The organism is Halomonas sp. DP3Y7-2, assembly GCF_019800795.1.
GTDB lineage: Bacteria > Pseudomonadota > Gammaproteobacteria > Pseudomonadales > Halomonadaceae > Halomonas > Halomonas litopenaei_A.
The window spans coordinates 1-57,671 of sequence record NZ_JAHVKJ010000013.1; the positions used below are offsets into that span (position 1 = coordinate 1).

A 57,671-nucleotide genomic window follows, 5' to 3' on the forward strand; every position below is an offset into this window, starting at 1 on the left:
ATGACGCTGCATACGCAGCAGCTGTTCAACCGCTATGGGGACATCTATAGCCGGGGCGACCTGACCCTGGCACGCAACAGCGCCTTGGCCAAGGCGGACCGGCTGGAAAACCGCTCCGGCACCATTGAGGCCGAGGGGGATATGACCCTGCGCGCGCGGGACATTCTTAACACCAAGGACAGGATCGAGACGGACTCGTCGCTGGTGCAGCAACAGGTGTCAGGGACGAGCTATACCGTTAGCGAGCGCCACTATGAGTATTACAGCGATGGGCGCGACGGGGATAAGGGATACAAATATACCGGCAGTACCGTCGTTCGTGAATTCTCCACCTACCAGTTGGAGGAAACGTACCGGACCCAGGTTGTTGACGACTCCCCCACCGCAACGCTGTTAGCGGGCGGCTATCTCGATATCGTCACCAATGCGCTGACCAATCGTGCCAGTGTGCTGGCGGCCAATGGTGATGTGACGATCACGACCGGATCCTTGATCAATCAAGGTGCCGGGAATGAGCGAATCGTGCGGACCACGACCTATCGTGATGAGGATCCGCTCGACGGTATCGATCTTAACAGTCGAGGCCCGTCGCTGAGGCCTAGATACAGCGTTGCTGAAAATGACCTCTCCGTCACACTGGCCGCATGGAATGCCCAGGGCGGCGTCGACGAAGAGGGCAATCCGCTAGCATTGCCGGCGTCGGTTCATGTCGCGTCAAAGAATAGCGAGGCCGAAACCCGCACCATTCTCCCCGGTGGTGCTCCCGCCGTGATTTCCGCCGGTGGCCGTGTCTCCATCACCGCCACCGAGCAGCTCCACAACGGAGATATCCAGGAACATACCCTGGCCCAGTTGCAGGGCCGCCTTGGCGATGCGGCGACCCTGGGGCCGGTGTCCACGCTGTCCATGACCTTGGGCCGTGATGCCGACCAGGCCAGTGCCCAGGGGCTGAACGCGCCATCGCGAGTGGACCGCAGTGGTGCCAGCCGCGATGCGTCGCTGGCGGATATCGGCGCAACGCCCAGCACCGCTGGCGGGGGGCTTGACGGTGCACTGGACGCCAGCGTGGGCGCTGGCTTTGACGCGGGAGGCGGCGTCTGGGTCTTCGACGACGCGCCCTTCCTGCGGGTCGATATCGCGCAGACGCCGTCCTTCCGGCTGCCGGAAGGTGACTATGGCCTGTTCGTGCGCGCCCCCGAGGCCCAGGGGCGCTATCTGATCGAGACCAACCCGGAATTCACCAACCTCGAGCAGTGGCGCGGTTCCGACTACCTGCTCGACAAGCTCGGCTACACCGATGACGAGGCTTATCGGCTGCTCGGCGATGGTCGCTATGAATCCCGGCTGATCCGTCAGGCGGTGCTGGCCACCACCGGCCAACGCTATCTCAGCGAGGGGCTGGGCGATGACTACGCCCAGTATCGCTACCTGATGAATAACGCCCTGGCCTCGAAGGACCACCTGTCGCTGTCTGTGGGCGTGGGCTTGAGCCCCGAGCAGGTGGCGGCGCTGACCCACGACATCGTCTGGCTGGAGGAGCGTCAGATCGACGGCCAGACGGTGCTCGCGCCGGTGCTGTACCTGGCCAACCTGGACAGCCGAGATGTGCGCGGCGGCGGGGTGATCCAGGGCCGTGATATCGACCTGATCAGCGGCGGTGACTTGGTCAACGTCGGCACCCTGCGCGCCACCCACGACCTTAATGCCTACGCCGCAGGGTCCGTGTTGCAGGGCGGCCTGGTCGAGGCCGGTGACGCCCTGAACCTCACCGCCCGCGACGATATCCGCAACGCCATGGGGGGACAGATTCGCGGGGACCGGGTCAGCCTGACAGCCCTTGAGGGCGACGTGGTCAACGACCGCCTAAGCGTGGCGGCTGGCACCTCACGGGATTATCGCAGCTATCTTGACCAGGGCGGCAGCATCAGCGCCCGTGACCAACTCGACATCCAGGCCGGGCGTGACGTGGTCAACCGTGGCAGCCTGACCAGCGGTGCTGACCTGTCCGTGACCGCCGGTCGTGACATCGTGGCCGGGGCCGTGGTGGACGTCAGCCACTGGCAGGATGCCCGCGGCCGCGATCGTCAAGACAGCGCCACCACCCTGGGCTCAACCACCACCGCCGGGGGCGATCTTACCTGGCAGGCCGGACGGGATATCGCGATCGACGCCAGTCAGGTCTTAAGCAGTGATGACCTGGTGCTGGCCGCCGGGCGCGACATGGCCATTGTCTCTGGCGAGGACAGCGACGCCAGCCGCGACGTCAGTCGTCGCCAGATCACCACCACCGATAACGTGACCCAGGTGGGTAGCACCCTTGAGGCGGGAGGCAGCGCGAGCCTTAGCGCCGGAGGCGATATCGGCCTGCTAGCCAGCCGCGTCGAGGCCGGCGAGGGGCTGGGCCTGGTTGCCGGCGGCGACATCACCCTGGCGTCTGCGGCCAACTCCAGCGAGAGCCACACCCGCAAGCCCAACAAGACCTACGACACCCGCACGGTGCGTCAGCAGGGCAGCGAGCTGGCGGCCGGCAGCGACCTGACGGTGGCCGCCGGGGGCGATCTCACCCTGGTGGCAAGTACCGCCAGTGCCGGTGATGAGGCGTATCTGTATGCCGGTGGCGACGTGGCCCTGCTGGCCGCCAACGACGAGGATTACTCCCGCTACGAGAAGAACGAGAGCGGCGGCCTGTTCGGCGGTGACAAGCATCGTCTCGATGAAGTGCAGGACCTGCGCGCCCAGGGCAGCCAGATTGAAAGCGGCGGTGATCTGATCATCGCAAGCGACGGCGACCAGACCTATGAAGGCGCCCGACTCGATGCGGGCAACGACCTAGTGCTGGACAGCGGCGGCGAGATCACCTTCGCCCATGCCCGCGACCTGCATAGCGAGACCCATGAGAAGAGCTCGAGCAATGCCGTCTGGCAGTCGGCCAAGGGCGAAGGCGAGACCGTCGAGACCCTGCGCCAGAGTGAGCTGGTGGCCCAGGGGGAGCGGATCATCCGCGCCGCCCAGGGCGTCAACGTCGACATCGAGCAGGTCGATGAGCAGAGCATCCACCAGACCATCACCGCCATGGTCGAGGCCGACCCGAGCCTAGCTTGGCTGGCCGAGATGGAAGCCCGTGGCGACGTCGACTGGCGTGAGGTCAAGGCTCTCCATGACCAGTGGGACTATGACCACTCGGGCATGAGCGCCGCCGCGCAGCTGGTGGTGGCGATTGTGGTGGCCTACTTCACCGCAGGGGCGGCCAGTACCATGATCGGTGCCGCTGCCGGCACCGGGGGGGCCACTGCCGCCGCTGGCACTGCCTGGGCCGCAGCCACGACCACCACCGCGGCGGGCTGGGCCAATATGGCCGCCACCGCCGCCTTGACGGGCATGGCCAGCAACGCCGCTGTCAGTACCATCAATCATCAGGGTGACCTGGGCGAGGCCTGGGGCGACGTCACCTCCAGTGACGCCCTGCGCGGCTACGCCGTGGCGGGCGTGACCGCCGGGCTGACCAGCGGCCTGTACGACGGCTGGACCGGCACTCAGACCGGCACCACCACCGGCCTTCCTAATAGCGGGACGGTCACAGGGGCCCCCCTTGGCACCTGGCAAGGGGCGGGCCAGTTCGGCGCCAATCAGCTCTTGCAGAACACCACCTCCGCGCTGCTGGACCGGGCGCTTGGCGGTGACGCTGCGCTGGGTGACGCATTTCAAGTGAGCCTGGCCAACACCTTCGCCGCCGCTGGCTTCAACGCCATCGGCAATACCTCCCTTGAAAACGGCAGCCTGAACAAGGCTGCCCTGCACGCCGTCATGGGCGGCCTTGCCGCCGAAGCCGCGGGCGGTGACTTCACCACCGGTGCACTCGCCGCCGGTGCCAACGAGCTGTTAGTCGACAAGCTCGCTGGAGAGTACAGCGACCTGGACCAGGCCGACAAAGGCCGGCTGCTGGTAATGAACTCCCAGATCATCGGCGTCATCGCCGCCGAGATCGCCAGCAATGACGACAGCGAACTGCAGATCGGCGCCCAAGTGGCGGGCAGTGCGACGCAGTATAACCGGCTGCTGCATCCGCAGGAGTGGGAGGTTCTGGCAGACCGGTCTCGCGAACTAGCAGCGGAGCGGGGTGAACCTAGTATTGGTGATCTGAGCTGGGACGATATGTTCGCGTTGGTCTCTGGCTCTCAGCTGGATGCTAGCCAAACCACCGCCTTCAGTGACTTGCTCGCCAGCTTGGACACGTCCAGCAATGCAAACAACCCACAGTATGCACGGTTCCTGAGTGACCTTCAGGTCGCACAGGCCGCCTACAATGAAATAAGGCAACAGTACGCTGGGCAGTCGCTCAGGTGGAGTGATGGAGAAGTCATCATCGCTCACGGTGAGCCAGTGATCATGTTCCAAGCCAGCGAGGCCCAGTACCAAGATGGCAGCCTGTTTGGAGCGGTGGATTCCAGCTACTGGGGAAGTGGGCTCGACTCACCGTATAGTCTGGGAGCAACTGTCCACCACCAGGGCGAGATGGCTTCGATTGGCAGCGCTGGCTTCGCCGATACCACCAGGGTGTATGATCAGGCCTACTGGAGTGCCATGGGGGGCGGCGCTGAAGTCGACACCACCGATGTTGACATTGTACTGACGCTATCGGGTGGTGGTGTTGCAGCCAAGGCTGCGGCGTCGGGGATTAGAAGGTTGCTGCAGTCGCGGGTATCGGGGGCGGCGGGTGTTTCACTAAGACAGACTGTTGATGATTTGCTCTCTCAAGGCTCTCGATTGCCAAGTACTGGTGGAAAGAGCATTCAGTTCCAGAAAAATGGTGGGTATGACAGGGCAAATGCTGACTTTGACTCGCTTGGTCTGAGTAATGTTCGAGAGATTTCTATGCCCTCCGGTGGGTCTGGAAGAGTTGGGACATTGTCAGATGGACGAAAGGTTGTAGTACGCTCGAGAAGTTCAGAGAGAATTCCAGGGCATTTTAGTCAGCCAACTCTTGAGATTCAAAATCTTGATCGAACACGAATTAAAATTAGGTATTAGTCGTGAAGAAAAGAACTCACCATAGAATCCCTCTTGAGCTTCCTTCTGTGATTGACTTTGTTTCGTTACAGTTGGATGAGCGTGGGTGTAGAGTTTGTGTGGCCGAGCTTGGTAGTGGTCATCGACAAATTTTTGAAGTTGATTTTGGTTATTCTAATTTGGCAGTTAGAAGTATGGACGAAGGAAGTTACTTGTCCATGTCTTGGGATGTGGAAGAAAGTGACGAGCCAATAGGGCCTATAGTTATTGTAACAGGATCGGATTTCCTTGACTGGTTCCAAGAGCAAAGTTGCGGTGTTTACTTGGAAGACAGCATTATCCATGTGGCTGTGTTGACTCAGAATGACTGGGTTGAGGTACTATGCACTGAAATGCCAGTAGTTCGCACTATTTCTTCTCAAGATGCCTAAGATTGATGATGGTCGGGAAATAAGATTGAACTCAGATGGGGAGATTAAGAGATTTATCGATTGATAGAATATGAAAGACTCTTTTGAAGCTGTTGTAGAAGGCGTCGAAATACAAGATCTAGGTAAGCTTATGCAACACTTGGAGAGTAAATCACGTGAACCGTTTGAGGTTTCGCTATTTGATGGGGAAAAATGCGAATACTATAGTGGTTTCACTGATGAAATTGTTTATAAAATGGAGAGGTGTGAGGAAAGCATTTATATTTCTACAGTGATTCGAGAGTTAGAGATCTCGGATAATCTCACGTTGTCTATTGTTTTTATAAGATTTTTTTGTTAGTTGTAATAGTGTGGCTCGCATTGACATGAATATGTTTTTTGAATGTGAGTAGTGTGAGTTAGACATATATATGACTGAAATTAAAGAGATATTGCTGTCAATTTCGACTTTCGTTAAAGTTGACGAATTCTTTGGCGGGCTGGAGCCTGCTAGCGATATCAGAACGAGATATTTCACAGTGACCGAACTAGGTCCTTTAGCTTTAAATAGTAGAGCAATAGATTAGGGAGGATGCAGTTTTTGCGTACAACACGATCAATGGATCGATTGAGGACCTCATAGTACTTCGCCCTCTGCCCACTGATCATCCTGGAGTCATAGAATAACCGCAGTACTTTGGGGCCAGCAGGTAGATGTCAAGTCCCGGATGATTAATGACTTGGCGGATACAGTTTCTGAGTGCAGCACGATCAATGGTTGATGGAGGAGCTTCATGGTACTTCGCCATTAGCTCACTCATCATTTCAATGGGGCACTTGAAGTCGAAACGTTTCCGTGGACGCATGTTCAGCTCCAGCGCGATGTCATCCAGGTCCTGCTGTCTGTAGATCGATAGGTCCTACTGTCGTATGAGCCCATTGATGTTTTCGTTGGCGCCTCTTTGCCACGGACTGTGTGGGTCACAGAAATAGATGGCAACGCCAGTATTCTGTGCCGTGTCATTTCGCGCCCCTGGTCAAATGTCATGCTTTTCCGTGCCGCCAGTGGCATGAGGTTCAGTGCAGCGCTGAAACTTTCCACGGCGGAGGTGGCGGTCGCATCATCCATTTTCACCAGGATCAGGTAGCCGCTTTTCAGTTCGACAAGGGTACCAGCAGCGGATACATTGCCCTTGCCTTTGATCAGGTCGCCTTCCCAGTGCCCAGGAAATTCACGTTTTTCCACCTCGGGAGGACGAAGATGAATGCTGACCATATCAGGGATCTGATTACGCCGATCGACCTGCCCTCGCCGAGGCTTTCGGGTGGACTTTCCTTGCCGTAAGCAGTGGATCAGCTCTTTTCGTAGCTCGCCAACGGGCAACGCATAGATAGCGTTGTAAATTGTTTCACGGCGACGTAGGCGTCTCGGAGGTTAGGGATAGTCATATACTTGAGCTTGCCGCTGATCTGCTCGGGAGACAAGCGTCGACGCAACATGTGCTGAATCAAGGCGAAGCGGGGGCTTTCAGAAAGCAGCTTTCGCCTTGGCCGACAGACGGCCCTGCGATCTTGGCGACGCTGTTGTGAATATGGTACACGGTATCGGCCATCGGGCGAGCCGTTTCGACGGATTTCCCGACTAATCGTCGACGGAGACCGCTGGAGCAGAGCCGCCATCTTCCGGATGCTCAAGCCTTGCTCGAGGCTAACCTGGATCATGGCGCTTTCTTCAGTGCAGAGTCCGGATTAGGCCATAAATACAACACCTTCCCGGTTTGGTCAGGTGTTGCACTCAGAATTTGCGGCTAAGCTTTCTTGGTAAATAGCTCCGGGCGCTTCTTCTGCCAGTCCTTCATTGCATCTACCGGAGTCTGGAGCATTTGGCGACGCTCTTCGCGCCACCAACGACCTCAATGCCTGGGCGGCTGAGACAGGGCTGCCTGGTTTAGACCGGCGACGCGCCGAACCATACCGTCAGCGACGGTGTTTGCATTAATTAGCGGCCTTGCGCTTCACAGTCTAGCGTTTCACGGTAGGTTTGTTTCTTATGTCATCCTCTTGATGGCTGCACTATAGCCTGTGCAGCGCGGGAGGGAGGCACTTCAAGATAGTGTGATAGTTATCCTTTTTTCGCCCACCAAAGGTCGAGCTAGGATATCGGTTTAAATGACTCTGTTCTGCTTTTTCTTTGATTGCTCGATAGTGACTAACGTTGTTCGTTCGAATGCTGGATTCAGGATAATTCTGCCTGGTAACCCCTCGGTTAATTGTCGTACTTTGAGCTTGCTGTCGACAGGGGGTGTTCAGGGCGCGACCGCCTCAGCTCTATGATGGCGGAGGCAGTGATGTTGCTCGATCGATAGGACGCCAGCTGCTAATGCTAATGGCGGATGGCTGTGTCTCTATCATCGTATCGGCATGAAAAAGGCAGGTGTAGCATCACATTGTGCGTGCCACAGGCGGAGTCTTTGTGCGCAGGTGTTGACCTTAGAACCTGCGGCTAAGCTCTTTCGGTAGTAGCGCCGCCTTGATCAACGCTTAGGTTATCTTTTGTTGAAAATAACAATGTTCTGGAGTGTGAAGATGCGATGTATGCTTTGGTTGATGTTGGCCTTGGCGCTTGTGGGGTGCTCCGCCGGTCCGATGAAAATGGATGTGCATAATTTGCATGAATCGGAGTCGGTGATTATTCATGATTCTAGGCCGGCTTCAGAGTCAGAGTTGGAGTCCTTCAGTTATCTGGTGACAAGCGATGCCTACGGTATATACCGTGTGAATCATGATGCGACAGATCCGTCCCCGTTAAGGCTGTTTCAGCATATGGCATTTGATGCTATTTCACCTGTCGAGGACGGTGTTGAGATCAATGTTCATCATTTTGTTATCTATTCGAATATGCGAAAGGCGCTAAAAGCTCAGGCAGCCGGTAGTGTTTTCGGGCTTATCGGTGCTGTCGTAGCGACATCGATGATGAACCATGAGGCGGATTTTAGCTTCACGGTCATGGACCAGAATGAGTTTGAAGAATATTTCTCAGGTGAGGAGTATTTAAGGGGCGTGTACTCGGAGGTGGAAAACCCCAACGATGCATCGATATTTATTATTTATATTGATGCTGAGGTGAATGGAGTGAGGCATTTTATCAGGAGTGTCTATCCTCTAGTAGCAACTGACGAAAGCCAGCCCCTGGAGATGGCGCTAAAAGATACGATCAAGGCGTTCCTTGCCCTTTACTAAGTGAAGGTGTGAGCAGAATCCGAAGAACCTCTCCGCCCTCCTGAAGTGCCTCGCCCCCTCCCAGGTCGCTGCCACGCCGTGACGTTCGGGAGGGGGCTGCGCTCCTCCCCCCCCAGCCTTGCCAGTCTGTCTTGCTGTTTAACCCTCTGATGGAAGAGGGTTGTTTTGCCTGGTCGCTGTCTTTTTAAGGATTTTTCCGTTTTTGATGGGGCGCTTCCACCGCAAAAAAATCTTGTGCTTCACTGGAGATGAAGAGAAAAGCACTACAGGTGCTCGCTATCGTTATCACGTGTGGAGAACGCCATCATGCAGATCGCCGTACCCAAGGAAATCAAGAACCATGAGTACCGTGTCGCGCTGACGCCTAGTGGTGCGCGGGAATTGAGCGAGCGTGGCCATCAGGTGGTGGTCCAGTCCGGTGCTGGTGACGGTGCTGGCTATAGCGATGATGCCTACATCGCCGCCGGTGCCTCCATCGAGGCCGACGTCGAGGCCTTGTTTCAGGCGGCGGAGCTGATTCTCAAGGTCAAGGAACCACAGCCGGAAGAGGTGGCTCGGCTAGGTCCCCAGCATACCCTGTTTACCTATCTGCATCTGGCTGCCGAGGAAACTCTGACCAAGGGCCTGCTGGAAAGCGGAGCTACCTGCATCGCCTATGAAACCATTACCGCTGCCCAAGGCGGGCTCCCGCTGCTGGCCCCGATGAGCACTGTTGCAGGACGTATGGCGGTACAGGCGGGTGCCCATAGTCTGGAGAAGGCGCAGGGTGGAGCTGGCGTGCTATTGCCAGGCGTGCCAGGCGTCGCTCCGGCCCGGGTCACCGTGATTGGTGGTGGTGTCGTCGGCGAAAACGCGGCCCGTATGGCGCTGGGTCTAGGCGCCGAGGTGACTGTGCTGGACAAGTCGATTCCTCGCCTGGAAACACTGGATGACCGCTATCAAGGGCGCATGAAAACGGTGTTCTCCTGCGCCGATGCGCTGGATGAGGCGGTGCGCGAGTCCGATCTGATCATTGGTGCGGTGCTGGTGCCTGGGGCGGCAGCTCCGAAGCTGATTACCCGGGCCATGCTGGCCGACATGAAGCCTGGTGCGGTGCTGGTCGACGTGGCCATTGACCAGGGGGGATGCTTCGAGACCTCGCGGCCGACCACCCACGCGGAACCCACCTATATCGTCGATGGCGTCGTGCACTACTGCGTGGCCAATATGCCGGGTGCGGTCGCGCGCACTTCGACCCAGGCATTGACCAATGCCACGCAACCCTTTGTGGTAGCACTGGCGGATAAGGGATGGCGCCGCGCGCTGGCGGAAGACCGCCATTTTGCGGCGGGGCTCAACGTGCACGACGGCAAGCTGACCTATGCGGCTGTGGGCGAGGCGTTCTCACTTCCTGTGGTCAGTGTCGACAGCGTTCTAAGCTGACGGGCTGCGCTGTTCCCGATAGGCAGAGCTCGTCGCTCCACTGGCGAGCCCTGAGCATGTCCACTGCGTCGCTGCTGGCAGCACGACGCAATGTGGCCGGGCAGGTCGCCATCGTTCGGCCTTGGCGTTACCATAGCGGGCATTTGCCGATACAGAGTGTCGTTCATGTCCGCTACTTCCGCAGCCTCCGACAAGACCCGGGTTCTCACCGGTATTACCACGACCGGTACGCCTCATCTGGGCAATTATGTTGGTGCCATCAAGCCTGCCATCGAAGCCAGTCTCGATCCGAGCGTCCAGTCCTATTATTTCCTGGCCGACCTGCATGCCTTGATCAAGTGTCAGGATCCCCAGCGGGTGCAGCAATCACGCCTGGAAATCGCAGCAACCTGGATGGCTCTTGGGCTCGATACCGACAATGCCATCTTTTATCGGCAGTCCGACATTCCTGAGATCCCCGAGCTGACCTGGATGCTGTCCTGCGTCTGCGCCAAGGGCTTGATGAACCGCGCGCATGCCTACAAGGCCGCCGTGGCGGACAATGAAGAGGCGGGCAACCAGGACCCGGACAAGGGCGTCACCATGGGGCTGTTCGGTTATCCGGTGCTGATGGCTGCGGACATTCTGATGTTCCAGGCCAATCGTGTGCCGGTGGGGCGTGACCAGATTCAGCACATTGAAATGGCGCGTGACATGGCTGGCCGTTTCAATCACCTGTACAAAGGAGACTTCTTCACGCTGCCTGAGGCGGTGGTGGATGAGCGCGTGCAGGTGCTTGGTGGACTCGACGGACGCAAGATGTCCAAGAGCTACAACAACACCATTCCGCTGTTTGTGCCTGAGAAGAAGCTTCTGAAGCTGGTGCGCAAGATCAAGACCAATTCGCTCGAGCCCGGCGAGCCGAAAGACCCCGACAGCTGTACGCTGTTTCAGATCTACTCTGCGTTTGCCAGCGAGTCCGATACCCAGGCCATGCGAGACGATTACGTCGCCGGTATCGGCTGGGGCGATGCCAAGAATCGCGTTTTCGAGCTGCTCAACGATCAGCTGCGCGAGCCTCGGGAGCGTTATCACGCCCTGATGGAAGACCCAGGCCACATCGAGTCAGTGCTGAAGAAGGGCGCTGAGCGTGCCCGGGCCGAGGCGGCTCCCTTGATGGACCGCCTGCGCATTGCCTCAGGCCTTGGCCGCTTCGTCTGACGCCGCAAGGGATGCTGACTCCGGCCCACGGGGGCAGCATCCTTATGGTCGGCCTCCTGGGGTCTGAGCCAAACTGCGCATGACTGTCCCCTAGCACCACCGCTTTTCCTGGGGCCTGCTCGCTGGCGTGCTAGAGTGGGCACAAAGGGTACCGCAAGAGTACTCGGACTCGACCGAGCCCCCTGAGAAGGGCGATTGACAAGAGTCCCTTGACCGAGTCACCAAACGAGACGAGAGATGAGCACAGAACCTAAGCGTCCCCTCTATATTCCCTACGCTGGCCCCTCTCTGTTGGAGATGCCGCTGCTCAACAAGGGTAGTGCCTTCACCCAGAAGGAACGTCTGCAGTTCAACCTGATTGGCCTGTTGCCACAGAACGTCGAGACCATCGACGAGCAGGTCGAGCGCGCCTATCACCAGTACCAGCAGTGCCAGAATGATCTGGACCGCCATATCTATCTGAGGGCGATTCAGGACGATAACGAGACGCTGTTTTTCCGCCTGGTGTCCGGCCATCTCGAAGAGATGCTGCCGATCATCTACACCCCCACGGTCGGCAAGGCCTGTGAGGAATTCTCCAATATCTATCGCAACCACCGGGGCCTTTTCATCTCGTACCCGGATCGCGAGTACATGGATGACATCCTCAGAAGTGCCACCAAGGATAACGTCAAGGTGATCGTGGTCACCGACGGCGAGCGCATCCTGGGCCTGGGGGATCAGGGCATCGGCGGCATGGGCATTCCCATCGGCAAGCTGTCGCTGTACACCGCCTGTGGCGGCATCAGCCCCGCCAATACCCTGCCGATCATGCTGGACGTAGGGACCAACAACCAGCAGCTGCTGGATGACCCCCGCTATATGGGCTGGCGTCATCCGCGCATCAGCCAGGAAGAGTACGACGAGTTCATCGAGACCTTCATGCAGGCGGTGAAGCGTCGTTGGCCTAAGGTACTGCTGCAGTTCGAGGATTTTGCCCAGGCCAACGCGATGCCGTTGCTGGAGCGTTATCGCGACGAGATGTGCTGCTTCAATGACGATGTCCAGGGCACCGCCGCGGTCTGCGTGGGGACATTGATGGCAGCATGCCAGGCGCGTGGCGAAGGCATGGCTCGTCAGCGGGTCGTCTTCGTGGGTGCCGGTTCTGCCGGCTGCGGGATTGCCGAGATGGTGGTCGTGGCGATGATGGCCGAAGGGCTGACCGAGTCCCAGGCCCGTGAGCGCGTCTACATGGTCGATCGCGAGGGCCTGGTCACCGATGATCAGACCTGGCTGAGAGACTTCCAGCGGCGCCTGGCACACCCCGCACAGTCAGTCGAAGGTTGGAACGGCCAGGACCTGCTGGAGGTGGTCAAGCAGGTGCAACCGACGGTGCTGCTTGGTGTGTGCGGACAGAAGGGCATCTTCACCGAACAGGTGGTGAAGGCGATGCATGCCAACTGCCAGATGCCGCTGATCATGCCGCTGTCGAACCCGACCTCCCGTGCTGAAGCGGTGCCCGCTGACGTGCTGGAGTGGACCAACGGTGATGCGCTGGTCGCCACCGGCAGTCCTTTCGCCCCGGTCGAGATCAACGGCCGCACCATTCCCATTGCCCAGTGCAACAATGCCTACATTTTCCCAGGCATTGGCCTTGGAGTGGTGGCCAGCGGCGCCCGCAGGGTCACCGACGCCATGTTGATGGCCGCCTCCCGTGCGCTGGCGCGTGAAGCCCCGATCGTCAAGGAAGGCGAGGGCGCCATGCTGCCGCCGCTGTCGCGTATCCGCGAGATCTCCAAGTCCATCGCCTTCGACGTCGCGGCCCAGGCCCAGCATGAAGGGGTGGCGTTGAAAAGTGACGGCACCAAGTTGCGTCGGGATATCGAGAAGAGCTGCTGGAGTCCGAATTACAGGGACTATCGGCGTCGCGCCTTCTAATCATCCCGCACGTCAACACCACACGAGGAACCCTGCCGGTCGGCAGGGTTCTGTGTTTTTAGCTTCAGCTTCCAGCCTGCCGCTAGCGGCAACGACAAAAAAGACCCTGCCGGAGCAGGGTCTTTATGGCGATAACATCAGGAGCGAGGGCTCCTGGCTGGCCGATCAGGCGGCGCCGATCATCTTGCGCAGGACGTAGTGCAGAATGCCGCCGTGGCGGTAGTACTCGAGCTCGTTGGCGGTGTCGATACGACATAGCGCATCCAAGGTCTTCTCGCCCTTGTCGCTCTTGATGGTCACCTTGACCTTGGCACTGGGACGCAGGCTATCCAGCCCCTCGATGGACACGGTCTCGTCACCGGTCATGCCCAGCGACTTGCGGTCCTCGCCTTCGGGGAACTGCAGCGGTACCACGCCCATGCCGATCAGGTTCGAGCGGTGGATGCGTTCGTAGGATTCCGCCAGCACAGCGCGTACCCCAAGCAGCAGGGTCCCTTTGGCGGCCCAGTCCCTGGAGGACCCGGTGCCATATTCCTTGCCGGCGACCACCACCAGCGGTGTACCTTCCTGCTGGTACTTCATGGCCGCATCGTAGATCGCCATCTGCTCACCACTGGGCACGTGGCGAGTCTCGCCACCGACCACGCCATCGAGCATCTCGTTTTGAATGCGCACGTTGGCGAAGGTGCCGCGCATCATGACTTCATGGTTGCCCCGGCGAGAGCCGTAGGAGTTGAAGTCGACGGGTTTGACCCCGTTTTCCTGCAGGTAGCGGCCAGCCGGACTGTCGGGCTTGATGGCGCCGGCAGGGGAGATGTGGTCCGTGGTGACACTGTCGCCAAGCATCGCCAGGATATGGGCGTCCTTGACGTCCTCGACCTTGGCCGGCTCCTTGCCCATGCCCTCAAAGAAGGGCGGGTGCTGAATGTAGGTGGAGTTGTCGTCCCACTCGTAGACCTCGCTTTCCGGCACCTTGATGGCTTTCCACACCTCGTCGCCATCAAAGACTTCCGCGTACTCCTTGTGGAACATCTCGGTGTTGACCTTCTCGACGGCCTCGGCCACCTCGGCCTGGGATGGCCAGATGTCCTTCAGGTAGACCGGCTCACCTTGGCTATCCTCGCCGATGGGGTCCTTGTCCAGGTTGCAGCGCACATTGCCGGCCAGGGCAAAGGCCACCACCAGGGGCGGTGATGCCAGCCAGTTGGTCTTCACCAGCGGATGCACCCGGCCCTCGAAGTTGCGATTACCGGACAGCACCGAGGCCACGGTCAAGTCACCGTCCTTCACGGCCTCTTCAATGGGTTCCGGCAGCGGCCCGGAGTTGCCGATGCAGGTGGTACAGCCGTAGCCGACCAGGTTGAAGCCCAGCTCGTTGAGATCATCCTGCAACCCGGCTGCGGCCAGGTAGTCGGTCACCACCTTGGAACCGGGGGCCAGCGACGTCTTGACCCAGGGCTTGGTGGTCAGGCCCTTTTGCTTGGCCTTGCGGGCCAGCAGGCCGGCGGCCATCATCACGCTGGGGTTGGAGGTATTGGTGCAGGAAGTAATGGCGGCAATCACCACGGCGCCTGGGTCAAGGCTGAAATCCTTGCCCTTGTAGTTGACGTCCTGGCTGCTGGAATGGCGATAGCTGCGCTCGACACCGACGGCGGTCTGGCCACCCTCAGAGCCCAGCTTGTCATTGCGGCTATCGGACGATGGCGTCCCCTCGTCGGCCATCAGCTTTTCGAAGGTCTGCGCGAGCTGGCTCAAGGCAACCCGGTCCTGTGGGCGCTTGGGGCCGGCCAGGCTGGCTTCGACGTCGCCCATGTCCAGCGCCAGGGTATCGGTGAAAATCGGCTCGTGGCCCGGCTCTCGCCACAGACCCTGCTGCTTGCAATAGGCTTCGACCAGCGCAATCTGAGCCTCGTCACGGCCCGACAGGCGCATGTAGTTCAGCGTCTCATCGTCCACCGGGAAGAAGCCGCAGGTCGCGCCGTACTCGGGGGCCATGTTGGCGATGGTGGCGCGGTCAGCCAGCGGCAGATCCTTGAGGCCGTCACCGTAGAATTCGACGAACTTGCCGACCACTCCCTTCTTGCGCAGCATTTCGGTGACGGTCAGTACCAGGTCAGTGGCGGTAATGCCTTCACGCAACTTGCCGGTCAGCTTGAAGCCAATAACCTCGGGGATCAGCATCGAGACGGGCTGTCCCAGCATGGCCGCCTCTGCCTCGATACCGCCGACGCCCCAGCCCAGCACGCCCAGGCCGTTGATCATGGTGGTGTGGGAGTCGGTGCCGACCAGCGTGTCGGGGTAGGCCAGGGTCTTGCCATTGTCATCCCGCGTCCACACCGTCTTGCCCAGATACTCCAGGTTGACCTGGTGACAGATGCCGGTTCCCGGAGGAACGACGCGGAAGTTGTCGAAGGCATCCTGCCCCCAGCGCAGGAACTCGTAACGCTCACGGTTGCGATCCATCTCCAGCGCCACATTGTCCTTGAAGGCGGATGGGTCGCCGTACTTGTCGACCATGACGGAGTGGTCAATCACCAGATCGACCGGTGACAGCGGATTGATCCGTGAAGGCTCTTCCCCCAGTGTTTCCACGGCAGCGCGCATGGACGCCAGGTCGACCACCCCCGGAACCCCGGTGAAGTCCTGCATCAGTACCCGCGCCGGGCGGTAGCCGATCTCACGGTCGGAGCGGCCTTCCTTCTGCCAGTCGACCAAGGCCTGCAGGTCTTCCTTGGACACGCTCTCGTCGTCAGCAAAGCGCAGCTGGTTTTCCAGCAGCACCTTGAGGGTCATCGGCAGGCGCTGGATATCCCCCAGGGCATCTGCGGCCTGGGCGAGGCTGTAGTAATCGTACTGCGTCCCGCCAACGTCGAGGGTCTGGCGAGTATCCGGTAGGGAATCACTGCTCATGCTTTCCTCCTGAGGCATTGAGTCGAACGGTCCAGGTTCGCGGGGATCGGCGAGGTCTTGCGGCAGATCCCTTAGTAGTACTTGGTCATCATAGTTGCGTTATTCAACCATGGTGATGAAATCGGGTGCCGGATCGGGCCTTGAAAGCAGCGTCGGCCAACCCCATGGTGGGTCCTTCGACAGGCCTTGGCCAACCACGGAGGCGTGGCATGCATGAATCGACATTGCCTGAGTGGACGCTCGACTGTCCCTACTGCGATGCCACCATCGAGGTGTTGGTGGACACGTCCCAGGGCAGCCACGAAACCTGGGAGGACTGCTCTCAGTGCTGCGCACCCATTCATTTTCGTATCGAGGTGGACCCGGTGACGGAAGAGATCCTCTCCGTGGTGGCCGGAGACGATGACGAGGTCATCTAAGCGCTTGAGCGGTGGCCGGCCAGTGGCGGCCGCGAGGCGCGTTACCGCCGAGCAATGACAGGGTCATTGCGGCGTCATCCTCGGCAGGTGACAATAGCGAGCCTCTATCGGACCAGTGATGCTGGTCGATTGGCCCAGCAGGACGTGCTCGCCTAGGGTATGCCCTTGTCTTGTACGCCTTGCTGGGAACAAAGATAGCTTCCCTTATCACGCTTCAATCCCCAAGGAGACTTTCATGAGCGTACTGGTAGGACGTCAAGCTCCCGATTTTGAAGCTGCTGCCGTAACCGGCAGCGGTGAGATCGTCGACAACTTCAAGCTGTCCGACAGCAACGGCAAGCTGCGCGTGCTGTTCTTCTGGCCGCTGGACTTCACCTTTGTGTGCCCCTCCGAGATCATCGCCCACGACAACCGTCTGGCGCAGTTCAAGGACCTGGGCGTCGAGGTGATCGGTGTCTCCATCGACTCCCAGTTCACCCACTACGCCTGGCGCAAGACCAGCCCCGACGCCGGCGGCATCGGTGAAGTCGGTTTCCCGATCGTGGCCGACGTCAAGCACGAGATCACCCAGGCCTACGGCATCGAGCACCCGGACGCCGGCGTTGCCATGCGTGCCTCTTTCCTGATCGACGAAGACGGCGTGGTACAGCACCAGGTGGTGAACAACCTGCCGCTGGGCCGCAACGTTGACGAGATGCTGCGCATGGTCAAGGCGCTGCAGCATCACCAGAAGCATGGCGAAGTGTGCCCCGCTGGCTGGGAAGAAGGCCAGGAAGGCATGAAGGACACCGCAGAAGGTGTTGCCAAGTACCTGGGCGCGCACTCCAGCGCACTGTAAAGGTATGGCTGGCGCCAGTCTCGGGTAGATTGGCGCCAGTGGTGGACGGGGCGGCGAGCCCGCCCCGTCGGCCGCAGGCAGGGTGAAGAAGACGCAGCTTGGCCCATGGTGATGAACGCAGCTCCTCGATGACTGCACGACGACGTCACCAGCGGCGAATCTGCCGAATCATTTTCTGAATTTGCTGCACGTTCTCTCTGGACGTTGCAGCCATCTGGTCCAGTGAGGTAGCCATGAGTGAAGCGCGCCACGAACGTCTGATTATTCTGGGCTCCGGCCCGGCCGGCTACAGTGCCGCAGTATACGCTGCCAGGGCCAACCTGAAGCCGCTGCTGATCACCGGCATGCAGACGGGTGGGCAGCTGACCACCACCACCGATGTGGACAACTGGCCTGGTGATGATGCTGGTGTGCAGGGTCCCGAGCTGATGGAGCGGATGCGTCGTCACGCTGAGCGCTTCGATACGGAAGTGCTGTTTGACCATATCCATGAAGTGGAACTGCGTCAGCGCCCCTTCACGCTCAAGGGGGATAACGGTACCTACACCTGTGATGCCCTGATCATTGCCACCGGGGCCAGCGCCCGCTATCTGGGACTGCCCTCCGAGCAGCAGTTCATGGGACAGGGCGTGTCTGCCTGTGCCACCTGCGACGGTTTCTTCTATCGCAACCAGGAAGTGGTCGTCGTCGGCGGAGGCAATACCGCGGTGGAGGAAGCGCTGTACCTGTCCAATATCGCCTCCAAGGTTACCCTGGTGCATCGTCGCGATAGCCTGCGGGCGGAAAAGATTCTGCAGGACAAGCTGTTCGAAAAGGCTGAGAACGGCAATGTCGAGCTGGTATGGAACCATACGCTGGATGAAGTGCTGGGTGACAACACCGGCGTGACCGGTGCCCGACTCAAGTCCGTCGAGACCGGCGCAACCCGCGACATCAGCGCCCCTGGGGTGTTCATCGCGATCGGCCACAGCCCGAACACCGCGATCTTTGAAGGTCAGCTGGATATGGCCGGAGGCTACATCAAGGTCAAGTCCGGCCTTGAAGGTAACGCCACGGCGACCAGTGTGGCTGGGGTGTTTGCCGCTGGTGATGTGATGGACCATGTCTATCGCCAAGCGATTACCTCAGCCGGAAGCGGCTGCATGGCGGCTTTGGACGTGGAGCGATATCTGGACAGCCTCGTCTGAGGTGATCGCCCGGCGCCTTTTCACAAGGTCAGCTCAGCCGGAAGCGGCTGCATGGCGGCGTTGGACGTGGAGCGATATCTGGACAGCCTCGTCTGAGGTGATCGCCCGGCGCCTTTTCACAAGGTCAGCTCAGCCGGAAGCGGCTGCATGGCGGCGCTGGACGTGGAGCGATATCTGGACAGCCTCGTCTGAGGTGATCGCCCGGCGCCTTTTCACAAGGTCAGCTCAGCAGGCAGCGGCTGCATGGCGGCGTTGGACGTGGAGCGTTATCTGGACGGTCTCGAGTAAAGTCATAGCGCTAGCGGCCTGACGCCCCGTCAGGCCGTTGACAGTAGCACCGCCAGGCATCCGTCTGGCGGTGTTTTTTTATCTATGAGGCGGGGGCTTCAGTAGTGGGGGGGAAGCTCGTCCTCGGGGCCGGGAGCGTCACCAAGGTCACGTTCATTATCCGCTGACAGTTCGCGCAAACGCTGCTGCATCAGGCGGTTGATGCGCTCCAGCTCCATCATTCGGCGCTCTTGGGAGGCGATGGTCGCATCCAGGCTGTCGAGCCAGTGTTCTTGATAGGCCAGCCGGCTCTCCAAATCTTCGACACGCTTTGCTAGATCGGCGGACGGCTTGTCAATACCCGTGATAGACTCATGTTGCGGTGTGTCACTGTTCATCGTGTCTGCTGCCTGCCTTGGGCTTTTTCCAAGAAGTCGTGGCGGAAGGGTCTCGCCTGTGTCATTGGCATAGACGATGATCCCATGGTCTTTCCATCTATCTTCATCATGCCAAGAGAGTTTTTTACGTCCATGAATAAAAGGGTTTTCTTTCGTTGTTGTGTGATCAGTGTGCTGCTGGCCGCTCCTGCGCCGCTGCTGATTGCCCTGGCGGTGAGTCTTGCCACGGGTGTGTCAGTCGAGGCATTGCATGGGGTTGTCGGTGAAGAGGCGTTGCTGATCGGCTATGTCGCTGCAGCCAGCGCCATCTTTGCCGTGTTGCTGCTGGCTACCCTATCGCTTAATGCGCTGACGCCGCGCCTGGTCAATCTTGCCGATGTCGAAGATGACGACCGCGAGATTGGTGAGGTCAAATGGTTCAACGTCAACAAGGGATATGGCTTCATCACACGTGATGGTGGCGACGATGTGTTCGTGCATTTTCGGGCGATACGCGGTCGCGGACATCGCACCTTGGCCGAGGGCCAAAAGGTCCGCTATTACGTGGTCGAAAATGAGCGAGGGTTGCAAGCCGACGATGTAACGGTCATCACCTGACCCCTTTCCGCTATCGTCGCTACCCTGAAGACGCCCCGCCATGTGCGGGGCGTCGTCGTTTGAGCTGGTCCCTCAATGGCCGGAGTCAGGCCAGTCGAAGGCGCTTTCGCTGCCGTCGGGCAGCACCCGCAGGAAGCGGTCAGGGTCATCGCCTGGCTGCCAGCCGCCCAAGGAACAGCGGACCTCGCACTCCAGCGCCTTGGCCGCCGCGCGGGCGAACTCTGCGTCGGTAGCCCAAGGGGAGTCGGCGCTGTCGAGCCACAGGCTGGCAAAACCGTCTGCCGCCTTGGCCACCAGCAACACCGGGATCACGCTGGCATCACGCTGCCCTTGAGTGCTCCACTTGAACTTACCGCGGGATACCAGCGGTGCAGCGTCGATAGTCTCTGCCAGCCAGCGACTGATGCGCTCAGGGTCGCAATCGCCCAGGTAGATCTCGATATCGGGATAGCGCTCCATCATCACCTCACTTCGTTGCGCTGGCGAAAAGCCGCGTCAGGATGGCTTCATAGACGTGGCTGAGGTCATCGAGATCGGCGGCGCGGACACGCTCATCCACCTTGTGGATGGTGGCATTGAGCGGACCAAGCTCGACCACCTGGGTGCCCAGGGTGGCAATGAAGCGGCCGTCGGAGGTGCCACCGGAGGTGGACAGCACCGGGGTAATGCCGGTGATATCACGTACTCCAGCGACGGCGGCATCGACCAGGGCCCCTTCGCGGGTCAGGAAGGGTTGGCCGTTCAAGGTCCAGTCAATATCGAAGTCCAGGTCGAAGTCACGCAGGATGGCTTCGGTGCGATCACGCAGCTCCTGGTCGGTCGTCTCGGTGGAGAAGCGGAAGTTGAAGGTGGCCTCCACTTCGCCAGGAATGACGTTGGTGGCTCCCGTGCCGGCGCGCAGGTTGGAGACCTGAAAGCTGGTCGCAGGGAAGCAGTCGTTGCCCGAGTCCCAGTGTTCGTTGGCCAGCGCATCCAGAGCCGGAGCGATCTGGTGGATCGGATTACGCGCCAGATGCGGATAGGCCACATGTCCCTGGATGCCACGCACGGTGAGAACGCCACCCAGCGAGCCGCGACGCCCGTTCTTGATGACGTCGCCCAGACGCTCCGTCGATGACGGCTCGCCGACGATACAGTAGTCCAGACGCTCGTTGCGCTCGCGCAGGCATTCGACGACGGCACGGGTGCCGTCCACTGCCGGTCCTTCCTCGTCAGCGGTGATCAAGAAGGCGATACGCCCAGGATGATCGGGGTGCTCCTGGATGAACCGCTCCACCGCTGTGATCATTGCCGCCAGGCTACCCTTCATGTCAGCCGCTCCACGCCCCCTGAGCATGCCGTCGGCATCAATCTCAGGAGCGAAGGGAGGCGTCTGCCACTGGTGCTCCGGGCCTGTGGGTACAACGTCGGTGTGCCCAGCGAAGGCCAGGACGGGGCCATGATGCCCATGTACCGCCCAGAAGTTGTCGACGTCGCCGAAGCGCAGCGTTTCGACGTTGAAGCCAAGCCGCTCCAGGCGCTCGATCATCAGGGTTTGGCAGCCCATGTCGTCCGGTGTCACCGATGGACGACGCAGCAGCTCGAGGGCAAGCTCCAGGGTGGGCGAAAGCGTCTCGGACGGCGCAGTTGCGCCGGTCGGGGCGGGAAGGTCGGTAGTCGGCATGGCGGTCTCGGTGAGGGGCGGCGGCCGGGGCCGCCGCACTCAGGATCAATTGTGGGCGTGCAGCGCTTCGTTCAGGGCGATGGCGCTCTTGTTGGTCAGGCACTCGATGCGGCCGTTGGTCGAGTTGCGGCGCAAGAGCAGGTCGCTCTGACCCGCCAGCTCACGGGCTGCCAGGGTGCGAACTTCCTGGTTCTGGTCGTCGAGCAGGGTGACCTTGGCGCCCGCGGTGATGTAGAGGCCTGCCTCCACGGTGCAGCGATCGCCGAGGGGGATGCCGATACCGGCGTTGGCGCCGATCAGGCAGCCCTCACCCACGGAGATGATGATGTTGCCGCCGCCGGAAAGGGTGCCCATGGTCGAGCAGCCGCCACCCAGGTCGGAACCCTTGCCAACCATCACGCCAGCAGAGATGCGTCCTTCGATCATGCCGGGGCCCTCGGTACCGGCATTGAAGTTGACGAAACCTTCATGCATGACGGTGGTGCCTTCGCCCAGGTAGGCGCCCAGACGTACCCGCGCGGTATCGGCGATACGCACGCCGCCGGGTACCACGTAGTCGGTCATCTTGGGGAACTTGTCGACGCAGTCCACCGACAGGGTGCGGCCTTCCAGGCGGGCCTTGAGGCGGCGCGCCGGCAGCTCGATGACGTCGATCGCGCCTTCGCTGGTCCAGGCAATGTTGCGCAGCAGACCGAACATACCGGTGAGGTCGAGCTGGTGCGGCTTGACCAGACGGTGGGACAGCAGGTGCAGCTTCAGATAGACCTCGGGGGCCGACTGCGGAGGCAGGTCCTGGTCAATGAAGGTCGCGACCAGCGGGCGCTGGCTGGCAGCAAGGCTGGCGGCCAGGTCGGCCTGTTCTGGATGACCTGCGTCGCGCAGGGCATCAGCCAGGGCCTGGCAGTGCTCGGGCAGGAAGCTGACCACGGCGGTGCCCATGGGCGCATCGAGGACCTTGGCTGCGGCCTCGACCAGGCTGGCGTCAGGGGTCAGCAGGGGGGCCGGATAGTAGACCTCGAGCCAGTCGCCCTGGGTGTTCTGAGTGCCGATACCAAGTGCAAAGCTGTGCATGCCGTATGTCCTTTAAAGTGAACGTGTTCAATCGGGGTTAGAGAGCGTCGTAATCGCCGTCGCGATAGCCGACCAGGATGTCATCGCCCTTGTCGAGCAGCGGGCGTTTGATCAGTGTCGGGTTGGCCAGCATCAGCTCGCGGGCCTTGTTGGCGTCGACGTCCTGCTTGTCGTCGTCGGGCAGCTGGCGCCAGGTAGTGCTGCGGGTATTGAGCAGCGTCTTGACGGCAACCGACTCGAGAAAGTGTTCGAGCAGGGCGGCAGAGACACCGTCAGCGCGCAGATCATGCACCTGGTAGGGGTGTCCGCTTGCGTCCAGTGCCTTTTGCGCCTTGCGGCAGGTGTCGCAGTTCTTGATCACATAGAGCGTCAGCATGGCCTGTCCTCGAAGTGGGGCGTCGTGGTGGCAGCGACGTCAGCCGCTGGCCAGCAGGTGTCGAATGCGTTCTGCTGCCTCGCAGGTGGCGGTGAGCTCATCGACCAGAGCCAGGCGCAGGCGTCCACTGCCGGGATTGCTGCCATCGGCACCGATCCGGCCCATATAGCTGCCCGGTAGCACGCTGACATGCGCTTCAGCATACAGGCGCCGGGTCAGTGCCTCATCGTCACCGTCGGGCACTGCTGGCCACAGATAAAAGCTGGCTTCCGGAGTAGGAAAGTCGACCACCGACGAGAGAATCTCCGTGACCGCCGCGAACTTGGCGCGATAGGCGTCGCGATTGTCGTGCACGTGGGTTTCGTCGGCCCAGGCGGCGATGGACGCATGCTGAATCGGCAGGGCCATGGCGCAGCCGTGGTAGGTGCGGTAGCGACGGAAGCGAGCGATCAGATCGGCATCACCGGCAACGAAACCCGAACGCAGTCCCGGCAAGTTCGAGCGCTTCGACAGGGAGTGGAAGACCAGGCAACGTTGATAGTCGTGGCGCCCCATGGCGGCGGCAGCTTCGAGCAGGCCCGGAGGTGGCGCCTGTTCGTCCAGGTACAGCTCCGAGTAGCACTCGTCCGAGGCGATGATGAAATCGTGTTCGTCGGCCAGGCGGATCAGCTGCTGAAAATCCTCGAGGGGCGTTACGGCGCCGGTGGGGTTGCCCGGTGAGCAGATGAACACCATTTGAACGTCGCGCCAGGTGTCGGCATCGATGGCGGACAGGTCTGGCCGGAAGCCGTTGTCAGCACGGCAGTCCAGATAGAGCGGCTGGCCGCCGGCCAGCAAGGTGGCGCCTTCATAGATCTGGTAGAACGGGTTGGGCACCACCACACGCGCCGGACGTGAGCGGTCCAGGCAGGCCTGGACGAAGGCGAAGATGGCTTCCCGCGTGCCATTGACCGGTAATACCTGGCGCTCGGCATCCAGGCCTTGCAGAGCAAAGCGGCGGCTGGCCCAGGCGGCGATGGCCTGGCGCAATGGTGGCAGACCAGCGATCGCGGGGTAGCGCGCGAATTCCCCCTGATGGCGCACCAGGGCGTCCAGTGCCGCCTGGTAGGGCGGATGCTGGGGTTCGCCGATGGTCAGCGGCCTGTGGCTTAGGTGCGCCGGTGGCGTCAGGTCGGCCTTCAGCGCCGCCAGGCGCTCGAAGGGATATGGTTGCAAGGCATCGAGATCAGGGTTCATGAGGTCCTGGCGCGCCCTTGGGGCGTCGTTGTCATCGCGGGAATGGGGCTGTCGGCGATTATAGGGAAGCGTCGGGCCCGCCTCAAATGCACGGGCGCCGACGGCTCCCCGTCGTTACACGCTGAGCACTTCGATCAGCCGCTCGCGCAGCGCCTGCTGGCGCTGCGGGTCGGTGATCGGGAGGCCGGCGCGGTCGGTGACGTAGAACACGTCTTCGACGCGCTCGCCCAGGGTCGCGATCTTGGCCGCCGACAGTGTGATGCCCTGCTCCATGAAGATGCTGCCAACCCGGGCCAGCAGGCCTGGACGGTCAGGGGCAGTAAGCTCCAGCAAGGTGCGTTCACCGTTGGGGTCCTGTTCAATGGCGACCTGGGTGGCGACCTTGAAATGCTTGAGCTGGCGCGGTGTATGGCGTGTCACGATGGTGGGGTAGTCGTCCGGATCATCCAGTTCCTCGACCAGATGGCGGCGAATCTCCTCCAGGCGCACGGCGTCGCGAATCGGCTGGTCGTGATCGTCGAGCACGATGAAGGTATTCAGCGTCCAATCATTGAGCGAGGTGGCGATGCGGGCGTCGTGGATCGACAGACCAAGTTGCTCCATTGCCGCGGCGGTGGCGGCGAACAGGTCATCCACGGAGCGGGTATGGATGAACACCTTGGTGCCGCCTTCGGGCATATCGTCGGTGGGGGCATTGATCAGGATCAGCGGCATGTCGCTGCCGGCGTGGTCGAGCATGCCCTGGGTCTGCCAGACCACTTCGCTCGGCGCGTACTGCAGAAAGAAGTCTTCTCCCAGAGAGCGCCACAGGGCATCTACCTGCGCCATGTCGGCGCCGATGGTCGCCAGTAGCGAGTGGGCTTCTTCACGGGTTTCGCGCACCCAGTCGTCACGCTCCAGCGGGTTCTCGAGTCCGCGACGCAAGGCGCGCCGTGTTTCGGCATGCAGTTGGCGCATCAGCGACGCGCGCCAGCCATTCCACAGCGTCGGATTGGTGGCGGTGATATCGGCGACGGTGAGAATGTACAGGTAGTCCAGGCGCGTCTCATCGACCACCGTGGCGGCGAAGTCACGTATCACTTCGGGGTCGGTAATGTCCCGCTTCTGGGCCACCATCGACATCAGCAGGTGGTGCTCCACCAGCCAGCTGACCAGGCGGGTGTCGCGCTGGCTGAGTCCGTGTCGCTCAGCGAAGACCTCGACCTCGCGCGCTCCGATCAGCGAATGGTCACCGCCGCGACCCTTGCCGATGTCGTGAAACAGTCCGGCAATCCACAGGATGTCCATCTTGGGCACCTGGTGGATCAGGGTGGCCGCGACGGGAAATTCCTTCTTGGACTCCGGCTTGCGGAATCCATGCAGGCATTTCAGCAGGCGCAGAGTGTGGGCATCTACCGTGTAGATGTGGAACAGGTCGTGCTGCATCAGGCCGACCGCCTGACCAAAGGCCGGCAGATACTTGCCCAGCACACCATAGCGGTTCATGCGACGGAGCTGGCGCGCGACATTGCCGGAAGAGCGCAACAGCGCCATGAACAGCGCCTGGTGGCGAGGGTCGTCGCGGTAGCGATCGTCCATCAGGTGTCGATGGTCGCGGATCAGGCGAATGGTATCGGCGCGCACGCCTTCAATTTCAGGATGTTCTGCCATCAGGTAGAACAGCTCGAGCAGGGCCGAGGGTTGGTCCCGAAACAGGGTGCGCGAGCGTACCTGGATGTAGCCACCGGCGACTTCAAAGCGCTCGTTGAGCGGGGTGACCGCAATCGGCTCGTCGGGGCGCAGGATCTGCTCGTCGAAGTGCTGCAGCAGCATGTCATTGAGCCCAGCCAGGGCGGTGACATGACGGTAATAGCGCTTCATGAACTGCTCTACCGCCAGACGCTCAGGGTTGTCGCGATAGCCAAACAGCTCGGCGATGGTGTTCTGATGGTCAAACAGCAGGCGGTCTTCGGCGCGCCCGGTGAGCATGTGCAGGGCGTAGCGAACCTGCCACAGGAACGCCTGGCCCTGGCTCAGGATGCGGTGTTCGGCGTCGTTCATGAAGCCTTTGGCCACCACATCCTCGTAGGACTCGGTATCGAAATGGCGCTTGGCGACCCAGCCGATCATCTGGATATCGCGAAGCCCACCGGGTGAGCTCTTGATGTTCGGTTCCAGATGATATTCGGAGTTGTTGAAACGATAGTGGCGGGCGATCTGTTCCTGCCACTTGGCTTCGAAGAAGCGATCCGCCGGCCACATGTGCTCCGCCGCCAGCCGCTCACGCATGGCCTGGCGCAGCGCCTCCCGCCCTGCAATGGTGCGAGATTCCAGCAGGTTGGTGATGACGGTGACGTCGGCTTCGGCCTCGCGCGCGCAGTCGTTGAGCGAGCGCACGCTATGGCCGATTTCCAGGCCGATGTCCCACAGAAAGGTGATAAACGAGGTCAACGCTTCCCGATAAGGGGTGTCGTCATCGTCTTTCAGCAGGAACATCAGGTCGATATCGGAATGCGGATGCAGTTCGCCGCGGCCGTAGCCGCCCACGGCGAGCAGGGCAACCCCGTCGTCCAGTCCCGTCTGGCGTGACCAGGCCAGGGCCAGCAGCTGGTCGAGGCACCAGGCCCGCCCGCGTACCAGGTCACGGATGTCTGCGCCTCCCAGGAAGCGCTCATCGAGACGGGCCTGAATCTCCTTTAGCGCCCCCTTGAACGGAGCGATGGGAGAACGTTGGCCGTCGAGCTGGCGAGCAAAGTCGTCGACGTCGAACAGCTCGAATTCCGGTGCGAAGCGGTAGTGGTGCAGCAGCATGGGCTCTCAGCGCTCGAGGAAGGACAGGTCTTCATCCGAGCGAGCGGTCAGCACCTCGACCCCGGTCTCGGTCACCAGCAGGGTGTGCTCCCACTGGGCAGTCAGTCCCTTGTCCTTGGTGACCGCCGTCCAGCCATCGCGCAGCACCTTGGTGCGATGGTCGCCGACGTTGATCATTGGCTCGATGGTAAAGCACATGCCGGCCGCCAGTTCGATGTCGGCTTCCGGGGCGTAGCCATCGTAGTGCAGTACCTGGGGATCCTCATGGAAGCCGGCGCCGATGCCGTGGCCGCAGAAGTCCCGAACGACGGAGTAGCCGTTGGCCTGGGCATGGCTTTCAATGGCGCGGGCGAGCTCGGACAGCCGCACCCCGGGGCGTACCAGCGCCATGCTGCGGTACAGGCACTCCTGGGTGACGCGACACAGGCGCTCGCCCTGAATGGTGTCACCGATGATGAACATGACGCTGGAGTCGCCGTGGTAGCCATCGGCAGTCTTCACGGTGATGTCCATGTTCATGATGTCGCCCTTCTTCAGCTTCTTGCTGTCGTCGGGGATGCCGTGGCAGACCACATGGTTGATCGAGGTGCAGATGGACTTGGGAAAGCCATGATAGTTGAGCGGGGCAGGGGTCGAGCCGAGCTCATTGACGATGTAGTCGTGGCACAGCTTGTCCAGGTGGCCGGTGCTGACACCAGCGACGACGTGAGGGGTGATCATCTCCAGCACGCTGGCCGCCTGGCGGCCGGCTTCGCGCATTTTTTCGATTTCGTCGGGCGTCTTGATGGGTACGTTCATGGAATCTCGATCTGTGTGGGGTCGCCATGGGGCAGGAGGCTGCGGCTGACACAGCGCAGAATGGCCGTATGCGGGTGTCGATGCGGCGGCGTCGAGCGCGCGAGACGCTGGGCGACTTCAATTCGAAAGTCATCCATGGTATAAAGCTGCGCGCTTTCCTGCAATCGCCGTTCCCTGCATGGGTGTGTCGATCACGGAGCGGGTGAGATAAGGAAGGGTTACGATCCTTCGCTCCCTGCCTGCGACGCCCTCGCCAGGCGGCGCGTTACGGGAAGGCGGCAAACAGAAGAGGCTTTCACAGTGGAAGCCTCGAGCCTTGAAAACACACATGCACCGACACATGGTCCCGGGTGCCTGAGGGAAACCTCTGGTCGGATCCATGGGGTGCATGGAGGCCTAACCCGATTTTTCAGGAGTCATCCATGGCACACGTCAATATGCGTGACCTGCTCAAGGCAGGCGCACACTTCGGTCACCAGACACGTTACTGGAACCCGAAGATGGGCAAGTTCATCTTCGGCGCTCGTAACAAGATTCACATCATCAACCTCGAGCATACCCTTCCGGCGCTCAACGAGGCGATCGATGTGGTCGAGAAGATGGCCTCTGCCAACAACAAGATCATGTTCGTCGGTACCAAGCGTAGCGCGAGCAAGATCATCAAGGAAGAAGCCAACCGCGTTGGTCAGCCGTTCGTCAACCACCGCTGGCTCGGCGGCATGCTGACGAACTACAAGACCATTCGTCAGTCCATCAAGCGTCTGCGCGAACTCGAGACCATGCACGAAGATGGTACTTTCGAGAAGCTGACCAAGAAAGAAGTCCTGATGGCGACTCGCGAGCAAGAGAAGCTCGAGCGCTCCATCGGCGGTATCAAGGAAATGGGCGGCCTGCCGGACGCACTTTTCGTGATCGACGTCGACCACGAGCGTATCGCTATCAACGAAGCGAACAAGCTGGGCATCCCGGTCATCGGCGTGGTTGACACCAACTCCGATCCGGACGGCGTCGACTACGTGATCCCGGGCAACGATGACTCCATCCGCGCCATCCAGATCTACGTCAAGGCCATCGCCGATGCCTGTGGTCGTGCAAAGGAAGGTCGCCCCGATGAGTTCGTCGAAGTGACCGACAGCGAAGGCGATGCCGCCGCTGCTGCCGAGTAAGCTTCGGCCCGCCTGGGCCAGCTGATCGCGCAAGCGATCCACGCCGGACAGGCGCAAAGGGGGCCGAGGCCCCCTTTTCTCTACTCTGGCCCGCGGTCAAGCCGAGGGCCTCTCCGACACCCAGGTCGAACCATTTAGAGGTGAATACCATGGCAGCTATCAGCGCCTCCCAGGTCAAGGAACTGCGCGAGCGTACCGGGCTCGGCATGATGGAGTGCAAGAAGGCACTCACCGAAGCCGGCGGTGACATCGAGCAGGCCATTGAGGATCTGCGCAAGAACTCTGGTCTCAAGGCCGCCAAGAAAGCGGGTCGTACCGCTGCTGAAGGCGTTGTCGTGACTCGCGTGTCCGAGGACGGCAGCTACGGCGTGATGGTCGAGATCAACTCCGAGACCGACTTCGTTGCTCGTGACGACAACTTCAAGGCATTTGCCGACAAGGTGGCGGATACCTTCTTCGCCGCCAAGAGCGAAGACGTCGCCGCTGTGACCGCTGGCGAGCTGGAAACTGCTCGTGAGCAGCTGGTCCAGAAAATCGGCGAGAACATCGGCGTGCGTCGCGCTGTGGTCGTCGATGCGGCTGACGGCAACCTGGTGGGTGCCTATGTGCACGGTGGCCGCATCGGCGTGCTGACCGAGCTCAAGGGTGGCACTCAGGAAGCCGCCAAGGACGTGTCCATGCACGTGGCTGCGATCAACCCGGCCGTTGCTCGTCCTGAGAACATGCCTCAGGAAGCGCTCGACCAGGAAAAGGCCATCATCCTGGCGCAGCCGGATATGGCGGGCAAGCCCGAGCAGATCGCCGAGAAGATGGTGCAGGGCCGCCTGAAGAAGTACCTGGCCGAGAACAGCCTGACCGAGCAGCCCTTCGTCAAGGATCCGAACCAGAGCGTAGCCGAGTTCGTCAAGGCCGCCGGTGGTGAAGTGATCGGCTTCACTCGCTTCGAAGTGGGCGAGGGCATCGAGAAGGAAGAGGTCGACTTCGCCAAGGAAGTCATGGAACAGGCCAAGCGTAGCTAAAGGGATGTGTTTCCCGAGGCCCAAGGTTCCATACTGTGCTAGCACAGTGTAAAGATGGCGTGCGCGAAAGCGCACGCCTTCGTGTATGCGTCAGCGGTGAGCGTACGGCCTGACCGACCGTCACTCGACCCATCCAGTCCCCAGTGGAGAAATGCCATGAGTAGCGCCGATTCTTCCCCCCAGTCCAAGCTCGACAAGCCCCGTGCCGATGTGTCGAAGTACAAGCGCATCCTGCTGAAGCTGTCAGGCGAGGCGTTGACCGGGGATGCCGAGTTCGGGATCGATCCCAAGGTGCTTGATCGCATGGCCCTCGAGATTGGGCAGCTGGTAGGCATCGGCGTCCAGGTAGGCATCGTGATCGGCGGTGGCAACCTGTTCCGTGGTGCCGCCCTGCATGAAGCCGGTATGGAGCGTGTCACCGGTGACCACATGGGCATGCTGGCGACGGTGATGAACGCCCTGGCCATGCGCGATGCGCTTGAGCGTTCCAACATCCGCTCGCGGGTCATGTCGGCGATTCCCATGAGTGGGGTAGTTGAGCACTACGACCGACGCACGGCGATTCGTTACCTGACGTCCGGCGATGTCGTGCTGTTCTCCGCCGGTACCGGTAACCCGTTCTTTACCACCGATTCCGCTGCGTGTCTGCGCGGCATCGAGATCGATGCCGACGTGGTGGTCAAGGCAACCAAGGTAGATGGTGTCTACGACAAGGATCCGGTCAAGTTCGACGATGCCGTCAAGTATGACCAACTGTCCTATGACGACGCCCTCGAACAGAAGCTCGGGGTGATGGATTTGACCGCGATTTGTCTGGTGCGTGACCATGACATGCCGGTTCGGGTCTTCAACATGAACAAGCCTGGCGCCCTGCTCAACCTGGTAGTGGGTGGCAAGGAAGGCACGCTGATCGACAGAGGGTGAGATCGTGATCAACGACATCAAGAAAGACACAGAAACGAGAATGCAGAAGACCATCGAGTCGCTGCATCATAACCTGAACAAGATTCGCACCGGCCGCGCGCATCCCAGCATTCTGGATGCCGTCCAGGTCGAATACTACGGCTCCATGATGCCGCTGAACCAGGTGGCGTCGGTCAACGTCGAGGACGCCCGCACGCTGACCGTCGTGCCCTGGGAGCAAAGCATGGTGCCCAAGGTCGAGAAGGCGATCATGACCTCTGACCTCGGCCTCAATCCGGCGTCTGCCGGCAACGTGATCCGCGTGCCGATGCCGATGCTCACCGAGGAGACGCGCAAGGGCTACATCAAGCAGGCGCGTCAGGAAGCGGAGAACGCGCGGGTCGCGATCCGTAACGTTCGTCGTGATGCCAATAACGACATCAAGGCGCTGCTCAAGGACAAGGAAATTTCCGAGGACGAAGAGCGTCAGGGTGAGGATGAGGTGCAGAAGATCACCGATCGCTTCATCGCCGAAATCGACAAGACCTTGGCGGCCAAGGAAGAAGACCTGATGCAGGTCTGATCCGGCGCTGCTCCGGGGCTGCCGCGACGGCAGGCCCGGGGTGCCGCTGCACTGGGCGTGCGCTATCGTGTTGCATGTGACCAGTGGCCGAGGTTGCTTTGTCGGCCATCGCCTTGGCCGATGGCCGACAAATGAACCGATTGTCTTGCTGCCAGGATGCGGTGAGGCTGGATTCAAACGTCATGCGAGACCCCATGAAGTCAACGCCGTCTCCCGAACTTCGCCCGCTGCCGCCCTCTGCGAGTCTGCCTCGTCACGTGGCCGTGATCATGGATGGCAACAACCGTTGGGCCAAGGCGCGCGGTTTATCCGGTGTGCGCGGGCATCACGCGGGTGTCGAAGCCGTGAGAGCGGTGATTCGTCGTGCCGCCGAGAGACGTATCGAGACGCTGACGCTGTTTGCTTTCTCCAGTGAGAACTGGAAACGTCCCGCCGCTGAAGTGAACGCGCTGATGGAACTGTTCCTGATGGCGCTCAAGCGCGAGGTCAAGAAGCTCCACGAGCACGATATCCGTCTGTCGGTGATCGGTGATACCTCGGGGTTCTCGTCGGCGATCCAGAAGCGGATTGAAGATGCCGAGCGGTTGACGCAGGGCAATCAGGGATTGCGCCTGGTTATTGCCGCCAACTATGGCGGTCAGTGGGACATCGCCAGCGGCGCGCGGCGGCTGGCCGAGCGCGTCGCGCGGGGTGAGCTCGAGGCGGATGCCATTGACGAAGACACCCTGGCACAGGAGCTGTGCTTGAGTGACGCGGCGCCAGTCGATCTGTGCATTCGTACCAGCGGCGAGCGCCGTATCTCCAACTTCCTGCTGTGGCAACTGGCCTATGCGGAGCTGTACTTTACGCCCGTGCTCTGGCCCGACTTCGATGGCGAGGCCTTCGACGACGCGCTGGAGGACTTCTGCCAGCGCAAGCGCCGCTTCGGCATGACTGACGAACAGCTAGAGGCCCAGGGTGCTTAGACAGCGAATCATTACCGCGGTCTGGCTGGCGCCGTTGGCGCTGGCAGGCTTGTTTGGACTGGAAGGGGGCGCCTTCGCGCTGTTCACCGGCGCCATCGTGGTGCTGGCGGGCTGGGAGTGGGCCAACCTGGCAGGCCTGGATCGGGGAGTGAGGCGTTGGCTAGCCCCGGCGGCGCTGGCCGGGGTCATGCTGGTGATGTGGCTAACCGGTCAGTCTCACGCCCTGTGGCCCTTGGTGATAGGCGCCGTTGGCTGGTCGATCAATCTGTGGTGGGTGCTGGGGCATCCTGAGCGCACGCCGCAGTGGTCGTCGACCTGCATGCGCCTGGCCATGGGCGGCTGGGTATTGCTGCCCACCTGGGTCGGCTTCAACCTGCTGCGGGAGAGCGGCGCCGCCTGGCTACTGTTCGTGCTGCTGCTGGTGTGGGGAGCCGATATCGGTGCTTACTTCGTTGGCCGCGCCTTTGGCCGTCGCAAGCTGGCGCCCAGCGTCAGCCCAGGCAAGTCCTGGGAAGGCGTATACGGTGGCATGGCCGTCACTGCCTGTCTGGCGGTGGTGTTTGCCCTGTGGCAGGCGCTATCGCTGTCCGCCGCCATCACGCTTGTGCTGCTGACACTGGCCGTGACCCTGATCTCGGTGCTTGGGGATCTGCTCGAGAGCATGCTCAAGCGCCATCGCGGGATCAAGGACTCGAGTGCCCTGTTGCCCGGGCATGGCGGCGTGCTTGATCGCATCGACAGCCTGACGGCTGCGATTCCCGTCTTCGCACTTTTCTTTACCTGGCTGGTGGCGTCATGACAGATCCTAAGCGCTCTGACGCACAGGCGGTAAAGGGGGTGACTGTGCTGGGAGCCACCGGCTCTATCGGCACTAGTACCCTCGACGTCATCGCCCGGCATCCCGACCGCTATCGCGTCCACGCCCTGACGGCACACCGGTCCCGCGAGGCGCTGCTGGAGCAGTGCCTATCTCACCGCCCCGAGGTGGCCGTGCTGGGCGGCGCAGCCGATGCCGAATGGCTGGCACTGAAGCTCCGGGAGTCTGGCCTTGCCACCGAGGTACGCCACGGTGATCAGGCATTGGCGGAGGTCGCCAGTGCGCCGGAAGCCGAGGTGGTCATGGCGGCCATTGTGGGCGCCGCCGGACTGTTGCCTACGCTGGCTGCGGTGCGGGCGGGCAAGCGCGTGCTGCTGGCCAACAAGGAAGCGTTGGTCATGTCGGGGGCGCTGTTCATGCAGGCCGTCGAGGAGAGCGGCGCGGCGCTGTTGCCGATCGATTCCGAGCACAATGCCATTTTTCAGTGTCTGCCCGGTGAACACCGTGGAGGGTTGGCGCAGCATGGGGTCACCCAGCTGCTGCTGACCGCTTCGGGCGGTCCCTTTCGCGGTTACTCCTCCGAGCAGCTGGCCCAGGTCACCCCCGACCAGGCCTGTGCGCACCCCAACTGGTCGATGGGCCGCAAGATTTCCGTAGACAGTGCCACCCTGATGAACAAGGGGCTCGAGCTGATCGAGGCCTGCTGGCTGTTCGATGCTCGGCCCGAGCAGATTCAGGTGGTGGTACACCCGCAGAGCGTGATTCATTCCATGGCGGCCTACAGCGATGGGTCGGTGCTGGCACAGCTTGGCAACCCGGACATGCGCACGCCCATCGCCTACGGCTTGGCGTGGCCCGAGCGGATCGATGCCGGTGTGCAGCCGCTGGATCTGTTCGCGGTGGCTCGTCTGGACTTCGAGCCGGCCGACGAAACGGCGTTTCCCTGCCTGCGTCTGGCTCGCGAGGCGATGGCGGAAGGGGGGCTGCAGCCTGCCGTACTCAACGCCGCCAACGAAATCGCGGTGGAGGCCTTCCTGGATCGGCGCCTGGGCTTCAATGCCATTGCCGCGCTGGTGCAGGACGTCAGAGAGGGCCACTTCGATGGCCGCGCCGATGATCTGGAGGCGGTGCTGGCCGCCGACCGCCAGGCCCGGCGTCATGCGCTGGCCTGGCTGGAGGCACGCCGCTGATGCGTTGTTTAGTGGAACCTTTCTCATTCTCTGCTGCCGGAACAACGACGGCGCTGGCGCCGACGCACGCGACATTGCCAAGGAGACGTAGGTGGGCCTGATTCAGAATATTCTGGCCGTGCTGGTGGTGCTCGGCCTGTTGGTCACCTTCCATGAGTTCGGTCACTTCTGGGTGGCGCGCCGCTGTGGCGTGAAGGTGTTGCGTTTCTCGGTAGGTTTCGGCAAGCCCTTGTGGTCGCGAGTGGACCGCCATGGCACCGAGTTCGCGATCGCCGCCATTCCATTGGGCGGCTACGTCAAGATGCTCGACGAGCGTGAGGGCAATGTCCCGGCTGACCAGCTGGATCAGGCCTTCAATCGCAAGTCGGTATGGGCGCGTATTGCGATTGTCGCAGCGGGTCCGCTGGCCAACTTCCTGTTGGCGCTGGTGGCCTATTGGACGCTGTTTGTGGCGGGTACCACGACGGTCGTGCCGGTAGTGGGCGAGGTGACGCCGCAGTCTCCGGCGGCCGAGGCGGGGCTGGAGCAGGGCATGGAAGTCACCGCCGTCCGCGGTGAGCCGGTTCGCTCCTGGGACGACATCAACTTGAAGCTGGTGGCTGCCATTGGCGCCAGCGGCAGCCTGGCCATCGAGACACGGGCGGAGGGCAGCAGCGTTGCCCGGACCTACCCGGTCGAGGTGGACAACTGGCTGGTGGGGCAGGACCCACCGGAGCCGCTGGGAACGCTGGGTATCCGGCCGTGGCGCCCGGACATGCCGGCAGTGATCGGCCAACTGGTCGAGAATGAGCCAGCGGTCCAGGCGGGGCTGCAGCCCGGTGATCGGGTGGTGGCGATTGATGGCGAGCCGGTGGCGGACTGGCCGGACTTGGTCCAGCGCGTCCGGGCGCGTCCCGGCGAGGCCATGGAGCTCGACGTGCAGCGAGGCGATGCCTCTGTCACGCTAAGCCTGACCCCGCGCGGGAACCGTCTCGATGATGGTAGCGAGATCGGCTATATCGGTGCCGGCGTTGCACCGGTAGACTGGCCCCAGGAGTATCAGCGAGATATCCGCTACGGACCTCTGGAGGCCGTGGGGCAAGCTGCATCGCGCACCGCCGAAATGACAGTGTTGACCTTCGACGCGGTGCGCAAGATGCTGGTGGGCCTGATTTCACCGACCAACCTGTCGGGCCCGATCACGATTGCGCGCATCGCGGGCGATACGGCTCGCTCGGGTCTAGAGAGCTTCGTCAACTTCATGGCGTATCTGTCGATCAGCCTGGGGGTGCTCAATCTTTTGCCCATCCCGGTGCTCGACGGTGGCCATCTGCTGTATTACTTGATCGAGGCGGTGCGCGGACGGCCTGTCTCCGAGCGCACCCAGGCGGTCGGACTGAAGGTGGGTCTAGCGCTGGTCGGAACGCTGATGATCATGGCCCTGTACTTTGATGTGATGCGTCTCTGGTAGGGCGACAGACCATCAGCAAGGCCCGAGTGTCGGGAGACGCCGCAGTCGTCACCAGGGGTGGTGGCGGCGAGTGACGGGAGACGGTGCCCCTTTTTTGAGACGCCGCTGTCAACTTGTCAGTAAGGCGGAGAAATGTATAAGGTGCCTGTCTGGACAGGTACGCTGACTCAACGCGAGCGAATTGACTGCATGAAAATCAAGACCATCGGATTGGCGACACTCTTGACCGCCTGTGCCCAGGTGGCGCACGCGGATTCCTTTACCGTGTCGGACATTCGTGTGGAGGGCCTTCAACGGGTCTCCGCTGCATCCGTCTTCAATGCGTTTCCCGTCAACGCTCGCGACCAGGTGGATGACCGCGAGCTGGCCGACGCCGCGCGCCAGCTGTTTGCCACTGGGCTGTTCGAAGATATCGAGCTTGCTCGTGAGGGCGATGTGCTGATCATCCAGGTCGAGGAACGTCCGACCATTTCAGCCCTCAATATCGAAGGCAACTCACAGATCACCGATGAAGATCTGCGCAACGGCCTGAAGCAGGCCGGGATCAGTGAAGGCCAGGTGCTGCAGCTGTCGACCATCGACGAGATGAAGCGTGAGCTGGAGGGGCTGTACCAGTCCCAGGGCCGCTACAGCGCCCGCATTGATACTGAGGTGACGCCGGTCGGCCAAGGCCGGGTGCGCGTCGATATCAATATCAATGAAGGTGCCGTTGCCAAGATTCGCCAGATCAACATCGTGGGCAACGAGGCCTTTTCCGACGATATCCTGCTCGATGAGTTCGAGCTTGAGGATGATCCCGGCCTGTTCTTTGGCTGGTTCTCCGCCGACGAATACTCCCGGGAAGCCCTGGCGGGTGACCTGGAGCGCCTGCGCTCCTACTATCTCGACCGCGGTTACGTGAATTTCGAGATCACCTCGAGTCAGGTGTCCATCAGTCCTGACAAGTCCCGGATCTTCATCACCATCAATGTCGATGAAGGCAACCGCTATCGGGTCGGAGATATCAACTTCGTCGGCGACCTGAAGGTAGCCGAGGCAGAAGCCCGCGATCTGCTGCAGTTCCAGTCCGGTGACGTGTTCTCCCGCAGCAAGGTCATTGCGTCCTCTGAAGCCATGCGCTCGCGCCTTGGGGCAGAAGGTTTTGCCTTCGCCGAGGTCGACGGCATCCCGGAAGTACGCAGTGACGGCGAAACCGTCGACTTGAGCTTCCAGGTCGCCCCCGGACGTCGCGCCTATGTGCGTCGTATCCAGTTTGTCGGCAACACCACGACCAAGGACGAGGTGCTGCGCCGGGAGATGATCCAGGCGGAAAGCGCGCCGGCGTCGACCGAGGCCATTTCCCAATCGCGCCAGCGCCTGGAACGTCTTGGCTTCTTCAAGCAGGTCGAGGTGCAGACGGAGCCGGTGCCGGGCGAAAGCGACCAGCTCGATGTCACCTACAACGTCGAAGAGCAGCCTTCTGGTTCGCTCTCGGCAAGCCTTGGTTTCTCTCAGAGTGCCGGCGTCATCTACGGCGCCTCGCTGTCCCAGAACAATTTCCTGGGTAGCGGCAACCGGGTCAATATCGGTGCCCAGAAGAGTGATACCTACACCAGCATCAACTTTGGTTTCACTGACCCCTACTGGACGCTTGACGGTATCTCTCGCGGCTACAACTTCTACTACCGCGCGACCGACTACGAAGATTCCGATATCTCCACCTACTCCACCGATGCGCTGGGGGCAGGCATCAACTTCGGCTATCCGATCAACGAGCTGACGCGCATGAACTTTGGCGCCAACATCGAGAAGCTCGAGATCGACACCTATGATGACACGCCGTCGGAAATCAAGCGCTACGTGCTGGATGAAGGTGATGACGCCAACACCCTGTCGGTCACCGGTAGCTGGACCCGTAACGATCTGAACCGGGGCATCATGCCCACCGCCGGTAACTACCAGCGCCTGTCGCTGGAGCTGGGTGTGCCCGGCAGCGACGCCGAGTACTACAAGGCCCGTGCCCAGGCCAAGCAGTTCTTCCCGTTCAACGAGGAAGAAACCTGGTCACTCAAGTTCAGCGGACAGGTGGGTTACGCCGACGCGCTCAACTCGAGCGACCCCTATCCGTTCTACGAGAACTTCCTGGCCGGTGGTCTTGGCTCGGTACGTGGTTTCACCGACAACACCCTGGGTCAGCTGACCACCGAGCGTGAAGATGGTGATGACGAGACGCTGGGCGGTAACGTGCTGATCGAGGGCAGCATGGAACTGATCTTCCCGATGCCTTTCGTCGAAGACAAGCGTTCGGTGCAGCCGTCGCTGTTCATCGATGCCGGTAACACCTTCCTGACCGAGTGCTATGACGTACTGTCTGAAGACGAAGGTCGCCAGAAGTGTGATTCCGGAGTGGAGTTCGGTGATATTCGCTACAGCGCGGGTGTCGGCGTGTCCTGGCTGACGCCGGTCGGGCCGCTGACCTTCAGTATCGCTGAACCGCTCAATGACAAGGACGAGGATGACACCCAGGTGTTCCAGTTCTCGCTCGGTCAAACGTTCTGATGTCAGTGAGTGGACTGCGCCGTTGCCTGGCAGTCATCGTGGCGTGTGCCGCCCTGCCATGGCAGGCGGCGCAGGCCTCGGGAGTCGCGGTGCTGGATTGGCAGCAAGCGCTGCTGGACACCCGCATGGCCCAAGGTGCCATGCAGTCCCTCCAGCAGCAGGTGGGGCCGTGGCAGCAAGAGGCTGAAGTGCTTCGCCTGGAGCTGGAAGGGTTGGCCGATGAGCTTGCCCAGCAGGGGCAGCAGCCGAACCCCGCCAGCGTCCAGGAGTTTCAACAGAAGGGACAGCGATTCGATCGGCTAAGGCGTGATATCCTCAACGCTCGCCAGGAAACCGAACAGCGTTTGATAAGTCGCCTTGAAGGTCGTGTCGACGAGGCGGTGGCGCAGGTCATTGATCGCCACGATGTGGACGTGCTGGTCACGCCGGATGGCGTGCTGCACAGCAGCCGCGATCTGCCCGACCTGACCGCAGAGGTGACTCGGTTGCTGGACACGCCCTGACAGCGCGTGACCAGCGCTTCCTTTCTCGAATTTTATCGTTACCGCATCACGGTCATTCATGAAATCATCACGCACCCAGCCAAGCCTTTCCGAGATCGCCAGCCAACTGGGCGCGCGCCTGCACGGCGATGGCGATCAGCGCGTGCGAGGGCTGGCGACGCTCAAGGATGCCGGACCTGACCAGGTCAGCTTTCTCGCCAACCGGGCCTACCTCAAGGACCTTCCCTCTACACGTGCCGCTGCCGTATTGCTGCATCCTGATCATCTAGAAGCCTGTCCAGTGCCCGCACTGGTGCTGGACAATCCCTATCTGGGGTACGCCGAGCTCTCCAGGTTGCTCGATCCCCTGGTCGGCGCTCATCGCCCGGGTGTGCATCACAGTGCCGTGGTGGCCGACGATGCGGTACTGGGTGAAGATGTGTGCATCGGCCCCAATGCGGTAGTCGAATCCGGCGTGAAGCTGGGCGACCGCGTTGTCGTAGGTCCCGGCTGCGTGATCGGAAGCGACAGCCAGATCGACGATGACGGTTTCCTGCATGCCAATGTCACCCTGTATCACGGGGTGGTCATCGGCAAGCGGGTGATCTTGCACAGTGGCTGCGTGATTGGCGGCGACGGCTTCGGCTTTGCCCACGATGGAAGTGGCTGGCGCAAGATTGCCCAGCTGGGTGGTGCGGTGCTGGGCGATGATGTCGAGGTCGGCAGCTGTTCCAGCATTGATCGCGGTGCACTCGGTGACACCGTGATCGGTAACGACGTCAAGATCGATAGCCAGGTGCAGATCGCGCACAACGTGCAGATCGGTGATCACAGCGCCCTGGCCGGCTGCGTCGGCATTGCGGGTTCCACTCGGGTGGGACGCCACTGCATGCTGGGAGGCGGGGTCGGCTTGTCCGGGCACCTGACCATCAGTGACGGCGTGCAGGTCACTGGCATGAGCCTGGTCACCAATTCGATTCTTGAGCCGGGAGTCTACTCCTCCGGCACCGGTGCCATGGAAAATAGCCAGTGGCGCCGCAATGCCGTGCGCTTCAAGCAGCTCGACAGTATCGCCAAGCGCGTCAGTCGCCTGGAGAAGCGGGATTCCAGCGATACTTGAGGGGGTGGTTCAGGTCGGTATAATCCACCGCCTATTGTCGGCTCGGCGCGCAAGCCCGACGCCGCTCGTGTCCTTCTCGGAGAAGGGCTCTTGTCATTTTAGAGGTCGCTACGATGGTTATGGACATCAACGAGATTCGCGAATATCTGCCCCACCGCTATCCTTTCTTGCTGGTGGATCGGGTCACGGAATTGACCCACGGCGAGACCATCGTTGCCTACAAGAATGTCAGCATCAACGAGCCGTTCTTCAATGGTCACTTCCCGCACCATCCCATCATGCCGGGGGTGCTGGTGGTCGAGGCGCTGGCCCAGGCCTGCGGCATTCTTGGCTTCAAGACGGTCAATAAGCTGCCCGCCGACGGCTACGTGTACTACCTCGTCGGTAGCGATAACGTGCGCTTCAAGCGTCCGGTCATGCCTGGTGATACCCTGCAGCTGCGTGCCGAGGTCGAGCGGGCCAAGCGCGGCATCTGGAAGTTCAAGTGCCGTGCCACCGTGGAAGGTGAGCTGGCCTGTGAAGCCGACATCATCTGCGCCGAGAGGAAGATCGCTTGATACATCCGTCCGCCATCGTAGATCCCGGCGCCCGCCTGGCCGACGATGTCGAGGTTGGGCCCTTCAGCGTGATTGGTCCCGACGTCGAGATTGGCGAAGGCACCGTGATTGGTCCCCATGTCGTGGTGCAGGGGCCGACGGTCCTTGGCAAGCGCAATCGCATCTTTCAGTTTGCGTCTGTCGGCGAGGCTTGCCAGGACAAGAAGTACAACGGAGAACCGACGCGCCTGGTGATGGGCGATGACAACGTTGTCCGTGAGGGTGTCACCCTGCACCGCGGCACCGTGCAGGATCGCAGCGAGACCACCATCGGTTCGCGCAATCTGTTCATGGCCTATGTCCATGTCGGGCATGACTGCATCATCGGCGATGACTGTATTCTGGCCAACCAGGTGACCCTGGCCGGACATGTGCAGTTGGGCGATTTTGCCATTATCGGCGGTCTGTCGGCGATCCATCAGTTCTGCCGCTTTGGTTCCCATGCCATGGCCGGGGGAGGCTCGATCATCACCAAGGACACACCCGACTTCGTGATGATCAACGGCAACCCTGCTCAGGCCCATGGTCTCAATGTGGTCGGCCTCAAGCGGCGTGGCTTTGCCAGTGAGGCGATCCGCGCGCTCAACGAGTCCTACAAGCTGGTCTACCGGCAGGGACTGACCGTCGAGCAAGCGGTGGCCGAGATTCGCCAGCGGTTCTCGCTGGCGGAAACCGACGCCTTCGTGGCCTCCATCGAGGCGTCTACCCGGGGCATTATCCGCTGATGAACGGCGGCCTTGCCTGACCATCCGGTGAGGCCGCTGCCCCCGGGACACTCCATCGCTGATCCGGGGAGCCCCCATGACCCACGTCGTTCGCCAAGCCGAGAGTGACGCCGTCCCTGTCCGCCGTGTCTACCTGGTCGCCGGAGAATTGTCTGGCGACATTCTTGGCGCGGGATTGATGCGCGCGCTCAAGGCGCGACATCCTGGCGTCGAGTTTCGTGGGCTTGGCGGGCCACGCATGCTGGCCGAGGGCCTGGCGTCACTGTATCCCCTGGAAACCCTGTCGGTCATGGGCCTGGTCGAGGTGCTCAAGCACCTGCCCGAGCTGGTGCGTGTGCGTCGCCATCTGCGCCGCGACGCGCTGGCATGGCAGCCTGACATCATGGTGGGCATCGATGCGCCTGACTTCAATCTGGGGCTCGAGCGACAGCTGCGCGAGGCGGGTATTACCACGGCTCATTACGTCAGCCCGTCGGTATGGGCCTGGCGCCAGGGGCGGGTCAAGGGCATTGCCCGCTCGGTGGATGCCATGCTGACCTTCTTGCCGTTCGAGGCAGCCTTCTACGTCAAGCATCGCGTGCCGGTGGCCTTCGTCGGCCACCCGCTGGCTGACGAGCTGCCGCTGGTGAACGATCGGCAGTCTGCCCGCAGGGCGTTCGGGCTCGAGCCGGACGAAGAAGTACTGGCGCTGCTGCCAGGCTCCAGGCGCAATGAACTGCGTTTCATGGCGGCGACCTTTGTGGAGGCCGCACAGCGATTGGTCGAAACGCGTGAGCGCCTGCGGGTGGTGATTCCGGCTGCCACGCCCGAGCGTCGCCAGGAGCTCGAGGTTCTGCTGCAACAGCGGCCGGCGCTTCGCGATCGCGTCATGCTGCTGGACGGTCAGGCCCGCGAAGCCATGGTGGCCAGCGACCTGGTTCTGCTCGCCTCGGGTACGGCGGCGCTGGAAGCCATGCTGTGTCACCGGCCGATGCTGGTGGGCTATCGCATGGCGCCGATGACACATCGGATTGCTCGCTGGATGGTCAAGACCCCGTGGATCTCGCTGCCGAACCTGATCGCCCAGGAGTCGCTGGTGCCTGAACTGATTCAGGACGAGGCCAGTGCCGAAGCGATTGCCCGGCAGCTGGAGGCCATGTTGTCGGATCCCCAGGGGCGTAGCGCGCTCGAGACGCGCTTCGCGGCGATGCATGAAGGCCTGCAGCGTGATGCCAGCCGTCGCGCGGCGGAGGCCATCGAAGCGCTGGTGGCAGGTCGGCCGTTGCCACCGAGTGTGGCCCCGGAGTGTGCGCAGGAGGTGGCGGACCCGGACAGTGCCGGGAGCGACGCTGGCGCCTCTAATAAGACCGCCGCAGGCGCCTCTCACAAGATGGCTTCTCAGGATAGCGACACCGGCGCTGCACCTGCGCAGGCCAGAGGAGACAAGGATGGCCGCTGATTCGGCTCGCAAGGGGCGCGCCGCGAAGGCGCCGTTGCCGCCATTGGTGGTGGACTATGATGGCCAGCTCCTGGCTGGGGTGGATGAGGTCGGGCGGGGGCCGTTGGTCGGCGCAGTGGTCGCCGCGGCGGTGATCCTGGATCCCGAGCGGCCCATCGACGGGCTGACCGATTCCAAGGCGTTGTCGGCCAAGCGCCGAGAAGCCCTCGACGGGCTGATTCGTGAACGTGCGCTGGCCTTCCACGTGGCAGCCGCCAGCCCCGAGGAAATCGATCAGCTCAATATCTACCACGCCACGCATCTTGCCATGCGCCGTGCCATCGATGGGCTGATGCCTTCGCCTGAATACCTGCTGGTGGACGGCAATCGCCTCCCCGGGCATCATGTTCCCGGCCAGGCAGTGGTCAAGGGTGATGCCCGTCACCCGGCCATCGCCGCCGCATCCATCCTCGCCAAGGTGGCGCGGGATGCTGCCATGGTGTCGCTCGACCGGCGCTATCCTGACTATGGTTTCGCCCGCCACAAGGGCTACCCGACGGCTGAACATCTGGCCGCGCTGGAACGTCTGGGGCCACTCGACGAACATCGTCGCTCCTTTGCCCCTGTCAAGCGCCAGCTGGCGCTATTCTGACCCGTATTCACAGCCCCGCCACGGCGGGTCGAGGTAAGGCTTTCACATGTCCGCTCCTTTCGTTCATCTTCGCGTCCATAGCGAGTTCTCTCTGGTTGACGGCCTCGTGCGCCTCAAGCCTTACGTCAAGGCTGGCGTCGAGCATGGCGCGCCAGCGCTGGCGTTGACCGATGAATCCAATCTGTTCGGCCTGGTGAAGTTCTACAACGGGGTCCAGGGCGCTGGCATGAAACCCGTGATCGGTGCCGACCTGTGGCTGGTCAACGCCCATGACCTGGATCATCCGTATCGGGTGACGCTGCTGGCGATGAATGACGTCGGCTATCGCAACCTGACCGAACTGATCTCTCGCGGCTGGGTCGAGGGCCAGCGTCAGGACCGGGCTTACCTGGAGAAAGCCTGGGTACTGGAGCAGAGCGAAGGCTTGATAGCGCTGTCTGGTGGGCGTGAAGGAGACGTGGGCCGCCATTTGCTCAGCGATCATCATGCCGATGCGCGGCGTTTGCTGGACGAATGGTGTCAGGCGTTTCCCGGCCGTTTCTATCTGGAGCTGACCCGGACCGGTCGCCCGCTGGAAGAAGACTGCGTGCATGCGTCGGTGGCGTTGGCCATGGACACCGGGGTTCCGGTAGTGGCGACCAACGATGTGCGCTTCCTCAAGCGTGAGGACTTCTGGGCCCACGAAACCCGCGTGGCCATTGGCGAGGGCAAGGCGCTGGATGACCCCCGTCGCGAGCGGCGCTACACCGAGGAACAGTACCTCAAGTCGCCACAGGAGATGGCGGAGCTGTTTGCCGATATTCCCGCGGCGCTGGAAAACAGCGTCATGATCGCCGCGCGTTGTAACGTCAACGTTCGGCTGGGCGAGATCTTCCTGCCGGAATACGGTATTCCCGAGGGCATGACCCAGGACGAGTTCTTCCGCAAGATCTCCCACGATGGCCTGACCGAGCGCCTTGACGCTCTTTACCCGGTGGACAGCCTCCCACGCGACAGCGACGACTGGGCGGCGCTCGAGAAGCGCTACCGAGAGCGCCTGGACTTCGAGCTGGACATCATCCTGCAGATGGGGTTCCCCGGCTATTTCCTGATCGTGATGGACTTTATCCAGTGGGCCAAGGACAACGATGTGCCGGTAGGGCCGGGACGCGGTTCCGGTGCCGGCTCGCTGGTGGCCTACGCGCAGAAGATCACCGATCTCGATCCGATCCAGTATGACCTGCTGTTCGAGCGCTTTCTGAACCCCGAGCGGGTGTCGATGCCGGACTTTGACGTCGACTTCTGCATGGAGAAACGTGATCGCGTCATCGATTACGTGGCCGAGCGCTATGGCCGTAACGCGGTGTCGCAGATCGTCACCTTCGGCACCATGGCGGCCAAGGCCGTGGTGCGAGACGTTGCCCGCGCCCAGGGCAAGCCGTACTCGCTGGGGGACAAGCTGTCCAAGCTGATTCCCTTCGAAGTGGGCATGACGTTGTCCAAGGCCATCGAAGAGGAGCCCCAGCTCAAGGAATTCATTGAGGTAGATGAGGAAGCCCAGGAAATCTGGGACATGGCGCTCAAGCTCGAGGGGGTGACGCGAGGCACCGGCAAGCACGCCGGGGGCGTCGTCATCGCGCCCACCAAGCTGACCGACTTCTCACCGCTGTTATGTGACGAGGATGGCTCCGGGCTGGTCGTTCAGTTTGACAAGAACGACATCGAGGATGCCGGGCTGGTCAAGTTTGACTTCCTGGGCTTGCGTACGCTGACCATCATCGATTGGGCGTTGGAGATGGTCGATCGGGTGCGCGCCAGCGAGGGCAAGGGGGCGCTGGATATCGATGCGATCCCGCTGGACGACGGCAAGACCTTCGAGATGCTCAAGAAGGCCGAGACTACCGCGGTGTTCCAGCTGGAATCCCGGGGGATGAAGGAGCTGATCAAGCGCCTCTTGCCGGACTCGCTGGAGGACATGATCGCACTGGTGGCACTGTTCCGTCCGGGGCCGCTGCAGTCCGGCATGGTCGATGACTTCATCAACCGTAAGCACGGACGGGCGGAGATCTCCTACCCCCACCCGGATTACCAGCACGAGCTGCTGAAGCCCGTGCTGCAGCCGACTTACGGCATCATCCTGTACCAGGAGCAGGTGATGCAGATTGCCCAGGTGATGGCGGGCTATTCCTTGGGTCAGGCTGACCTGTTGCGGCGCGCGATGGGTAAGAAGAAGCCGGAAGAGATGGCCAAGCAGCGTACCGGTTTCATGGAAGGCTGTGCGGCCAACGGCATCGATGCGGACCTCGCTGGCAACATCTTCGACCTGGTGGAAAAGTTTGCCGGTTACGGCTTCAACAAGTCCCACTCGGCGGCCTACGCGCTGGTGTCCTACCAGACCGCCTGGCTCAAGGCGCATTACCCGGGCCCGTTCATGGCGGCGGTGATGTCCACCGAAATGGACAACCTGGACAAGGTGGTGCCGCTGATCGAGGAGTGTCGCCATCTCAAGCTCACGGTCACGCCACCGGACGTCAACGTGGGCGGCTACAAGTTCACGGTCGATGATGAAGGCCGGGTGGTGTATGGCCTGGGTGCCATTCGTGGCGTGGGGGAAGGTCCGATCGGCGCCATTGTCGAGGCGCGTACCGCCGAAGGCCCCTTTACCGATCTGTTCGACTTCTGTCGCCGTATCGACCCCAAGCGCATGAACAAGCGTACCCTGGAGGCGCTGATCCGCTCCGGGGCGCTGGATAACCTGGGGCCCAATCGTGCGGTGCTCAGCGCGGCCCTGGATGATGCCCTCAAGGCCGCTGCGCAGAGTCACAAGAATCACAACGCCGGGATGATGGACCTGTTCGGCGAAGCGTTTGCACCGGACGCCGATGAAGGGGCCAGCGATCCTTATGCGGACTACCTGCGCGTGCGGGAATGGAGCGATCGCGATCGGCTGGCCGGCGAGAAGGACACCCTTGGTCTCTATCTGACGGGTCACCCCATCGATGAGTACGAAGAGGAGCTGGCACGTTTTGTCTCGACCCGCATCGCGGACTTGAAGCCTTCCCGGGAGCCGCAGCGGGTGGCCGGGCTGGTGGTGGCGCAGCGCACCATGAAGTCCAAGCGGGGCGATACCATGGCCTTCCTCACCCTGGACGACCGCACGGGGCGGATCGAGGCGTCACTGTTCGGCGAGCTGTATGACAGTGTGCGTGAACAGCTCGACAATGCCGAGGTGCTGATCGTCGAAGGAGAAGTCTCCAGCGATGACTACTCCGGTGGCCTGCGTCTGCGAGGCAAGGACGTCACCCCCATGGTCCAGGCACGCTCGCGCTTTGGCCAGGCGGTGGAGGTCTCGGTGGATGGTCGTCAGGCGAACGGCCGGTTGATTGACAGCCTGCGCGCAAGCCTTGAGCCCCATCGACATGAGGAAGGCCTGCCGGTGCGCCTGCGCTATCGCAATGTCGACGCTACCGGCTGGCTGGAGTTCGACGAGCAGTGGAAGGTCCTGCCATCTGATGACCTGTTGATCGCCCTGAGAGATGTCGAAGGACAGGATGGCGTACGTCTCAAGTATCGCTGAGGTGGCCAAAATACGCTGCGGCGTTAAGGTCGCTGGACGGCTGCGCCTTGCGTGGCCCCGTCAGGGTGCGATAATGCACACCACTTTTTATTTGCCATGGGTGGGCCTGCGACCTGCGGTCGCGCCCGCCTGACCATGATCACAAGGCTGGCCCATGAACCCCAACTATCTCGATTTCGAACAGCCCATCGCCGAACTGCAGGCCAAGATCGAAGAGCTTCGTCTGGTCGGCAACGACAGTCAGGTCAGCCTGGCTGACGAGATTTCGCGCCTTGAGGAAAAGAGTCGCAAGCTGACCGAGTCGATCTTCAAGGATCTGACGCCGTGGCAGGTATCGCAGCTGTCTCGCCATCCGCAGCGCCCGTACACGCTGGACTATCTCGAGCATGTGTTCAGCGACTTCGATGAGCTGCACGGTGATCGCGAGTTTGCCGATGACGCCGCTATCGTCGGCGGTGTTGCGCGCCTCAACGATCGTCCGGTGATGATCATCGGTCATCAGAAGGGCCGCGACGTCAAGGAGAAGGTCCGCCGCAATTTCGGCATGCCCCGCCCGGAAGGCTACCGCAAGGCGTGCCGTTTGATGGAAATGGCCGAGCGCTTCAAGATGCCGGTGCTGACCTTCATCGACACCCCTGGCGCCTATCCAGGTATCGACGCGGAAGAGCGCGGCCAGAGCGAGGCCATCGCCTATAACCTGGCGGTGATGTCGCGTCTCAAGACCCCCATCGTCTCCACCGTGGTAGGTGAAGGTGGCTCCGGTGGCGCCCTGGCCATCGGTGTCTGTGACGAGCTGATGATGCTTGAGTACTCCACCTACTCGGTCATTTCTCCTGAGGGGTGTGCCTCGATCCTGTGGAAGAGCGCGGAACGCGCCAGCGATGCCGCTCAGGCCATGGGGATTACCGCCAGCCGTCTCAAGGAGCTCGGTTTCGTCGATAACCTGATCAAGGAGCCGCTGGGCGGTGCGCACCGCTTCCCTTACGAGGCAGCGACGCGAGTGCGTGACGCCATCAGCGAGAGTCTGGAGCGCCTGGACGCTCTGGACAGCGACGCCCTGTTGGCACGTCGCTATGAGCGCCTGATGAGCTACGGCGCCCCCGCCTGAAGCGTCGGGTCTTCGTGGTAACCCCGCGGCCCCTGTCGTTCTGCGATAGGGGCCGCTTGCATGTGATGCCCGGGTATCGGGTGGAGAGCAGGCATGTCTGAGTCCCCTGGCCTTGAGGCCATTGTCGCGCCCTTTATCGATGACGTGCCCGCTGATCGCACGCTATGGGTGGGGCTTTCGGGAGGACTGGATTCCTGCGTGCTGCTGGCACTGGCCGCGGATGCCTGCCGGCGCCGTGGGCGTGCGCTCAGTGCGATTCATGTCCACCATGGCCTGCAGCCGGCGGCGGACGACTTTGCGCGCCACAGTCGCTCCTTGTGTCGCGAGCAGGGCGTCGCGCTGAAGGTGGTCCGGGTCAGTGTCGATCTGGCGGGCAAGGGCCTCGAGGCGGCGGCCAGGGCGGCCCGCTACAGGGCCTTTATGGACATCATGGAGCCTGGGGATCATCTGTGGCTGGCGCAGCATGCTGATGACCAGGCCGAGACCTTCTGGCTGGCGGCCCTGCGTCGGTCGGGGGTGATGGGGTTGGCTGGCATGCCGACACGCCGTCAGCAGCAAGGACGGGTCATCGTCCGTCCGCTATTGAGTGTCGGACGCCTCGCGCTGGAGAAGGAGGCCGCCAGGCGAAGGCTTGCCTGGATCGAGGATCCCAGCAACCAGGACCTGTCGCTGGATCGCAATTTCCTGCGCCATCGGCTGGTGCCGTCACTGCTGGAGCGTTGGCCTGACGCCCTTCAAGCGCTGTCCGCCAGTGCACGGCATGCTGGTGAGGCGGTATCGCTGCTCGAGGAATACGCCCAGGAGGATCTGGACAGGCTGGGGGGCGATCCGGCCAGGTTGCCGCTAAATGGACTACTGGCGCTGTCGCGACCGCGCCAGCGCTGGCTGCTGGGCTGGTGTCTGCGCTGTCTGGACCTGGCCACGCCACCGGGGACTCGGCTGGATGAGATCATGTCCCAGTGCCGGGCCCGACGTGATGCCGAGGTGAGGATCCACTGGTCAGGTGGCGAAGCGCGCTGCTGGCGCGGCACCTTGTATCTGCTGGCGGACAGCCGCACGACCCCGGTCTCGCTGCCGGAGATGCCATGGTGGTCTGGGCGTGAGGTCGTGGTGGCAGGGAGGACGCTTGCCCTGGTCGCGCCTCCTGGCCAGGCCCGTTGCCTGCTGACGCTGCGAGCGCGCCAGGGGGGAGAGCGCATTCGCCTGGAAGGCCGTGGACGGCGCGATGTGAAGCGGCTGCTGCAGGAGGCTGCGGTGCCTCCCTGGCAGCGTTGTCATATCGTGCTGCTGTGGCGAGCGGACGAATGCGTCGCGGTGCTGGATGCCGCTTCAGGGGCCTGGATCGCGGTAGCACAAGGCTGGACGACCATTCCCTGACGGGAGTTTGCTCGCCGACGGGACCTTACTACGTGACCCCGCTAGGTGATCCCGCCAGCGAGATGATCCCGCCAGCCAGCAAGATGATCCCGCCAGCGTGCGTCTGTTGTCTGGCCACGTCGTCAGCTGTCAGGGGTCACCGCATGTAGCACCAGCGCGAAGTCGGTGCTGGCAAGATAGTCGGCTTCTCGTTCCAGGTCGGTGCACAAGAGTCCTGGCTCATCGCCACCTTCGTAGTGCAGGTGAAGGGTGTCGCCATCCACCTCGAGGCGCGGCGCCGCGGGCGCTTGCTCGGGGCGCGAATGGTTGAGAATGACTGCCAGGCGCAACAGCCGGGCCAGGCGCTGGCTGTCGCGCTGTTCGCTTTCGGGCAGCGCTTGCCACTCCTTGAGCGGAAACTTGCGGCGGTGTGCCCGCACCAGGAACGACAGCAGGCGCTGCTCCGGGCGAGAAAAGCCAGCCAGGTCGGAGTATTCGAGCAGATAGGCGCCGTGACGGTGGAACTGGCTATGGGAGATGGATTGGCCGATCTCATGCATCCAGGCGGCCCATTCCAGATAGCGTCCGCGCTCCTCGTCCAGGTTCCAGTCCTGCTTGACCTGCTCGAACATGGCCCGTGCCGAGGCGGCGACATTGTCGGCCTGGCGTGTGTCCACGGCATTGTAGCGGGCCAGCGTCTCCAGGCTCTTCAGGCGCGAGTCCTCAGGACTGTTGCGGCCCGCCATGTCGTAGAGCACCCCTTCGCGCAGGGCGCCATCGGCGAAGCGCATCTGCGTCAGCTCAAAGGCTTCGAAGATAGCGCTGAGAATCGCCACCCCGGCCGGAAACACTCGTGCACGATCGGCCTTCAGACCCTCCATCGACACCTTGTCCAGCTGTTTGGTCTTGATCAGACGTTTGCGCAGCTTGGCCAGCCCATCGCGAGTGATGACGCCTTCAGGGGAGTCACCTGCAGCATGCAACACCGCAGCTGCCGCCTTGATGGTGCCGCTGGAGCCGACCGGATCATCCCAGCCCAGACGTTGATAGGGGCGACGGATGTTGGCGAGCTCCGACAGCGCGGCAAGCTCGGCGTTACGCATGCGCTTCTCGGTGATGTCGCCATCGCCGAAGAAGCGGCGGGTGAAGGTGACGCAGCCCATGGAGAGGCTTTCCAGCGCCTTGGGCTCGAACTGTTCGCCGATGATGAACTCGGTGGAGCCGCCACCGATATCCACGATCAGGCGTCGACCGCTTTCCGCCAGGGCATGGGCCGCGCCCAGATAGATCAGGCGGGCTTCCTCGCGACCGGCGATGATCTCGATGCGCGTGCCGAGCAAGGCTTCGGCGCGATCGATCAGCTCCTGACTATTGTGCGCGTCGCGCAGGGCGTTGGTGCCCACGACACGCATGCGCGTCGCCGGAATCCCTTCAAGGAAGGGGGCGAAGCGCCCCAGGCAGTCCAGTGCGCGCGCCATGGCGTCCTCATTGAGGTAACCGTCCTCGTCGAGCCCGGCTGCCAGCTGGACCTTTTCGCCCAGTCGCGCCACCACCTGAAGCCGATCGTCCTGATAATTGGCCACCAGCAGGTGGAAGCTGTTGGAGCCCAGATCGATGGCGGCCAGGCGAGCCGGGTCCTTGCCGGGGTCATGGGGCGTCTCACGCAGGGCGCTGAGCGAATCCGAGGGTTGGTTCATGTGGGGTCCTTCACTGGAGATGGGTCAAGGTTGCGTATCGCTTTCTGGTATGTCAATGATCTGGGGGAGGCAGGGGGCTTGCGTTCCCTCGCCGGCTTGTCTAGTATCGGGTCATTCGCCTGTTTCGAATGTGTTTTTCCGGTCGCGTCGCTGCCGCGGCGTGACCATCCCAAGTCGTCAGACAGCCCGCACGATGCCAGCTCTGCCAGAGCCCCCCAAGGGTTCCAGCAATCGAGATCTGGCAATGGCGAATGAATCTGCTCCCTCGTCCAGACGCTGGCGTGGTTCTCCCTTCTGGAGAGTCCAGCCCATGGCCCTATCATCTTTACCAGGCCTCGCACGAGCAGCCCCGGGCTCTGAACGCACTCAATCGGCGTGTCCTTTTTTCGCCCCACGGCGCCCTGTCGCCCGGCTTCCACGAGTAATTTCTGAACTCTGATGAATCTGACCGAACTCAAGCAAAAGCCCGTGCCGGAGCTTCTCGATATCGCACGTGAGATGGGTATCGATAATCTGGCCCGGTCCCGCAAGCAGGACATCATTTTTGCCATTCTGAAGAAGCACGCCAAGAGCGGCGAAGACATCTTCGGCGATGGCGTACTGGAGATCCTTCAGGACGGTTTCGGATTTTTGCGCAGTGCCGACAGTTCCTACCTGGCCGGCCCCGACGACATCTACGTCTCGCCCTCTCAGATCCGTCGCTTCAACCTGCGTAAGGGCGACACCATCTCCGGCAAGATTCGCCCCCCCAAGGAAGGCGAGCGCTACTTTGCCTTGCTCAAGGTCAGCCAGATCAACCTTGATCGCCCGGAGAACGCCAAGCACAAGATCCTGTTCGAGAACCTCACGCCGCTGTTTCCGCAGGATCGTCTGCGCATGGAAATCGGCAACGGTTCCACCGAGGATCTGACGGCCCGCATCATCGACCTCACGGCGCCCATCGGCAAGGGCCAGCGTGGTCTGATCGTGTCTCCGCCCAAGGCTGGTAAGACACTGATGTTGCAGAATATTGCGACATCCATTACGCGCAACAACCCCGAATGCCAGCTGATCGTGCTGCTGATCGACGAGCGTCCGGAGGAAGTGACCGAGATGTCGCGGACAGTGCGCGGCGAAGTGGTGGCGTCTACCTTCGACGAGCCCCCGGCGCGTCATGTACAGGTCGCCGAGATGGTCATCGAGAAGGCCAAGCGGCTGGTCGAGCACAAGAAGGACGTGGTCATTCTGCTCGACTCCATCACTCGTCTGGCCCGTGCCTACAACACCGTGGTGCCGTCTTCGGGCAAGGTGCTGACCGGTGGTGTCGATGCCCATGCACTCGAGAAGCCCAAGCGCTTCTTCGGCGCCGCGCGAAACATCGAGGAAGGTGGCAGCCTGACCATCATCGCGACGGCGCTGGTCGATACCGGCTCCAAGATGGACGAGGTGATCTTCGAGGAGTTCAAGGGTACCGGCAACATGGAAGCCCATCTGGATCGTCGCCTGGCCGAGCGTCGCGTCTATCCCGCTCTCAACATCCGTCGCAGTGGCACCCGTCGCGAAGACCTGATTGCCTCCGATGACGAGATGCAGCGGATGTGGATCCTGCGCAAGCTGCTCAATCCCATGGATGATACGGCTGCGACCGAGTTCCTGATTGATCGACTCAAGGACACCAAGACCAATATCGAGTTCTTTGAGGCCATGAAGCGGCGCTGATCGTCGTTCATTCGAGGTCAGTCGAAGGGGCAGCATGCTATGCTGCCCCTTTGGTGTATTTGACAGCGAGAAATTCGCATGAAGTATAGCGACTTGCGTGACTTTATCGCGGGTCTTGAGGCGGCTGGCGAGCTCAAGCGCGTTAGCGCGGAAGTGGATCCGTATCTCGAGATTACCGAGATCTGCGACCGGACCTTGAGGGCCGGCGGACCGGCGCTGCTGTTTGAAAACGTGAAAGGCAGCGACATGCCGCTGCTGGGCAACCTGTTCGGCACCCCGAAGCGTGTGGCCATGGGCATGGGGCAGGAGTCGGTGGAAGCGCTGCGCGAGGTCGGCGAGCTACTGGCGTTTCTCAAGGAGCCGGAGCCCCCCAAGGGCTTCCGAGATGCCTGGGAAAAACTGCCGATCTTCAAGCAGGTGATGAGCATGGGGCCCAAGACCGTGCGCTCCGCACCTGTCCAGGCGCGGGTGTTCGAGGGTGACGAGGTCGATCTCGACATGCTGCCGATCCAGCATTGCTGGCCCGGTGATGCGGCGCCGTTGGTGACCTGGCCACTGGTGATCACCAAGGGCCCGCACAAGTCCCGCCAGAACCTGGGCATCTATCGTCAGCAGAAGCTCGGCAAGAACCGCTTGATCATGCGCTGGCTGTCCCACCGCGGTGGGGCCCTGGATTTCCAGGAATTCCAGCAACAGCATCCTGGCGAGCCATTTCCCGTAGCGGTGGCTCTGGGAGCCGACCCCGCCACGATCCTGGGCGCCGTCACCCCCGTGCCCGACTCGCTGTCCGAGTACGCCTTTGCCGGCCTGCTGCGTGGGTCGCGCACCGAACTGGTGAAGTGTGGTCATGCGGACCTGCAGGTACCGGCGTCCGCCGAAATCATCCTTGAGGGGTTTCTCTACCCCGATGATACGGCGCCAGAAGGGCCTTATGGTGACCACACCGGCTACTACAATGAGGTAGAGACGTTTCCGGTGTTTACGGTGACGCGCATGACCATGCGCAAGGATGCCATCTATCACTCGACCTACACCGGTCGCCCCCCGGATGAGCCGGCGATTCTCGGGCTTGCCTTGAACGAAGTGTTCGTGCCGATCCTGCGTCGCCAGTTTCCCGAGATCGTCGACTTCTATCTGCCCCCTGAAGGCTGTTCGTACCGCATGGCGGTGGTGACCATGAAGAAGCAGTACCCTGGCCACGCCAAGCGCGTGATGATGGGGGTCTGGAGCTTTCTGCGTCAGTTCATGTACACCAAGTTCGTTATCGTGCTGGATGACGACGTCGACGCCCGCCAGTGGGAAGACGTGATCTGGGCGATCACGACCCGCATGGACCCCGCCCGGGATACCGTGATGGTCGAGAACACGCCTATCGACTACCTGGATTTTGCCTCTCCGGTCGCCGGACTCGGCTCCAAGATGGGGCTGGATGCGACCAGCAAGTGGCCCGGTGAGACCGATCGTGAGTGGGGCGTGGCGATCAGCATGGACGACAGCATAAAGTCCCGGGTCAGCGAACGCTGGGACGACTATGGTATTCCCCTCCCTGACACCGACAAGAGGTCGACATGACGGCAAGGACCCTGACCTGCCAGGTTATCGAGGTCGAGGATCTCACTCCTGACGTATTTCGTGTGGTGCTTGAAGGACGCGCCGAGGCCATGGCGCATGCGCCGGGGCAGTATCTGGAGATGCGTCTGTCAGACGACTGCTGGGTGCCGTTCTCGATCGCCAGTCGCCATCGCGATGACGGCAGACTGGAGCTGCACATTCAACACTGGCCGGAGCGCTCCAACTCGGCGCAACTGCGCGCCATGCTGGTGGTGGCGGAGCACCTGACGGTGCGCTTGCCCAGCGGTGACTGTGTGCTGGACGAATCGAGTGTCCGGCCCCTGACGCTGATTGCCGCCGGCACAGGCTTTGCCCAGATGAAGGCCATCGTCGAGGCAGCCCGTCACCAGCATCCCGAGCGTCCCATCACCCTGTGGTGGGCAGCGAAGGAGCGACGCGACCTGTATGCAGAGGAGCTGGCGCGACAGTGGGTGTCCGAGTGCGACAACCTGGTGTTCCACGCGGTCTGTGAGGCGGGTTTCGAGGAAGGCTTCGATGGTGAGCGGGTATACGCCCACCATGGCCGTATCGATGCGGCGCTGGGCGATCACCTGGAGGATGTGTCACAGGACGATGTCTACCTGTCCGGCTCTCCTGGCATGGTCTATGCGTGCGTCGATGTGCTGGCGTCGCTGGGTCTTGAGCCGTCCCGGGTGTTTTCCGATGTGTTTGCCTATGCCCCGCGTGACCCCTTGGTGCCGGTGGTCGGCAGCTTGATCAAGGAAGAGGCCCCGTGAGCGCGTCGCCGATCCTGATTACCGGTGGCGCCCAGCGGCTGGGGAGGCACTGTGCCGAGCGCCTGGTGCAAGATGGACATCCGGTCATCGTCAGCTATCGCCGTGAGCGAGCGGAGCTGGACAGCATGCGTCAGCGAGGCATCGTGACCCTTCAGGCTGATTTTTCCAGTGAAGCCGGCATTCTTGACTTCATCGAGCGCCTCAAGGGCCAGACTAACGCTTTGCGGGCAATCGTCCACAATGCCAGTGACTGGGCGCCGGACAGCCTGGACAGCGACGCCGGGGCCAACTTCGAGCGGTTGTTTCGCGTCCACATGCTGGCGCCTTACCTGATCAACCTGCACGCCAAGAGCCTGCTCGACGCCTGCAGCGAACCCCAGCGCGATATCATCCACATGACCGACTACGTCGTGCAAAAGGGCTCCAGGAAGCACGCGGCCTATGCGGCGACGAAGGCCGGATTGGATAACCTGACGCTATCCTTCGCGGCCCAGTACGCCCCGCAGATCCAGGTCAATGCCATCGCGCCGGCGCTGATCATGCTGAACGAGCAGGATGACGAGGCCTATGCCGCCAAGGCGCGAGCGAAGTCGTTGATGGACATGGTGCCTGGCCCCGGTGTGATCTATCAGAGTCTGCGCTACCTGCTCGACAATCGTTACGTGACCGGTACCGTGATGGCCGTCGATGGCGGACGCCATCTGCGCTGAGGGGCCTCGCCAGCAGGCCCTGGTGAGCTAGACTCGTGGTGTGCCCTGACAATCCAACGATGAGAAGAGGCTTCCATGGCCCAGCACAAGGCTCCTGACCAGCGCCACACCGATGGCCACGCCAGCGATCACGGCAAGACGCATGGCAATGTCCATGACAGCCCCTACGACCCGGCTGACTTTCGTGATGAGAGCGGCTTTCTGATGATCTTTCTTGGCCTGGTGGTGATGGCGGGCATGACATGCCTGCCGGCGACCATCGCCTGGGTGACGCTGGCAACAGCGGGATAGGCGTCAGGGGTTGCCATTTGTCTCGGCGCCGGGCAGGATGAAGGCAGATTCAGGAGATCGCCATGTTATCAGTCACCTCTCAGCTAACAGCTTGCCCTGACGGAGCATCTTGCTCCGCAAGTGGTGCGCTGGCGACCGATGTCGCGTCGCTGAGTGGTGGGCAAGCGATGACGGGCGTGTCCTTTTATTGGTCCAGCTTTACCTGGTATTGGTTTGATACCGGGGCGCTGGTGCGCGAGGCCTGACGACAACGTCGGCACTCGCGAGGCGCTCCCACCCAGGGCCGCCTCCCAGAACCCCCGGACGGCAGCCCGTCCGGGGGTTCTTTGTTTTTGGCATGATGCTCCAGAGCGTCGCGACAGCCTGCAGTGGCAGGTAACAGGAGATAACCGATGACCGCATATCGAGATTTCGTCTACGCCGACTTCCAGGGTTACGCCTATGGGTATGGCTGGCGATTTATCGACACGCGGTCGGCCCAACTGGCCACCTCCGACCGTGAGCGCCTCGGTGGTCGACATGTTCAACGATGTACGACCCTTTGGAGCTGATACCATGACCGCGACCCTCTCCCTTGCTACGACCTCCCACATGGCCACGACGACCCCAGAGACTGCTGTGCAGGATCGATCTAACGGGACCGCATTGCCCGCACCGCTGTCGCTCAAGCAGCAGTACCCGTTGAGCGCCACTCTGGCGGACCGTGTCGACGCACAGCGTCAGGAAATTCGCGACATTCTGGAAGGCCGAGATGACCGCCTGCTGGCGGTGGTGGGGCCCTGTTCGATTCATGATCCCCAGGCGGCCCTGGAATACGCCGAGCGCCTGGCCGGCCTGGCGGCCAGTATCCGCGATCGTGTCCTGGTGGTCATGCGCGTCTACGTCGAGAAGCCACGCACCACCGTGGGCTGGAAGGGACTGGCCTACGATCCAGACCTGGATGGGACAGGCAACATGAGCCGTGGCCTGGGACTGTCGCGCCAGCTGATGCGGGACATCGTCGAGATGGGGCTGCCGGTCGCCACCGAAATTCTGCAGCCGATGATCGCTCCATATCTGGAGGATCTGCTGGCCTGGGTCGCCATCGGCGCGCGCACGACCGAGTCTCAGCTGCACCGCGAGATGGCCAGTGGCCTGGGGGCTGTCGTCGGTTTCAAGAATGCCACCAGTGGTGATGTGCAGGTGGCCCTGGATGCGATGCACAGTGCTGCCCATCCCCATCAACATTTTGCCGTAGGCAGCGACGGCCAGCCGATGATGGTCGAGACCCAGGGCAATCCCCATACCCATGTGGTGCTGCGGGGCGGCCACGGCGAACCGAACTACGATGTTGCTGCGGTGGCGGCAGCGCGTAGAGCTCTGCGCGAGGCCGGGCTGTCGCCGCGCTTGATGGTCGACTGCAGTCATGCCAATGCGCGCAAGGACCACCGCCGCCAGAGCGAAGTCTTGCTCGACGTGCTGGCCCAGCGGCTGGCGGGCGATACGGCGCTGATCGGGGTGATGCTCGAGAGCCATCTGCATGAAGGCAAGCAGCCTCT

General features: G+C 61.8%; 45 protein-coding genes and 1 pseudogene (1 of these 46 running past the window's edge). 35 read left to right on the plus strand and 11 right to left on the minus strand.

From position 1 onward, the window contains the following. Together KUV45_RS18110 and KUV45_RS18115 are read left to right on the plus strand one after the other, a co-directional pair. A partial coding sequence (locus tag KUV45_RS18110; RefSeq protein WP_222161555.1) for a DUF637 domain-containing protein occupies nt 1-5,028 on the plus strand: 5,028 nt, incomplete at its 5' end. A 2-nt stretch (nt 5,029-5,030) separates the two neighbouring features. Continuing rightward, nucleotides 5,031-5,438, plus strand: coding sequence for a hypothetical protein (locus KUV45_RS18115; RefSeq protein ID WP_206940357.1), 408 nt, complete (start codon nt 5,031-5,033; stop codon nt 5,436-5,438). Nucleotides 5,439-6,196: 758 nt separating this feature from the next. Here the strand turns inward: KUV45_RS18115 and KUV45_RS18120 are convergent. Beyond that, nucleotides 6,197-7,139 (minus strand): annotated as a pseudogene (locus tag KUV45_RS18120) (IS30 family transposase); the annotation flags it as partial. A gap of 873 nt (nt 7,140-8,012) precedes the next feature. On the opposite strand from KUV45_RS18120, the gene KUV45_RS18125 reads away from it, so the two are divergent. From KUV45_RS18125 to KUV45_RS18140, 4 genes are all read left to right on the plus strand, one after another. Continuing rightward, the gene (locus tag KUV45_RS18125; RefSeq protein WP_222161556.1) at nt 8,013-8,657 is read left to right on the plus strand and encodes a hypothetical protein; all 645 of its coding nucleotides are present in this window, start codon (nt 8,013-8,015) and stop codon (nt 8,655-8,657) included. Between the two features lie 306 nt (nt 8,658-8,963). After that, a complete protein-coding gene (gene ald / locus KUV45_RS18130) occupies nt 8,964-10,079 on the plus strand; it encodes an alanine dehydrogenase (RefSeq protein WP_222161557.1) in 1,116 nt (371 codons plus the stop codon). A 165-nt stretch (nt 10,080-10,244) separates the two neighbouring features. Beyond that, nucleotides 10,245-11,279 carry a tryptophan--tRNA ligase gene (gene trpS, locus KUV45_RS18135; protein ID WP_222161558.1) on the plus strand — a complete coding sequence of 345 codons (1,035 nt, stop codon included), beginning with the start codon at nt 10,245-10,247 and terminating at the stop codon, nt 11,277-11,279. Nucleotides 11,280-11,516: 237 nt separating this feature from the next. Next, nucleotides 11,517-13,196, plus strand: a complete 1,680-nt coding sequence (locus KUV45_RS18140) for an NAD-dependent malic enzyme (protein ID WP_206940349.1) — start codon at nt 11,517-11,519, stop codon at nt 13,194-13,196. A 165-nt stretch (nt 13,197-13,361) separates the two neighbouring features. Here KUV45_RS18140 and acnA read toward each other — a convergent pair whose 3' ends face one another. Beyond that, complete coding sequence (acnA, locus tag KUV45_RS18145) at nt 13,362-16,106, minus strand: aconitate hydratase AcnA (RefSeq protein ID WP_222161559.1); 2,745 nt, start codon at nt 16,104-16,106, stop codon at nt 13,362-13,364. A gap of 209 nt (nt 16,107-16,315) precedes the next feature. On the opposite strand from acnA, the gene KUV45_RS18150 reads away from it, so the two are divergent. From KUV45_RS18150 to trxB, 3 genes are all read left to right on the plus strand, one after another. Then, nucleotides 16,316-16,525, plus strand: a complete 210-nt coding sequence (locus KUV45_RS18150) for a CPXCG motif-containing cysteine-rich protein (protein WP_206940345.1) — start codon at nt 16,316-16,318, stop codon at nt 16,523-16,525. A 235-nt stretch (nt 16,526-16,760) separates the two neighbouring features. Next, complete coding sequence (locus tag KUV45_RS18155) at nt 16,761-17,363, plus strand: peroxiredoxin (protein WP_206940343.1); 603 nt, start codon at nt 16,761-16,763, stop codon at nt 17,361-17,363. Nucleotides 17,364-17,596: 233 nt separating this feature from the next. Beyond that, the gene (gene trxB / locus KUV45_RS18160; RefSeq protein ID WP_206940341.1) at nt 17,597-18,550 is read left to right on the plus strand and encodes a thioredoxin-disulfide reductase; all 954 of its coding nucleotides are present in this window, start codon (nt 17,597-17,599) and stop codon (nt 18,548-18,550) included. Nucleotides 18,551-18,936: 386 nt separating this feature from the next. Here trxB and KUV45_RS18165 read toward each other — a convergent pair whose 3' ends face one another. After that, nucleotides 18,937-19,215, minus strand: a complete 279-nt coding sequence (locus KUV45_RS18165) for a SlyX family protein (protein ID WP_206940338.1) — start codon at nt 19,213-19,215, stop codon at nt 18,937-18,939. Between the two features lie 132 nt (nt 19,216-19,347). Here KUV45_RS18165 and KUV45_RS20415 point away from each other — a divergent pair, with 132 nt between their 5' ends. Beyond that, nucleotides 19,348-19,812, plus strand: coding sequence for a cold-shock protein (locus KUV45_RS20415; protein ID WP_206940336.1), 465 nt, complete (start codon nt 19,348-19,350; stop codon nt 19,810-19,812). Between the two features lie 72 nt (nt 19,813-19,884). Here KUV45_RS20415 and KUV45_RS18175 read toward each other — a convergent pair whose 3' ends face one another. The 7 genes from KUV45_RS18175 to map all read right to left on the minus strand — a co-directional run bounded on the left by KUV45_RS18175 (nt 19,885) and on the right by map (nt 27,746). Beyond that, on the minus strand, nt 19,885-20,271 hold the full coding sequence (locus tag KUV45_RS18175) for a hypothetical protein (protein WP_222161653.1): 387 nt from the start codon (nt 20,269-20,271) through the stop codon (nt 19,885-19,887). A 7-nt stretch (nt 20,272-20,278) separates the two neighbouring features. After that, nucleotides 20,279-21,475, minus strand: a complete 1,197-nt coding sequence (dapE, locus tag KUV45_RS18180; protein ID WP_206940334.1) for a succinyl-diaminopimelate desuccinylase — start codon at nt 21,473-21,475, stop codon at nt 20,279-20,281. Between the two features lie 45 nt (nt 21,476-21,520). Further along, nucleotides 21,521-22,546, minus strand: a complete 1,026-nt coding sequence (gene dapD / locus KUV45_RS18185) for a 2,3,4,5-tetrahydropyridine-2,6-dicarboxylate N-succinyltransferase (RefSeq protein WP_222161560.1) — start codon at nt 22,544-22,546, stop codon at nt 21,521-21,523. A gap of 37 nt (nt 22,547-22,583) precedes the next feature. Next, the gene (locus tag KUV45_RS18190; RefSeq protein ID WP_206940329.1) at nt 22,584-22,922 is read right to left on the minus strand and encodes an arsenate reductase; all 339 of its coding nucleotides are present in this window, start codon (nt 22,920-22,922) and stop codon (nt 22,584-22,586) included. A 39-nt stretch (nt 22,923-22,961) separates the two neighbouring features. Then, nucleotides 22,962-24,158, minus strand: a complete 1,197-nt coding sequence (gene dapC / locus KUV45_RS18195; RefSeq protein ID WP_222161561.1) for a succinyldiaminopimelate transaminase — start codon at nt 24,156-24,158, stop codon at nt 22,962-22,964. Between the two features lie 114 nt (nt 24,159-24,272). Continuing rightward, the gene (locus tag KUV45_RS18200) at nt 24,273-26,948 is read right to left on the minus strand and encodes a [protein-PII] uridylyltransferase (protein WP_222161562.1); all 2,676 of its coding nucleotides are present in this window, start codon (nt 26,946-26,948) and stop codon (nt 24,273-24,275) included. 6 nt (nt 26,949-26,954) lie between these two features. Then, a complete protein-coding gene (map, locus tag KUV45_RS18205) occupies nt 26,955-27,746 on the minus strand; it encodes a type I methionyl aminopeptidase (RefSeq protein WP_206940323.1) in 792 nt (263 codons plus the stop codon). A 422-nt stretch (nt 27,747-28,168) separates the two neighbouring features. Here map and rpsB point away from each other — a divergent pair, with 422 nt between their 5' ends. The 18 genes from rpsB (at nt 28,169) to tilS (ending at nt 49,410) form a co-directional block, all read left to right on the plus strand. Beyond that, entirely contained in the window at nt 28,169-28,912 is a 744-nt protein-coding gene (rpsB, locus tag KUV45_RS18210) for a 30S ribosomal protein S2 (protein WP_206940321.1), read from the plus strand. Between the two features lie 149 nt (nt 28,913-29,061). Then, a complete protein-coding gene (tsf, locus tag KUV45_RS18215; protein WP_206940319.1) occupies nt 29,062-29,931 on the plus strand; it encodes a translation elongation factor Ts in 870 nt (289 codons plus the stop codon). A 156-nt stretch (nt 29,932-30,087) separates the two neighbouring features. After that, the gene (gene pyrH, locus KUV45_RS18220; protein WP_206940318.1) at nt 30,088-30,855 is read left to right on the plus strand and encodes a UMP kinase; all 768 of its coding nucleotides are present in this window, start codon (nt 30,088-30,090) and stop codon (nt 30,853-30,855) included. Nucleotides 30,856-30,859: 4 nt separating this feature from the next. Beyond that, a complete protein-coding gene (gene frr, locus KUV45_RS18225) occupies nt 30,860-31,417 on the plus strand; it encodes a ribosome recycling factor (protein ID WP_206940317.1) in 558 nt (185 codons plus the stop codon). A gap of 194 nt (nt 31,418-31,611) precedes the next feature. Continuing rightward, nucleotides 31,612-32,382, plus strand: coding sequence for a polyprenyl diphosphate synthase (gene uppS / locus KUV45_RS18230; protein WP_224851878.1), 771 nt, complete (start codon nt 31,612-31,614; stop codon nt 32,380-32,382). After that, entirely contained in the window at nt 32,375-33,181 is an 807-nt protein-coding gene (locus KUV45_RS18235; protein ID WP_206940315.1) for a phosphatidate cytidylyltransferase, read from the plus strand. The genes uppS and KUV45_RS18235 overlap by 8 nt, the downstream gene beginning before the upstream one ends. Beyond that, complete coding sequence (gene ispC, locus KUV45_RS18240) at nt 33,178-34,389, plus strand: 1-deoxy-D-xylulose-5-phosphate reductoisomerase (RefSeq protein ID WP_222161563.1); 1,212 nt, start codon at nt 33,178-33,180, stop codon at nt 34,387-34,389. Before KUV45_RS18235 ends, ispC begins: the two co-directional genes overlap by 4 nt. A 91-nt stretch (nt 34,390-34,480) precedes the next feature. Beyond that, nucleotides 34,481-35,839: an RIP metalloprotease RseP gene (gene rseP, locus KUV45_RS18245; RefSeq protein WP_222161564.1), complete on the plus strand. Its 1,359-nt coding sequence runs from the start codon at nt 34,481-34,483 to the stop codon at nt 35,837-35,839. A 189-nt stretch (nt 35,840-36,028) separates the two neighbouring features. Then, complete coding sequence (gene bamA, locus KUV45_RS18250) at nt 36,029-38,377, plus strand: outer membrane protein assembly factor BamA (protein WP_206940312.1); 2,349 nt, start codon at nt 36,029-36,031, stop codon at nt 38,375-38,377. A 5-nt stretch (nt 38,378-38,382) separates the two neighbouring features. Beyond that, nucleotides 38,383-38,880 carry an OmpH family outer membrane protein gene (locus tag KUV45_RS18255; RefSeq protein WP_224851866.1) on the plus strand — a complete coding sequence of 166 codons (498 nt, stop codon included), beginning with the start codon at nt 38,383-38,385 and terminating at the stop codon, nt 38,878-38,880. 58 nt (nt 38,881-38,938) lie between these two features. Further along, nucleotides 38,939-39,979, plus strand: a complete 1,041-nt coding sequence (gene lpxD, locus KUV45_RS18260) for a UDP-3-O-(3-hydroxymyristoyl)glucosamine N-acyltransferase (protein WP_222161565.1) — start codon at nt 38,939-38,941, stop codon at nt 39,977-39,979. Nucleotides 39,980-40,092: 113 nt separating this feature from the next. Continuing rightward, nucleotides 40,093-40,536, plus strand: a complete 444-nt coding sequence (gene fabZ / locus KUV45_RS18265; RefSeq protein ID WP_206940307.1) for a 3-hydroxyacyl-ACP dehydratase FabZ — start codon at nt 40,093-40,095, stop codon at nt 40,534-40,536. Continuing rightward, nucleotides 40,533-41,300: an acyl-ACP--UDP-N-acetylglucosamine O-acyltransferase gene (gene lpxA / locus KUV45_RS18270; protein ID WP_206940305.1), complete on the plus strand. Its 768-nt coding sequence runs from the start codon at nt 40,533-40,535 to the stop codon at nt 41,298-41,300. The genes fabZ and lpxA overlap by 4 nt, the downstream gene beginning before the upstream one ends. Before the next feature lie 76 nt (nt 41,301-41,376). Further along, nucleotides 41,377-42,738: a lipid-A-disaccharide synthase gene (gene lpxB / locus KUV45_RS18275; protein ID WP_222161566.1), complete on the plus strand. Its 1,362-nt coding sequence runs from the start codon at nt 41,377-41,379 to the stop codon at nt 42,736-42,738. Continuing rightward, nucleotides 42,728-43,369 (plus strand): ribonuclease HII, encoded by a 642-nt coding sequence (rnhB, locus tag KUV45_RS18280; protein WP_206940302.1) that lies wholly within the window; start codon nt 42,728-42,730, stop codon nt 43,367-43,369. The genes lpxB and rnhB overlap by 11 nt, the downstream gene beginning before the upstream one ends. A 46-nt stretch (nt 43,370-43,415) precedes the next feature. Next, nucleotides 43,416-46,925 (plus strand): DNA polymerase III subunit alpha, encoded by a 3,510-nt coding sequence (gene dnaE, locus KUV45_RS18285; protein ID WP_222161567.1) that lies wholly within the window; start codon nt 43,416-43,418, stop codon nt 46,923-46,925. 154 nt (nt 46,926-47,079) lie between these two features. Next, nucleotides 47,080-48,033: an acetyl-CoA carboxylase carboxyltransferase subunit alpha gene (locus KUV45_RS18290; protein WP_206940298.1), complete on the plus strand. Its 954-nt coding sequence runs from the start codon at nt 47,080-47,082 to the stop codon at nt 48,031-48,033. A 93-nt stretch (nt 48,034-48,126) separates the two neighbouring features. Beyond that, nucleotides 48,127-49,410 (plus strand): tRNA lysidine(34) synthetase TilS, encoded by a 1,284-nt coding sequence (gene tilS / locus KUV45_RS18295; RefSeq protein WP_222161568.1) that lies wholly within the window; start codon nt 48,127-48,129, stop codon nt 49,408-49,410. 122 nt (nt 49,411-49,532) lie between these two features. Here the strand turns inward: tilS and ppx are convergent, their stop codons facing one another. Beyond that, on the minus strand, nt 49,533-51,086 hold the full coding sequence (ppx, locus tag KUV45_RS18300) for an exopolyphosphatase (protein WP_222161569.1): 1,554 nt from the start codon (nt 51,084-51,086) through the stop codon (nt 49,533-49,535). A 438-nt stretch (nt 51,087-51,524) separates the two neighbouring features. Here ppx and rho point away from each other — a divergent pair, with 438 nt between their 5' ends. The 7 genes from rho to KUV45_RS18335 all read left to right on the plus strand — a co-directional run. After that, on the plus strand, nt 51,525-52,784 hold the full coding sequence (gene rho / locus KUV45_RS18305) for a transcription termination factor Rho (protein ID WP_206940285.1): 1,260 nt from the start codon (nt 51,525-51,527) through the stop codon (nt 52,782-52,784). 78 nt (nt 52,785-52,862) lie between these two features. Further along, a complete protein-coding gene (gene ubiD / locus KUV45_RS18310; RefSeq protein ID WP_206940282.1) occupies nt 52,863-54,356 on the plus strand; it encodes a 4-hydroxy-3-polyprenylbenzoate decarboxylase in 1,494 nt (497 codons plus the stop codon). After that, the gene (locus KUV45_RS18315; protein ID WP_222161570.1) at nt 54,353-55,132 is read left to right on the plus strand and encodes an FAD-binding oxidoreductase; all 780 of its coding nucleotides are present in this window, start codon (nt 54,353-54,355) and stop codon (nt 55,130-55,132) included. Before ubiD ends, KUV45_RS18315 begins: the two co-directional genes overlap by 4 nt. Then, entirely contained in the window at nt 55,129-55,842 is a 714-nt protein-coding gene (gene folM, locus KUV45_RS18320) for a dihydromonapterin reductase (protein WP_222161571.1), read from the plus strand. The genes KUV45_RS18315 and folM overlap by 4 nt, the downstream gene beginning before the upstream one ends. A 75-nt stretch (nt 55,843-55,917) precedes the next feature. Beyond that, a complete protein-coding gene (locus tag KUV45_RS18325; protein WP_222161664.1) occupies nt 55,918-56,133 on the plus strand; it encodes a hypothetical protein in 216 nt (71 codons plus the stop codon). A 392-nt stretch (nt 56,134-56,525) separates the two neighbouring features. Then, nucleotides 56,526-56,684 carry a hypothetical protein gene (locus tag KUV45_RS18330; protein WP_206940276.1) on the plus strand — a complete coding sequence of 53 codons (159 nt, stop codon included), beginning with the start codon at nt 56,526-56,528 and terminating at the stop codon, nt 56,682-56,684. A 4-nt stretch (nt 56,685-56,688) separates the two neighbouring features. Then, nucleotides 56,689-57,671: the 5' portion of a 3-deoxy-7-phosphoheptulonate synthase gene (locus KUV45_RS18335; protein ID WP_222161572.1), read on the plus strand. Its footprint extends 112 nt past the window's final position; the window shows 983 of its 1,095 coding nt (coding positions 1-983); its start codon is at nt 56,689-56,691; its stop codon lies off the right edge, out of view.

Excerpts from the sequence above, each read along its gene's own strand:
- KUV45_RS18140 (WP_206940349.1), top strand. The coding sequence starts at position 11,517 with ATGAGCACAGAACCTAAGCGTCCCCTCTATATTCCCTACGCTGGCCCC.
- ppx (WP_222161569.1), bottom strand. The coding sequence starts at position 51,086 with ATGAACCAACCCTCGGATTCGCTCAGCGCCCTGCGTGAGACGCCCCAT.
- dapD (WP_222161560.1), bottom strand. The coding sequence starts at position 22,546 with ATGCACAGCTTTGCACTTGGTATCGGCACTCAGAACACCCAGGGCGAC.
- KUV45_RS20415 (WP_206940336.1), top strand. The coding sequence starts at position 19,348 with ATGAATAAAAGGGTTTTCTTTCGTTGTTGTGTGATCAGTGTGCTGCTG.
- KUV45_RS18290 (WP_206940298.1), top strand. The coding sequence starts at position 47,080 with ATGAACCCCAACTATCTCGATTTCGAACAGCCCATCGCCGAACTGCAG.
- KUV45_RS18125 (WP_222161556.1), top strand. The coding sequence starts at position 8,013 with ATGCTTTGGTTGATGTTGGCCTTGGCGCTTGTGGGGTGCTCCGCCGGT.
- tilS (WP_222161568.1), top strand. The coding sequence starts at position 48,127 with ATGTCTGAGTCCCCTGGCCTTGAGGCCATTGTCGCGCCCTTTATCGAT.
- map (WP_206940323.1), bottom strand. The coding sequence starts at position 27,746 with ATGAACGTACCCATCAAGACGCCCGACGAAATCGAAAAAATGCGCGAA.
- dnaE (WP_222161567.1), top strand. The coding sequence starts at position 43,416 with ATGTCCGCTCCTTTCGTTCATCTTCGCGTCCATAGCGAGTTCTCTCTG.
- pyrH (WP_206940318.1), top strand. The coding sequence starts at position 30,088 with ATGAGTAGCGCCGATTCTTCCCCCCAGTCCAAGCTCGACAAGCCCCGT.
- tsf (WP_206940319.1), top strand. The coding sequence starts at position 29,062 with ATGGCAGCTATCAGCGCCTCCCAGGTCAAGGAACTGCGCGAGCGTACC.
- ubiD (WP_206940282.1), top strand. The coding sequence starts at position 52,863 with ATGAAGTATAGCGACTTGCGTGACTTTATCGCGGGTCTTGAGGCGGCT.
- ald (WP_222161557.1), top strand. The coding sequence starts at position 8,964 with ATGCAGATCGCCGTACCCAAGGAAATCAAGAACCATGAGTACCGTGTC.
- KUV45_RS18155 (WP_206940343.1), top strand. The coding sequence starts at position 16,761 with ATGAGCGTACTGGTAGGACGTCAAGCTCCCGATTTTGAAGCTGCTGCC.
- KUV45_RS18315 (WP_222161570.1), top strand. The coding sequence starts at position 54,353 with ATGACGGCAAGGACCCTGACCTGCCAGGTTATCGAGGTCGAGGATCTC.
- KUV45_RS18325 (WP_222161664.1), top strand. The coding sequence starts at position 55,918 with ATGGCCCAGCACAAGGCTCCTGACCAGCGCCACACCGATGGCCACGCC.
- KUV45_RS18175 (WP_222161653.1), bottom strand. The coding sequence starts at position 20,271 with ATGGAGCGCTATCCCGATATCGAGATCTACCTGGGCGATTGCGACCCT.
- KUV45_RS18190 (WP_206940329.1), bottom strand. The coding sequence starts at position 22,922 with ATGCTGACGCTCTATGTGATCAAGAACTGCGACACCTGCCGCAAGGCG.
- rpsB (WP_206940321.1), top strand. The coding sequence starts at position 28,169 with ATGGCACACGTCAATATGCGTGACCTGCTCAAGGCAGGCGCACACTTC.
- dapE (WP_206940334.1), bottom strand. The coding sequence starts at position 21,475 with ATGCCGACTACCGACCTTCCCGCCCCGACCGGCGCAACTGCGCCGTCC.
- acnA (WP_222161559.1), bottom strand. The coding sequence starts at position 16,106 with ATGAGCAGTGATTCCCTACCGGATACTCGCCAGACCCTCGACGTTGGC.
- fabZ (WP_206940307.1), top strand. The coding sequence starts at position 40,093 with ATGGTTATGGACATCAACGAGATTCGCGAATATCTGCCCCACCGCTAT.
- ispC (WP_222161563.1), top strand. The coding sequence starts at position 33,178 with ATGACAGATCCTAAGCGCTCTGACGCACAGGCGGTAAAGGGGGTGACT.
- lpxB (WP_222161566.1), top strand. The coding sequence starts at position 41,377 with ATGACCCACGTCGTTCGCCAAGCCGAGAGTGACGCCGTCCCTGTCCGC.
- rho (WP_206940285.1), top strand. The coding sequence starts at position 51,525 with ATGAATCTGACCGAACTCAAGCAAAAGCCCGTGCCGGAGCTTCTCGAT.
- KUV45_RS18330 (WP_206940276.1), top strand. The coding sequence starts at position 56,526 with ATGACCGCATATCGAGATTTCGTCTACGCCGACTTCCAGGGTTACGCC.
- trpS (WP_222161558.1), top strand. The coding sequence starts at position 10,245 with ATGTCCGCTACTTCCGCAGCCTCCGACAAGACCCGGGTTCTCACCGGT.
- lpxD (WP_222161565.1), top strand. The coding sequence starts at position 38,939 with ATGAAATCATCACGCACCCAGCCAAGCCTTTCCGAGATCGCCAGCCAA.
- bamA (WP_206940312.1), top strand. The coding sequence starts at position 36,029 with ATGAAAATCAAGACCATCGGATTGGCGACACTCTTGACCGCCTGTGCC.
- rnhB (WP_206940302.1), top strand. The coding sequence starts at position 42,728 with ATGGCCGCTGATTCGGCTCGCAAGGGGCGCGCCGCGAAGGCGCCGTTG.
- dapC (WP_222161561.1), bottom strand. The coding sequence starts at position 24,158 with ATGAACCCTGATCTCGATGCCTTGCAACCATATCCCTTCGAGCGCCTG.
- KUV45_RS18150 (WP_206940345.1), top strand. The coding sequence starts at position 16,316 with ATGCATGAATCGACATTGCCTGAGTGGACGCTCGACTGTCCCTACTGC.
- KUV45_RS18200 (WP_222161562.1), bottom strand. The coding sequence starts at position 26,948 with ATGCTGCTGCACCACTACCGCTTCGCACCGGAATTCGAGCTGTTCGAC.
- trxB (WP_206940341.1), top strand. The coding sequence starts at position 17,597 with ATGAGTGAAGCGCGCCACGAACGTCTGATTATTCTGGGCTCCGGCCCG.
- KUV45_RS18165 (WP_206940338.1), bottom strand. The coding sequence starts at position 19,215 with ATGAACAGTGACACACCGCAACATGAGTCTATCACGGGTATTGACAAG.
- uppS (WP_224851878.1), top strand. The coding sequence starts at position 31,612 with ATGAAGTCAACGCCGTCTCCCGAACTTCGCCCGCTGCCGCCCTCTGCG.